Below are 54,940 nucleotides of genomic sequence, written 5' to 3' on the forward strand. Positions count from 1 at the left end.
AGCAGTTCCGCAACGTGACGTGGCCGCAGCTGCGCAGCGTCAACTCCGTGGTGTTGTCCGTGATCATCATCGACTCGTTGCGCTCGTTCGACGTCGTGTGGTCGATGACGAAGGGCGGGCCGTACCACTCGTCCGAGCTGCTCAGCACGTACATGTACGCGACGGCGTTCCAGTCGCTGCGGCTCGGCTACGCGTCCGCGCTGGCCGTGGTGATCTTCGTGCTGGCGTTCGGCGTGATCGTGACCTACCTCGTGCGTGCCTTCCGGGAGGACTCGTGAAGACGCGGACCTTCGGCTTCCACCTCTTGGCCGGTGGGCTCGCGGTGCTGTGGCTGCTGCCGATCCTGCTGGTGCTGACGACGAGCGTCCGGTCCTTTTCGGACATCGCGTCGAACGGTCTCGGCGCGCTGCCGGGGTCGTTCACCTTGGACGGTTTCGGGCAGGCGTGGGGTGACGGCGGCGGCGGGCACGCGATGCTGAACAGCCTCGTCGTGACGATCCCGACCGTGCTGCTCGCGCTCCTGCTGAGTTCGGCGGCAGCTTTCGCGCTCAGCAGGTACCGGATCCCGTTCCGCCGCACGATCATCCTGGTGATGCTGGCCGGAAACCTGCTGCCCCCGCAGATCCTGCTCGTGCCGGTGGCGAAGCTGGCCGAACTGCTGGGCATCTACGACACGCTCACCGCGCTGATCGTCGTGCAGGTCGGGTTCGGGCTCGGCTTCTACACGTTCGTGCTGCAGGGGTTCATGCGCTCGATCCCCGGCGAGATCCAGCAGGCGGCGCTGATCGACGGCGCCGGCGTCGCGCAGATCTTCTGGCGGATCATCCTGCCGATGACCCGTCCCGCACTGGCGGCCTTGGGCGCGCTGGCGTTCACCTGGACGTTCAACGACCTGCTGTGGTCGATCACCGTGCTGCGCACCGGCACGGTGATGCCGGTGACGCCGGCGCTGCTCGGCCTGCAGGGCCAGTACGTGTCCAACTGGAACGTCATCGCGGCCGGCTCGGTGATCGCGGCCGTCCCGACGGTCGCGGTGTTCCTGCGCTTCCAGAAGCACTTCATTTCCGGACTCGCGATCGGGGCGATCAAGTGACGTGGACCGTGCGGCTCGCGACGACGTCCTACACGGTGGCACTGGACCCTTCTTCGCGGTGGGCCGAACTCGTCGCGTGGGGCCCGCACGGGGTCGAAGACGGGCCGTCGGTGTTCACCAACGCCGGTGCGGTCCACTTCATCACCGAGGCCGACGCGGCGCCGGTCGAATACGCCCCGCTGGGCCTGCGCCCGTTCTCCGGCGCGGACGTCTCGGTCCGCGGCGGCTCGTGGTGGCGGTTCGACTCGGCTTCTTCGGCCGACTCGGTGCGGCTGACCTTTGTGGACGAAGTCTCGGGGTTGCGCGCGACGCTCTGCTACCGGCCGGTGCCCGAAACGGACGTGCTCACGCGGTGGGTCGAGTTCACGAACACGGGTTCCGCGCCACTGGAGTTCGACCGCCTCGGCTCCGCGGGGGTGTGCGTGCCGACGGTGTCCGGTGCCCGGCTGACCTACCTGACCGGGCAGTGGTCGCAGGAGTTCACCCGGCGGACGGTTTCCCTGCCCGCGGGCGGGTTCCGGATGGAAAGCCGGTTCGGGGTCCCCGGGCACGCGCACGTCCCGTGGCTGGCGGTGCAGGACGCCTCCGGCGGTCCCGCGTACGGCGTCTCGCTGGAATGGCCGGGCTCGTGGTCCGTCGAAGCCGACGTGGAGCCCTCCGGCCTGACCCGCGTCCGGGCCGGCCGGCTGCCTTCGCCGGGACCGGTCGTCCTGGAACCCGGAGCTTCGCTGGCGACCCCGGCGGTCGCGCTGGCGTCCAGTGTGGACGGACTCGCCGGACTGGCTGCGGTGTGGCACGACTACGACCGCGTGCTGGCCGGTTCACGGTGGCGGCGGCCGCGCCCGGTGCTCTACAACTCCTGGGAGGCGACCGGATTCGACGTCCGGAGCGCACCCCAGCTGGAGCTGGCGAAACGGGCGGCGGACATCGGCGTCGAGCTGTTCGTGGTCGACGACGGCTGGTTCACCGGCCGCGACGACGACACGGGCGGCCTGGGCGACTGGACGCCCGCGGAGGAGTCGTTCGGCGCGTTCGTCGACGCGGTGCGGGAGCTGGGCCTGGAGTTCGGGCTGTGGGTCGAACCCGAGGCCGTCAGCCCGAAGTCGCGGCTCTACGCGTCGCACCCGGACTGGGTGTACCGGATCGACGGGCGTCCGCTGACGCTGATCCGCAACCAGCTGCTGCTGGACCTCGGCCTCCCGGAAGTCGTCTCGTTTGTCAAGTCCACTTTGGATTCCCTGCTCACGACATACCCGATCTCGTACCTGAAGTGGGACATGAACCGCCCGCCGACCGAGCGCGGCCGCCCGGGTGCCCCGCACGCGGACTTGGACGCCGAGCACGTGGCCGGCTACCTGTCGGTGCTGGACCACCTGCGCACGGCACACCCGCACGTCACGATCGAGGCGTGCGCAGGCGGCGGCGGCCGCACCGACCTGGCGACGGTCGCGCGCACGGACGTCGTGTGGCCGAGCGACAACACGGGCCCCCTGGACCGCCTCGCGATCCAGGACGGGTTCCTGCTGATGCACGCACCGCACCTGATGAGCTCGTGGGTGACGGACGCCCCGGGCACCTTCGACCCGCGCCCCCGGTCCCTGCGGTTCCGCTTCGTGACGGCGATGGCCGGAGTCCTGGGCATCGGCGCGGACCTCTCGCGGTGGACACCCTCCCAGCACGCGGAAGCAGCGTCGCTGATAAGCGTGTACAAGGAGATCCGCGACGTCATCCACCACGGCGTCACACGGGTGCTGGCGGGCCCGACATCTCCGACGGCGGCAACGCAGTACACGTCCGAGGACGGCGACACGCTCGTCGTGCTGGCGTGGAGCACGGGCCCACTGACCGGCGCCCCCTTGACCCCGGCGCGCTCATCCCGAGTGCGGCTCGATGTGCACCCGGATTCGTCCTATGTGGACGAGTCGGGCGCCCGCTACTCGGGTGCGCACCTGAAGTACGCGGGCCTCCCGTTCGACTGGACCGCCTCACACGACGCGGATGTGGTCGTGCTCCGACGTCAGGGCAGCGAAACCGGCAGCACGAAGGTCGGCGAGCCGGTCGGGTAGTACTTCAAGTCCGCTTCCCCCGAAGCCGTCAACGTGAACGCCGTGACCGCGTCATCCGACTGGGCCGCCACGTAACACGTCCCGTCCACCAGGGCGAAATGCCGTGGGTTCGCGCCGCACGGCTGGTCGGCCACAGCCAACGCTTCGTCCAGGGCGAACTCCGTCACGCAGTCCGGACCGCGGTTCGAGACGTACATGCGCGCGTCGCTCAGCTCCAGGTGGGCCACCAGGTTCGGTGTCACCGCAGACAGCGTCGAAGGCGTGACCGACACGACCTCGAACGCCCCCGGCGAGGTCTCGCGGACCGTCACCACGGTGCCCGCCAGCTCGCCGACCACGTACGCCAGGTCGGTGCCCGGCCGGCGCACCAGCTGGCGCGGGCCCGTGCCCGCCGGCATCGGCGACACCGCGAGCAGCTCGAGGGTGCCTGACGAAGACAGTGTGTAGCTGCGGATTTCGTCCGTGCCCAGGTCGACCGCGCTCACGATGCCGTCGCCCGGGACCGCCATGTGGACGTGCGCCGCCTCCTGGCGGGCGGCGTCCGGGCCGCTGCCGGTGTGCTGGACCAGCGCCGTGCGGGAAACGACCGCGCCCGACGACGACAGCGAGAACACCGCCAGGCTGCCGCCGGTGTAGTTGGCGCACAGCAGGAACCGGCCGTCCGGCGTCACCGCCAGGTGGCACGGGTGCGCGCCGCCCGTCTCCGCCGTCCCCAGCACCGACAGCGCGCCAGAGGGCGAGATCGACAACGCCGTCACCGAGCCGGTCGCCGTCTCGTTCACGGCGTACAGCACGGGCAACGACGGGTGGCGCACCAGCCACGACGGTGACTCCAGCGGCAGCGAAGCCACCTCGCGCAACTCGCCGGTGGCGGCACGCGAGAACGTCGTGATCCCGCGGCCGTTCCCCGCGTCACCCGTGTAGCACCCGACGAAGACCAGCTCAGCCATGCGCGCTCCTCACCAGCGTCTCGACCCGGGCGGAAATCTCCGCGGTGGTGCCGCGGGTCAGCGCCGAGCCGACCCCGCAGGCCACCGCGCCCGCCGCCAGCCACTGTGGCACGTCCTCGGGTCCGATGCCGCCGGTGGGCACCAACGGCGCCTGTGGCAGCGCCGCCCGCACGTCCTTCACCCACGACGGCCGCAACGCCGAAGCCGGGAACACCTTCACCGCGTCGGCGCCTTCTTCCAGCGCCCGCACGATTTCCGTCACCGAACCCGCGCCGGGGAACGCCGCCGCGCCGTACCGGTGAGCGGTGCGGATCACCGCCGCGTCCACCGACGGCGACACCAGGAACCGCGCGCCCGCGCGGATCGCCAGCACCGCCGACGCCTCGTCGAGCACCGTGCCGGCGCCGATCGTCGCGTCCGGGTAGGCCGCGGAAAGCCCCGAGATCGCGTCGAGCGCGCCCGGGTTCGTCAGCGGCAGTTCGATCGAGCGCAGCCCCGCTTCCAGGGCCGCGCGCGCGGCCTCCACCGCGGACTCCGCGTCGTGCGTGCGCACGATCCCGACGACGCCCTGGCGTAGCGCGTTCGCCGTGACTTCCCAGCGATAGGTCATCGGTCCACCTCCGTGCCGAGCAGTGTCTTGGTGAGTTCGCGCCGGTCAGGCAGGCCTTCGAGGTCGGTCCGCCGGCCGACGACCAGTGCCGCGCAGGCCGCGCCGGCGCGCAGTGCCCCGGCCGGGTCGCTGCCCCGCAGCCACGCCGACAGGTACCCCGCGGTCAGCGCGTCACCCGCGCCGACGGCGTCGACGACCCGGGTGACCAGGCTCGGCTGGGCCCACGAGCCGTCCGCCGTGACCGCCCGCGCGACCTTGTCCCGCTGCTTGACGACCACCGTCTGCGCCCGGCCCGCGAGCAGCGCGTCCGGCGTCTGCCCGAGCAGTTCGAGCTCTTCTTCGCCGGCGAAGACCAGATCCGCTCTGCTCAGCAAGGGCCCGACGGTGTCGCGCCAGCGGTCCGGGTGCGCGAGCTTCAGCCGGACGTTCGGGTCGAAGGACACCCAAGCGCCCGAAGCACGTGCGAGCGTGAAGAGCGCTTCGACGGCTTCGCGCGCGTCGGACGACAGCATCGCTGTGATCCCCGAGACGTGGACGAGCCGAGCGCCGTCGAGACCCGCTTCGCGCACGTACGCGGCGGAGAGACGCGAAGCAGCGGAGCCGCTTCGGTGGTACTCGACCGTCTCGGTGTCCCGGATCAGGAACCCCGTGAAGCCGTCCGGGTCGACTTCGACGCGCGAGACGTCGACGTCGTCGGCGCGCAGGGTCGCGAGCACGTGCGTGCCGGACGGGTCGCCGCCGACGCGGCTCAGCCAGCGAACGCGGTGGCCGAGCCGGGCCAGGCCGACCGAGACGGTGGTCTCGGCGCCGGCGACGGACGACGTGAAGGTGCGGGCGCGCCGCAGTGCGACGCCGGGCTCGGCGAGCAGCAACCGCATCGCTTCGCCGAGGGTGACGACTTCGGTGTTCATCGCGGACAGCATAGCGCGTGAAATCTTAATTTAGGATTTATTCTTGACGGAGATGGAGCCGCCCCGGCATGCTGCTCCCGGCTCGCAGTTCACCGGAGAAAGGCGTCCGGCACATGCTCTTCAAGAGAACTCTGGCGGTGGTCGCCGCGATGGCGGCCGCGGTCACCGCGGCTCCCGCCCAAGCGACCCCGGCCGTGGACCAAGGCGCACCCGACTACTACGACAGCGGGGTCGCGAAGACCCCGTACATGGGCTGGAACACCTACTACGGCCTCGGCGCGCCCAGCGAGGCGTCGGTGAAGTCCGTCGCGGACTTCCTCGTCTCCAGCGGCCTGCGCGACGCCGGCTACCGCTACGTCTGGATCGACGGCGGCTGGACCGCCCCGGACCCGCGTGACGCCCAGGGGAACCTGCACGAGGACGCCGCGAAGTTCCCGAGTGGACTGTCCACTTTGGTCCAGTATGTGCACGACCGCGGGCTGAAGGCCGGCATCTACACCGACGCGGGCGCCTCCGACGGCAAGAACTGCGCGGCCGGCTCCGGCGGCTACTACGAGCAGGACACCAAGCGGTTCGCGAGCTGGAAGTTCGACGCCGTCAAGGTCGACTTCCTCTGCGGCATCGCGCAGAACCTCAAGCCCGCCGAGGCGTTCACGCAGTTCAGCCAGGCCCTCGCCAAGGCGGGCCGGCCGATGGTGCTCAACGTCTGCAACCCGGTCACTGACGAGTGGGGCACCCCGCACGGGCCCGACCAGGTCGCCGGCATCGCCTACAGCTACGGCCCGCTCGTCGCCGACTCCTGGCGCACCAGCACGGACATCGCCTTCGGCACGCCGTACGAGGGCATCTGGGCGGACGTCCTGCGCAACATGGACGCCAACGCCGCGCACCCCGAGGCGAACGGGCCGGGCCACTACAACGACCCCGACTACCTCATCCCGATGCGCAAGACCGAGCAGGGCACGTACGAGCTGAACGAGGAGGAGTCGACCACCCAGTTCGTCATGTGGTCGGAGATGGCCTCCCCGCTGATCCTCGGCTCGGACCCGCGCACGCTGCCCGCGTCGATGCTGAAGACGTTGAAGAACCCGGAGATCATCGGCGTCAACCAGGACCGGCTGGGCATCCAGGGTGTCCGCGTCGCCACGACCGGCACCACCGACACCTACAGCAAAGTCCTCTCCCAGCGTGGCGACCGGGCGGTCGTGCTGCTCAACCGCGGCGCGGCGCCGACGCGGATGACGCTGAACTTCGCCGACGCGGGGCTCAGCGGCCGGGTGTCCGTTCGCGACCTGCGTGCCCGCGCCGACCGCGGCAGCGCGACCGGCTCGTACGCGGTCACCGTGCCCGCGCACGGCACGGCGTTCCTGCGCCTGCACGGCACCGACCTCGTCCCCGGCGACGACCTCGGCGGGACCGCGTCGGCGAGCCCGGCGATCGTCCGCACCGGCGGCAAGACCGTCACGTTCTTCCGCGACCAGGGCGGGTCGCTGCAGGTCACGGGCCTGGACGGGCCGCGTCAGGTCGGCGGCAGGTTCCTCGGCCAGCCCGCCGCGATCGCCACGCCGGCCGGCCTCGACGTCTACGTCCGCGGCCTCGACAACGCCCTCTACAAGCGCGGCTACGCCCAGCGCTGGGGCGCCTGGCAGCGGCTCGGCGGCACGCTCACCGATTCGCCGTCCGTGACCAGCGACGGCACGGTCTTCGTCCGCGGTGCCGACGGGCAGGTCTGGCAGCGGACCGCGGACGGCCGGTGGTCCGGTCTCGGCGCCCCCGGCGGCAAGCCGATCTACGGCCGGCCGGGCGCGGCGACGTCGAGCAGCGGCACGGTCGTCGCGGTCCGGACCGCGGACGACAGCGTCTGGGTGCGCACGAAGACCGGCGGCACGTGGTCGGACTGGACGTCCATCGGCGGCACGGTCAGCAGCAGCCCGACGCTGGTCGCGGCCGGCGCGAAAGTAGCGCTGACCGCGTCCGCGAGCGACTACACGCTGTGGGCGAATGACTGGACCGGCTCGTGGGCCGGCTGGTTCAAACGGCCGGAGTACCCGAGCGGGAGCATCGTGGGCACCCTCGGCGCGGCGTCGGACGGCGCGTCGCTGTGGTTCGCCGCGCGGGGTCCGGACGACCATGTCCACGTAGCCAAGTTCTAGGAACGGAGAAGGCGATGTCCACGCGTACGGCGGTGGTGACCGGAGCGGCGTCCGGGATCGGGCTGGCGACGGCCCGGAAGCTCCTCGACGACGGCTACCGCGTGCTGGGCGTGGACATCGCCGAACTCCCCGACGGTGTGGTGCCGATCCGGGGATCGGTCAGCGACGAGACGACGTGGGCCGCCATCGGCGAGGTCGACGCCCTGGTCAGCAACGCCTACGTGCCCAGCACCGGGCCGTTGCACGAGATCGGACGGGCCGAGTGGGAGCGCCAGCTCGACGTCAACCTGACCGGCACGTACCTCGCCCTGAAGGCCTGCCTGCCGTCGCTGCGGGCGCGGCGCGGCGCGGTCGTGCTGGTCTCGTCGGTGCACGCGCACTTCGGGCTGCCGGGCCACCCCGCGTACGCCGCGAGCAAGGGCGCGCTGGTCGCGCTGGCCCGGCAGCTGGCCGTCGAATACGCCCCCGGCGTGCGCGTCAACTCCGTGCTGCCGGGGCCGGTGCTCACCGAGGCCTGGAACCGCATCTCGCCGGAAGACCGCGAGCGCAGCGCCCAGGCGACGCCCGCGGGCCGGCTCGGGCAGCCGGACGAGGTGGCGAACGTGATCGCGTTCCTGCTGTCGGACGCGGCGTCGTTCGTCACCGGGGCCGAGCTGACCGTCGACGGCGGCTGGTCCGCCGCCAAGGATTCCGCGTAGATGGGGGACAACGGGTGAAGATCACCGGAGTTGAAACGTTTCTGGTCGCGCCGCGCTGGCTGTTCCTCAAGGTCAGCACGGACGAGGGGGTCAGCGGCTGGGGCGAGCCCGTGGTCGAGGGCCGCGCGGAGACCGTGCGCGCGGCCGTGCACGAGCTGTCCGAACTGCTGATCGGCCAGGACCCGCTGCGCATCGAGGACCACTGGCAGGTGCTGCGTCGCGGCGGGTTCTATCGCGGCGGGCCGGTGCTCTCCAGTGCCTTGGCCGGGTACGACCACGCGCTGTGGGACATCGCCGGCAAGGTCCGCGACGCGCCCGTGCACGAACTGCTCGGCGGCCCGGTGCGCGATCGCGTCCGGGTCTACAGCTGGGTCGGCGGTGACCGGCCGTCCGGCATCCGCGAAGCGGTGTCCGCGCAGGTCGAGGCCGGGTTCACGGCGGTGAAGATGAACGTCGCCGGCCCGCTGACCGCGATCACGTCGCCCGCCGAAGCCGACGCGGCGGTGGCGCGCGCGTGGGAAGCGCGGGAGGTGCTCGGCCCGCACCGCGACCTCGCGATCGACTTCCACGGCCGCGTCTCGCCCGCGATGGCGCGCCGGCTGGTGAAGCTGCTCGAAGACGTCCAGCCGATGTTCGTCGAAGAGCCGATCCTGCCGGAGACGCAGGGCGACGCGCTGCGGTCGATCGTCGAGGCGTCGACCGTGCCGATCGCGGTCGGCGAGCGGCTGTACTCGCGCTGGGAGTTCAAGCCGGTGCTCGACGCCGGGGTCGCGGTCGCGCAGCCGGACCCGTCACACGCCGGCGGCATCTCCGAGCTGCGCCGCATCGGCGCGCTGGCCGAGATGTACGGCGCCGCGCTCGCCCCGCACTGTCCACTCGGGCCGATTTCCCTCGCAGCGTCGCTGCAGGTCGCCTTCGCGACGCCGAACTTCCTGATCCAGGAACAGAGCGTCGGCATGCACTACCACGAAGGTCAGGAGCACCAGTACCTCGTGGATCCGTCCGTCTTCGCCTTCCAGGACGGCTACGCGGCGCGTCCGCTCGAACCCGGGCTCGGCATCGAGGTCGACGAAGCGGCCGTCCGCCGTGCCGACGAGGTCGGGCACAGCTGGCGTTCGCCGGTGTGGCGGCACGACGACGGCGGTCTCGCCGAATGGTGACCTGGCTCGAGCGCGGCGACCTGCGGCTCGGGCTGGTCCCGGAGCTCGGCGGCCGACTGCTTTCGGTTTCCCGTCGGGGCGTGGAGCTGCTCTGGCGCAACGCCGATCTCCTGGCCGACGACCTCCGCGGTGAGTACGCGCCGAACTCCGGCCGGATGGGCGACTGGGTCAACTACGGAGGCGACAAGACGTGGCCCGCGCCGCAGGGCTGGTCCGGACCGCGGGAATGGGCGGGCCCGCCGGACCCGGTCCTCGACTCCGGCCCGTACACCGCGGTCGTCGACGGCGACACGGTGACCATGACCAGCGCCCCGGACCCGCGCACCGGCCTGCGCCTCACCCGCGCGATCACGATCCTCGACGACGGCTACCGGCTGGACCTGCGCGCCTCGAACACGGCCAGGCACCCGGTCCGGTGGGCACTGTGGAACGTGACGCAGCTGCCCGGCGGCGGCACGGTCACGGCGGGCCTCGCCCGGCCGGACGTCGTCGCGCTGGTGTCCGGCACCGGTACGCCGGAGTACACAGTGGACGGTGACCGGCTGGTCGTGCCGCCGCAGGACGTCGTCGGCAAGCTCGGCGTGCCGGGCACCGCGGGCTGGGTGTCCTACGGCGCGTTGACGCTCTCGTTCGCCGTGGACCCGGCCGGCGAGTACCCGGACCGGGGCTCGCCGCTGGAGATCTGGCTGGAGCACCCGCTGCCGTCGCCGCTGGCCGAGCTGGGCGACCTCGACCCGCCCGCGCGGATCGTCGAACTCGAGGTCCTCGGGCCGCTGACGACGCTGGCGCCGGGCGCTTCGGCCGAGTTGTCCCTTCGCGCCACGGTCCGGGAGGATGACGTGTGACCTTCACCGTCAAAAGCCTGACCGCCGCGGTGTTCGCGCTGGTGTTCTCGGCCGCCGTCCCCGTCACCGCCCACGCCGGCGAAGCCCCGGAGTGCCCGGCGAACCTGGACTGCCGTTTCGTGCCGGCGGCGTACGACTGGGCGAGCGACGACCACGGCAACGCCAACGACTACGGCAACTACGACCCGGCGGACCGGCCCGCCGACGGCCAGAAGATCCAGTACATCGTCATCCACGACACCGAAAGCGTCCCCGGCAGCGGCGCGAGCCCGTACGACCAGGCCATCGCGACCTTCCAGAAGCCGTCGAGCGGATCGAGGTCGCCTGGCACGCCGGCAACTGGACGATGAACGAGCACTCGATCGGCATCGAGCACGAAGGCGTCGCGGCGCAGGGCGGCACCTGGTACACCGAGCAGATGTACCGCGCCTCCGCGGACCTGGTGCGCCACCTGGCGGCGAAGTACCACATCCCACTGGACCGGCAGCACATCCTGGGCCACGAGGACGTTTCGCGCGAGCGCACGGCGAACTTCGCCGCTGCGCACTGGGACCCGGGTCCGTACTGGGACTGGAACCACTACATGGACCTGCTCGGCGCGCCGGCCCGGCCGGGTGGCGACCAGGCCGTCACGATCAACCCGGACTACGCGGCCGACCAGCCGCCGATGACCACCTGCACCGGCAGCACCTGCACGCCGTTGCCCGCGCACGGCGCGAACTTCGTCTACCTGCACACCGCGCCGGACGAGGCCTCGCCGCTGATCACCGACGCCGTGGTGCACCCGGACGGCTCGCCGGGCACGACGGCGATCGACGACTGGAGCGACAAAGCCGTCGCGGGCCGCACGTACGCGCTCGCCGGTGAGCAGGGCGACTGGACGGCGATCTGGTACGGCGGCCAGCAGGCGTGGTTCGCGAACCCGGGCCACCGCGTGACCGTTCCGGCCCGCGCCCGGCTGGCGACGGTGTCCTCCCCGGCGCCGCTGTACGGCCGCGCCTTCCCCGAGCAGGCCGAGTACCCGTCGGACATCCCGTTCGACCCGATCTGGACGGTCGGTGCCGTCCCCTGGACGCTGCCCGCGGGCCAGCGCTACGTCGTCACCGGGGAGTTCCGGGCGGAGAACTACTACGCGCGGTTCGACCCGGCGGACGTCCCGGCCAACCACACGCTGGTCACCGGTGCGGCGACGTACCTCCAGCTCTCCTACAACCACCGGCTCGTCTACGTGAAGGCGTCCGACGTGCGGCCCGGCTGACCTGCGCAGGTATCGTGAGGGCGTGACGGACAAGCCCCGCATTCCGAACGTGCTCGCCGCCCGCTACGCCTCGCCGGAGCTGGTCCGGCTCTGGTCGCCGGAGCAGAAGGTCGTCCTGGAGCGGCAGCTCTGGATCGCCGTGCTCCAGGCGCAGAAGGACCTCGGCGTCGACGTGCCCGACGGCGTCGTCGAGGCCTACCAGGGCGTCCTCGAGAACGTCGACCTCGAGTCGATCGCCGCCCGGGAGCGGGTCACCCGTCACGACGTCAAGGCGCGCATCGAGGAGTTCAGCGACCTCGCCGGCCAGGAGCACATCCACAAGGGCATGACGTCGCGCGACCTCACCGAGAACGTCGAGCAGCTCCAGCTGCTCCGCTCGCTGGAGCTGATGCGCACGCGCGTCGCGGCGGTGCTCGCGCGGCTGGCCGCCCTCGCGGTCGAACACGCCGACACCGTCATGGCCGGGCGCTCGCACAACGTCGCCGCGCAGGCCACCACGCTGGGCAAGCGGTTCGCCACGGCGGCCGACGAGCTGCTCGTCGCCTTCGCCCGGCTCGAGAACCTCATCGAGCGCTACCCGCTGCGCGGCATCAAGGGCCCGGTCGGCACCGCGCAGGACATGCTCGACCTGCTCGGCGACGAGTCCACTTTGGACGACCTGGAGGACCGCGTGATGCGGCACCTCGGGTTCGGGCAGCGGTTCGTCAGCGTCGGCCAGGTGTACCCGCGCTCGCTCGACTTCGACGTGCTGTCCACTGTGGTCCAGGTCGCCGCTGCGCCGTCCAGCCTGGCCAAGACGATCCGGCTGATGGCGGGCCACGAGCTGGTCACCGAGGGCTTCAAGCCCGGCCAGGTCGGCTCGTCCGCCATGCCGCACAAGATGAACACCCGCTCGTGCGAGCGCGTGAACGGCCTCGCCGTGGTGCTGCGCGGCTACCTGTCGATGATCGGCGAGCTGGCCGGCGACCAGTGGAACGAGGGCGACGTCTCCGACTCGGTCGTCCGCCGCGTCGCGCTGCCGGACGCGTTCTTCGCGCTCGACGGCCTGCTGGAGACGTTCCTCACGGTCCTGGCCGAGTTCGGCGCCTTCCCGGCGGTGATCGAGCGTGAGCTTGATCGCTACCTGCCGTTCCTGACCACGACGAAGGTGCTGATGGCCTCGGTCCGGGCGGGCGTCGGCCGTGAGACCGCTCACGAAGCCATCAAGGAGAACGCCGTCGCCGTCGCCCTGGAAATGCGTGAGCGCGGCCTCGCCGAAAACGACCTGCTCGACCGGCTCGCGGCCGACGAGCGCATCCCGCTCGACCGCGGCGAGCTCGACAAACTGCTCGCCGACCGGATCTCGTTCACCGGGACGGCGGGCCGTCAGGTCGAGCAGGTGGCCGCGCGCGTCGCCGAGGTGCTCGAGCGGTTCCCGGAGGCCGCGGGGTATGCGCCCCAGCCGATCCTGTGAGCTGACGCACCCGTCCACGGAATGGAACGAATCCACTCGAACGGGCGAAATCCCTAATCTCGATCGCTGACCCACGGAGCGCTGCGAAGCGCATGTCCTCACCATGGAAGAAGCGATGAGATCCACGCTGTCCACCATCACCGCCGTCCTCACCGCGGGCGCGCTGACGCTGACCCTCGCCGCTTGCGGTGGTTCCGACGCGGGGGCGACCACCCTGCGCGTCGGCACCCTGAGCGATGCCCCGCCGTCGATCTACCTGGAGAACGGCCGGTTCACCGGCTACGACAACGAGCTGCTGCGCGACATCGCGAAGCGGGAAGGCTTCGAGGTCGAGTTCGTCGGCACGGAGTTCTCCAGCCTCCTCGCGAGTGTCGCCAGCGGGAAGTTCGACATCGGCAGCTCGACGATCTCCAGCACCGAGGCCCGCAAGAAGACGGTCGCCTTCTCCAACGGCTACAACACCGGCTTCACCACGATCGTGACGGCCAAGGGCGCGAACCTCAAGGACGTCGCCGCGCTGTCGGGCAAGCGGCTCGGCGTCGTCCAGGGCTCGGTGCAGGACGAGCTCGCCGGCAAGACCGCGGGCGCGCAGGTCGTCCGCTTCCCGGACTACAACGCCGGTTTCGCGCAGCTGAAGAACGGCACGCTCGACGGCTGGGTCGTCCCGCAGGACATCGGCAAGAAGTACCTGGACCAGAACCCCGCGGTCCCGCTGGAGCTCGGCTACACCGTCGAGGACAAGGACACGCCGTCGGCGTTCGCGGTCGCCAAGAAGAACACGGACCTGCTGAACAAGCTCAACGACGGCCTGCAGAAGGCCATCGCGGACGGTACGGTCGCCCGCATCTACGGGCAGTTCTACAAGAACACCCCGTTGTCGAAGGAACTCCAGCAGGGCGGGCCCGGCCTCGTCGTGAAGAACGTGGGTGTGTGACGTGAAGAAGCTGATCGTCACGGTGGTGGCCGCCGCACTCGCACTGACCGCGTGCGGCGGGGCGTCGGACAGCGGCAGCACCACCCTGCGCGTCGGGACCCTGAGCGACGCGCCGCCGAACGTCTACCTCAAGGACGGCAACTACACCGGCTTCGACAACGAGCTGCTCAAGGCCATCGCGGCCAAGCAGAACCTGAAGCTGGAGTTCGCCGCGACCGACTTTTCGGCGCTGCTCGGGCAGGTCGCGTCGGGCCGGTTCGACCTCGCCAGCTCGGCGATCGCGCAGACGGACGAGCGCAAGAAGACCGTCGACTTCTCCGCGGCCTACGACTTCGAGACCATGAGCATCCAGGCCAAGCAGGGCACGCCGGTCACCGACGAGAAGGGCCTGGCCGGCAAGCGCGTCGCGGTCATCCAGGCGACCGTCGGCGACCACTGGCTGACCAGCACGGTCCCGGCTGCCCAGGCGGTGCGCTTCCCGGACTACGCCGCCGCGCTGACGGCGTTGAAGACCGGCGCGGTCGACGCGTACATCCTCGACCAGAGCATCGCCGAGAAGAACGTCACCGACAACCCGGACGCCAAGCTGGTCGTCGTCAAGAGCTTCGTCACGGACGTGCCGCACGGCTTCGCGGTGAAGAAGGGCAACGCCGAGCTGCTCGGCAAGATCGACGACGGGCTCAAGCAGGTGATCTCCGACGGGACCTGGCTTAAGCTGCACCAGCAGTTCCTGCCGACCGCTCCGGTGCCGGCCGGGTTCCAGGGTTAGGAGAAGCATGAAGAAGACACTGGTCACGGCGCTCACCGCGACGCTGCTCGCCGCCTTGACCGCGTGCGGCGGTTCGGACAGCGGCAGCGGCACCCTGCGCGTCGGCACGCTGAGCGACTCGAAGCCGAACGCCTACCAGGAGAACGGCAACTACACGGGCTTCGACAACGAGCTCTTGAAGGCCATCGCGGCCAAGGAGGGCTTGAAGCTCGAGTTCGCCGCGACGGAGTTCTCGGCCCTGCTCGGCCAGGTCGCGAACGGCACGTTCGACATCGGCAGCTCGGCGATCTCCCAGACCGAGGCCCGCAAGAAGACGGTCGACTTCTCGGCGCCGTACAACTACCAGGCGCTGGGCATCGAGGCCAAGGAGACCGCGGGCATCACCGACGAGAACTCCCTGGCGGGCAAGCGGATCGGCGTCGTCCAGGGCACGGTGTCGGACACCTGGCTCGGCTCGAACGCGCCGACCGCGCAGGCCGTCCGCTTCCCCAATGACGCCGCCGCCCTCAACGCCCTCAAGACCGGCGCGATCGACGGCGCCGTCTTCGACCAGGCAACCGCCGAGGACTACGCGAAGAACAACGCCGAGGCGAAGCTCAAGGTGACCAAGGCGATCACCACGACCATCCCGCACGGGTTCGCCTTCAAGAAGGGCAACACCGAGCTGATCAACAAGATCAACGACGGCCTGAAGAAGGTCATCGCGGACGGCACGTGGGTCAAGGTGCACGACCAGTTCGAGCCCACCGCGCCCGTGCCGGCGGAGTTCAAGGCGGGGCAGTAGTTCCACAATGGACGACTTCGTCAACACCTTCCTGGACTGGGACTACATTTCGCAGGTCCTCCCGGACCTGGCGAAGACCGGTCTGCTGAACACGCTCATCCTGTCGGTGACGTCCGCGCTGATCGGCACCGTGCTCGGCATGGTGCTGGCGGTGATGGGCCTGTCGACCAAGTGGTGGCTGCGGTGGCCCGCGCGGGTCTACACGGACATCTTCCGCGGGCTGCCGGCCATCCTGACGATCCTGCTGATCGGCCAGGGGCTCGGCACGCTCGCGCGGAACGTCGTGGGCACGAACCCGTACCCGATGGGCATCCTGGCGCTGTCCCTGATCGCCGCCGCCTACATCGGCGAGATCTTCCGGTCCGGCATCCAGAGCGTCGACAAAGGACAGCTGGAAGCCAGCCGCGCGCTCGGGATGAGCTACACCAAGGCGATGCTGCTGGTGATCATCCCGCAGGGCGTGCGCCGGGTGCTGCCCGCGCTGGTCAACCAGTTCATCGCCCTGGTCAAGGACTCCAGCCTCGTCTACGTCCTCGGCCTGCTGGCCGGCCAGCGCGAGCTGTTCCGGATCGGCCAGGACCTCGCGGCGAACACCGGCAACCTGTCGCCGCTGGTCGCCGCGGGTGTGTTCTTCCTGGTGATCACGGTGCCGCTGACGCACCTGGTCAACTACATCGACAAGAAGCTCCGGACCGGCCGCAAGGTGCGCGCCGACGAGCCGGGCGACGACGAGCTGGACCTGCTCGCCAGCGGGAAGGTGGTCTCGTGACCGCGACCCAGGTGCGGTCGTCCAGCGTGGAGCTGCGCGACATCCACGTCACCTTCGGCACGCTGGAGGTCCTCCGCGGCGTCGACCTGAAGGTGGAGAGCGGCAGGACGACCTGCGTGATCGGCCCGTCCGGCTCCGGCAAGTCGACGTTGCTGAGGTGCGTCAACCGCCTGCAGGAACCCGATTCCGGCGACCTGCTGCTCGACGGCGAGTCCGTGATCAAGGCCGACCCCGACGCCCTCCGCCAGCGCGTCGGCATGGTGTTCCAGCACTTCAACCTCTTCGGTCACCGCACCGTGCTGGACAACATCGTGCTGCCGCTGCGCAGTGTGAAGAAGGTCGGCAAGGACGAGGCGACGGCGATCGCCCGCGCCCGCCTCGCCGAGGTCGGCCTCGCGGACAAGGCACCGTACCGGCCGAGCGCGTTGTCCGGCGGCCAGCAGCAGCGCGTCGCGATCGCCCGGGCCCTGGCGATGGACCCCGAGGTGATGCTGTTCGACGAGGCCACCAGCGCCCTGGACCCGGAGCTGGTGAAGGGCGTGCTGAACCTGATGGCGGGCCTCGCCTCGCGCGGGCTGACGCTGATCGTGGTCACGCACGAGATGGGCTTCGCCCGCAGCGTGGCCGACGAGGTGGCCTTCATGGACGCGGGCCGCATCGTCGAGCAGGGCCCGCCCGCCCAGCTCTTCGACGACCCGCAGAGCCCTCGCCTGCAGCGCTTCTTATCTCAGGTGCTGTGACGACCGCTCGCCGTGAAAACCGGGCGCCTGGGCGCCATGTCCGCAGGTAGCCTGCGGACATGGCGAGGATCGCGCGGCTGACGTACTACCCGGTCAAAGGCTGTGCCGGCACCTCGGTGCCAGCCGCCGAGGTCGGCCCGGCCGGGTTGGCGCACGACCGCGTCTTCCAGGTCGTCGCCCCGGACGGCGACTTCCGCAGCCAGCGCCGCCACCCGGGCCTGGCCGCCGTGCGGCCGCAGGTGCTCGGCGACCGGCTGGCGCTGTCCGCACCGGGCCGCGAAGACCTCGTCTTCGACATCCGGCACGACGGCCCGCGCCACCCGGGCTCGACGTTCTCCTGGCAGGGCACGGGCATCCACCAGGGCGCCGAGGCCGCGGAATGGTTCTCGGACCTGCTCGGCCTGCCGTCGGTGCTCATCGGGGTCGCGCCCGACCACGAGCGCGTCACCAGCGGCGAAACCCCGGGCACCGCCGCGTTCGCCGACGGCCACGCCCTGCTCGTCGCATCGGAGTCCTCTTTGGACAACCTGAACTCGCGCATCCTCGAACGCGGCGCGGAACCGGTCCCGATGGACCGCTTCCGCCCCAACGTGATCGTCTCCGGCTGGCTGGAGCCGCACACCGAGGACGAGGTCCGGACGATGACCGCGGGCACGGCCGAGTTCGGCTACGCCAAGCAGTGCGTGCGCTGCACGGTGCCGATGGTCGACCAGGAGACCGGCGAGAAGGCCGGCCCGGAGCCGATCCGCACGCTCGCTTCGTACCGACGTCACCCGGAAGGCGGGGTGACGTTCGGCATGAAGGCCGCGGTGGTGCGCCCCGGTCAGCTCGCGGTCGGCGACGAGGTGATCGTGCACTCCTGGGCGGGCCCGAGCCCGAGCACAGCGGCCGCGGAACCCCCGTTGACGGCCACCGCGAGCCGCCCGGCGGAGTCCGTGTAGAGCACACTCGCTCCGGCCGGCACGTCCGCGAACGTCCGTCCGATCTCGGTGGTCACCGCGACACGCTCGCTGTGTACCGAAACCGCGCCGGACAGGCCCGAGAGCTCCAGGTCCGCCGGCGTCGCCGCGAGCTGGACGTTGCCGAAGTGGTCGACGGTCAGCACTTCCGACACCAGCTTCCCGGGGAACGCCGCCACGAACGGCTCCGGCAGCTCGACGAGCTCGTCGACGCGGTCACCGAAGTCCGACGGCGCCACCCCCAGCGCGAGGTGCGCCGCCGCGGGCGCGAAGACGTCCCGCCCGTGGAACGTCGCCGACGTGACCGGCAGCCGCAGCGACGGCTCGGTCAGCTCGTACGCCGCCCGCACGCCGCCCAGCGCGTGCGCGGCCGGCAGCAGGAGGCCGTTGTCCGGTCCGACGAGCAGCCCGCCACCGGCGACCACGACCACCCCGAGCCGGGCGGTGCCCACCCCCGGGTCGACGACCGCGACGTGCACCCCTTCCGGCAGGTAGGGCACGGTCTGGGCCAGCGCCATCGCGCCGTGCCGGATGTCCTGGGGCGGTACCTCGTGCGTCACGTCGATCACCCGCACGGCGGGCGCCAGCCGCGCGATCACGCCGTGGCAGGCCGCCACGAAGCCGTCGCGGAGGCCGTAGTCGGTGGTCACCGAGATCCAGTCGAAGGCCATGGCAGCATCATCCATGGTGGCGGAGGGTGCCCGTTAGGGTTCAGCGCGTGACACCCCTCCCCACCCTCGCGACCGGCAAGGTCCGCGACCTCTACGCCGTGGGCGACGACCACCTGCTGATCGTCGCGTCCGACCGCATTTCCGCCTTCGAGCACGTGTTCCCCACCGTGGTCCCGGACAAGGGCCGGGTGCTCACCGCGATGAGCGTGTTCTGGTTCCGCGAGCTGGCCGACGTCCTCCCGAACCACTTCGTGGCCTGTGACGGCCCCCTGATCCCGGAGGCCTTCCGCGGCCGCGCGCTGCTGGTCGAGCGGCTCCGCATGCTGCCGGTGGAGGCCGTCGTCCGCGGCCACCTGGCCGGCCGCGGGTACGCGGAGTACCGCAGGTCCGGGTCGGTGTGCGGGATCGCGCTGCCGCCCGGGCTGGCCGAGTCGGACCGGCTGCCCGAGCCGATCTTCACGCCGTCCACCAAGGCACGACCCGGCGAGATCGACGAGCACCTCGACTTCGACACCTTCGCGGCCATCCTCGGCCGCCCGCTCGCGGAGCAGGTCCGCGAAGCGTCGCTGGAGCTCTACCGCCGGGGCGCCGCGCGCGCCGCCGAGCAGGGCCTGGTGCTGGCCGACACCAAGTTCGAGTTCGGCACCCGCGCGAACGGCGAACTCGTGCTCGCCGACGAGCTGCTGACCCCGGATTCGGCGCGCTACTGGCCGGCCGGCGGCCACCGGCCCGGCCGGCCGTCGTTCGACAAGCAGCACGTGCGCGACTGGCTGGTCGGCCCGTCATCGGGCTGGGACTGCGTGTCCGAGCTGCCCCCGCTGCCGCCCGACGTGGTGATCGCCACGCGCGACCGCTACCTCGAGGCGTACCACCGCGTCACGGGCCTTTCCCTGGCAGACTGGCCCCGTGATCCTGCTGATCTGCGGCAGCCTGCGGGCAGGCTCGGGCAACGCGGCGGTGCTGGGGACCGTCGCGACGCTCACCGCGAGCAAGACGTACCCCGGACTTGCCGACCTGCCGCACTTCAACCCGGATGACGACCGCGACCCGCTGCCCCCGGCCGTCGCCGAGCTGCGGGAAGCGATCAAGGAAGCCGACGCGATCATGGTCTGCACGCCCGAGTACGCGGGCGGCCTGCCGGGCTCGTTCAAGAACCTCCTGGACTGGACGGTCGGCGGAGGCGAGATGTACGGCAAGCCGGTGGCGTGGATCAACGCGTCGTCGATAGCGGCGCCCACGGGCGGCCGCGACGCCCACGACTCGCTGCGCAAGGTGCTGACGTACGCGGGCGCCCGCATCGTCGAGGACGCCTGCGCGCGGATTCCGGTCTCCCGCGCGGACGTCGCCGACGGCCAGGTCGCCGACCCCGACCTGCGTGGCCGGATCGCGGTGGCGGTGCAGCGCCTGCGCGAGGGCGTTTGAGCGTCCGAGGAGCCCGTCCGGAGCCTTACGGCAACGGACGCTCGCCCGTTCTACGCAGTTCACGGGAGCGTCAGACGGGTGCGTCCCAATGGTGGGGTGGACGCTCGCTTGCTGGTTTCGCTGTCGGGAATCACCCCGCGCACGCTGCACCGGTGCGCCGACCTCGCGGCCGAGCTCGACCGCCGCAAGGTCCCGTTGTCCGTGCTGTACGCCGCTCGCACCGGCGAAGGCCCCGTGACGGAGTGGGTGCGCACCCGCGCCCGCAGGGGAGATTCCGTGCTGCTGCACGGGTACGACCACACCGTCGCGCCCACGCACCGCACGGTGTACCTGGGCAAGAAGGCGGAGTTCGCGACGCTGCCGGCCCACGAAGCGAGGCTCCGGCTGATCGCCGCGAAGGCCGCGCTGGACAACGCCGGCCTCTCGGTCGACGGCTTTGCGCCGCCGCGCTGGATCGCTTCCCAGGGCACGCTGCAAGCCTTGGCTGAGCACGGCTTCCGCCTGTGCGCGGACCTCGGTGCGGTGCGCGACCTCGTGACGGGCGAGGTGCGCCGCGCGCGCGTGCAGGAGTTCACGAGCCAGTCGCACCGGACCGAGACGGTCCGCTGCTTCGCGCTCGTCCTCGCCGCCGCGCGCTCGGCTCGCCGGGGCGGGTTGGTCCGGCTGGGGGCGGAGGCCGCGGACCTCACCCGCCCCGGCCTCCGGCAGGCGTTGCTCGACGCGGTCGACGTCGCGCTGGAGAACCGGGCGTTCGGCGCGACCTACGGTTCGCTGCGCGCGGTCGCGGCCTGAGTCGTCGTTTCTCTCTGGAGTTGTCAATCATCGCCCCCTGCCGGGGGTTCGAGCCCGGGGCTGGATCAGTGCGCCGGGTTCGGGTCGAGGAGCACGTCGAGCCGTCCGAAGGCCGTGTCGACCGCCGGTGCGAGCGCGCCCGCGTCGGCGCCGGCGAGCCGGCTTCCGGCCTGGTAGCAGGCCACGGCGATCTGCGCCGCCAGTACCGCGACCTCCCGAGGCGCGCCTCTCTCCAGCAGGATCGCCTCGCCCAGCTCGGCGAACCGCTGCAGTTTCCGCGCGCTGCGGTCCTTGAGCTCCGTGTTCTGTTCCACGAGCCGCTGGTGCATTTCGTAGTGCCTGGCATCCGCCGTCGCCTCCGCGCACACGTCGAGCACCAGGCCGCGGACCTGGTCCAGAGCCTCCGGAAGGCTCTGGGGTGCCTCGCCCGGCAGCGCCCGCTGCCGCTCGGCCAGGTGGTCCAGTAACTCCTGCTCGTCCGAAAACACCACCTCCTGCTTGTCACCGAAGTACCGGAAGAACGTCGTGCGCCCCACCTCTGCGCGTTCGGCGATGTCCGTGACCGTGACATCGGTGAAGCCGCGCTCCGCGAACAGCTGGAAGGCCGCTTCCACGATCTGCTCGCGGGCCTGCTTCTGCTTCCGTTCCCGCAGCGAGGGGCGTTGTTTCATGAACACAGACTAGCGGAACCGGTATCGAGTCCGCTACGGTACTGAGTACCAATTCGAATCGGGTACCTGATCGAGTGAAGGGGCGAAGTCATGACCGAACCGGCGAAGACACTGCTCATGACCGGCGCCAGCCGGGGACTCGGCCGGGCCGCGGCGGAACGACTGCTGCGCGACCGGCCGGACCAGTTGCTGCTCGTCTTCGTGCGCGGCGAGGAGGCCGGCGGGCGGCTCACGCGTGAACTGGCCGCGAGCACGGGAAACCCGAACGTCCGCGCGGTGTCGTGCGACCTCGGCTCCCTGGCGGAGGTGCGTAAAGCGGCCGAAGACGTGCGGAAACTGCTCGACCGAGGGGAGATCCCGCCGCTGGCCGGCCTGCTGGCCAACGCGGGCGTGCAGATGGCGTCGGCCACGAAGGCGACGGCGGACGGGTTCGAGGCCACGTTCGGGATCAACGTCCTCGCGAACTACCTGCTGCTGCGCCTGCTCGCCGACCGGTTCGAGCCGGGCGCGCGCGTCGTGGTCACCGGCAGCGAGTCACACTTCGGCGACTTCCGGCACAACCTCGGCCTCGTCCCGGCGCCGCACTGGACCGGCACGCGCAGTCTCGCCAAGCCGGGCACCGGTCCGGAGGCCGGAACGGTGACCGCGGGCCGCCGGGCGTATTCGACCAGCAAGCTCGGCGTGCAGTACCTGGTGCACGCGCTCGCGAAGCGGCTGCCCGGGATCGACTTCTACGCGTACACCCCGCGGCTGGTCCCGGGCACCAGCCTGGTCCGCGACGCGAGCGCGATCCAGCGCTTCGGGTTCCGGTGGCTGCTCCCGGCGTTGTGGGCGACACCCATCGCGTCGAGCCCGCAGACCGCGGGCGCCAAGCTAGCCGCGGCGATGACCGTACCCAGGCCGGCTGAATCCGGGGCGTACCTCGACCGCGGCGTGGTGGTGCCGTCGTCGAAGGAGTCCTACGACGAGGAGCGGGAGGAGGAGCTGTGGCGTGGTGCGGCCGAGTTGTGCGGCGTGCCGGCGTAGTGACCGGCACGCCGCGAGGACTAGAACTTCGCGGGTTCGGCCCGGTCGAGCACCTTGACCTCGGTGCCTTCCGGCGCGAGGTTGCCGAACAGGCCGTAGTGCAGGGCCGGGTTGGCGAGCACGGCTTCGTGGATCGGCACCGCGACCCGCGGCGCCACGGCGCGCAGGTAGTCGACCGCTTCGCCGGCCTTCAGCCACGGCGCGCCCGTCGGCAGGCCCAGCACGTCGACCTTCTGCTCGGGCACGAAGAACGAGTCGCCGGGGTGGAAGAACGCGCCGTCGTCGAAGACGTAGCCGATGTTCGGGATCACCGGGATGTCGGCGTGGATGACGGCGTGCTCGCCGCCGACGGCCTTGATCGAGGTGTCCCCGACGGCGAAGGCGTCGCCGACGTTCGCGACGTCGAACGGCAGGCCCAGCTTCTCGATCTCGGGCGCCGAGCCCGGGTCGACGATCAGCTTGGCGTCCGGGTTGGCCTCGAGGACCTTCGGCAGGCGGTCGACGTCCAGGTGGTCGAAGTGCTGGTGGGTGACCAGCACGGCGGACAGTTCGCGCTCACCCTCGAAGCCCGTGGAGAACGCGCCGGGATCGATCAGGATCCGCTCGGAGCCGGTCTCCAGCAACAGGCAGGCGTGTCCGAAATGGACGATACGCATCGATGCTTCTCCTTCGCACGTGGACGATTCCAGCCTAGTCCTGCTTCGTCAGGCGGGCCGCGTGCCGAGGAGCCGGTGCCGGACGCCGTCGAGGTCGGCGCGGCCGACGCCCGCCGCGAGCAGGTACTGCTCCGCGTCGAAGCCGTCGAGCGTGCTCAGGATGAGGGCTCGCGTCGTGGTTTCCCGCTCGGCGAGAAGCGACTCGATGACCGGTCCTTGGTCCGCGACGCCCATCTTGGCGAACAGCCCCGGCAGTGCCCCGGCCGAGAGGTCGTAGTCCGCGGCGATCGCGCCGGGTTCGACGCCGGCCAGGGCCAGGAGCAGCAGCGCCACCAGGCCGGTCCGGTCGCGCCCGGCGCCGCAGTGGAACAGGATCCCGCCGGGGCCCGACCGCGCGATCGCCTGGATGACGGCCGCGCAGCGATCGGCTTTCCGTTCGAGGAAGAGCGGGTAGTAGAACGGGGTGCCGTTCAGCCGTGCCTCGTTGATGCGGCGCCAGAACTCGAGGTCGTCGATGTCGTCGAGGGGCGCCTCCACGCGGTCGATGTCCGGCGGAGCCGGCGCTCCGGCCGTCGCGGGCGCGAACTGCGCCGAACCCGCCAGGGCTGTCCGGTCGTCCGCTGTCGGCCGGATCTCGTCGGGGTTGCGCAGGTCGATGACGGTGCGAACGCCGGCGCGGTGCGCGCGGGACCAGCCCGCGGCCGTCGCGAAGCGCAGGTCCGCCGCCCGGAAGAAGGCGCCGCGGCGGGTCGGCTGCCCCGATCGAGTCGGCAGCCCGCCGAGGTCCCGGGTGTTGAAGAAGCCTTCCCAGTCCACTGCCCGGCTCGTGTCCATCCGACGAGCATCGCCCATGCGTCAGAGTTTCCCGGTGAGCAACGCGTCGCCGAGCTCGGTCCGCCGGTACAGCACCCGGTGGCCGCGGCGTTCCGACGCCAGCAGGCCCGCCGCACGCAACGCCGTGAGGTGCGCGGAAACGGTCGCGGCGGCCAGGCCGTGGCGCCGGGCCAGCTCCGTGGTCGCCGCGGGCCGGTCGAGCGCGGCCAGCAGCAACGCCCGCGTCCGGCCGAGCACCTCGGCCAGCGGTTCGGGTGGCGCCGTGGCCGACGTCCACAGGGAGGCCACCCCGCGAGCCGGGTAGAGCAGGGAGATCTGCCACGGCGGGACCGTCACGACCCCGACGTTCGGCCAGGCGAACACGGCCGGGATCAGCAGCAGTCCGCGCGAGTCGATCTCCAGCCGTTCGCGCGCCCGGACGTCGATCAGGACGGACGTCCCGGAAAGCCGGACGCGCGGGTGGAGCTCCTCGAGCATCGCGACGATGCCGCCCGAACCCAGCTGCCGCGTCCGGAACGCGATGTCCGCGGCCAGCAGCTCGCGCAGGCGCGGCCACTCCGGCGCGAGCAGCGTGTGCCACACCGTCTCGAGCTGGTCGGCCAGCAGGTCGCGCGCGGCCGCCGGGTCTTCCGGCAGGAGCGAAAGGTCGGCGTCGACCATCCCGAGCTCGAGCGCGACCTGGTGCGGCGGTGTCGCGCGGACCGCGCGCAGCTGCGCTTCCGCCGTCGTCTCCGGGCTGGTGGGCGGCGGGCTGAGGAACTCGGTGATGTAGTGCCGCGCGCTCAAGACCGCGGTCAGCTCGGGCACGTCGAGGGCGGGCACGCCGGTCGCCCACGGCAGGTTCACCGGGTGGCCGCGGACGCCGAGCAGCGTCTGGACGGCGCCGAGCACCTCCTCCAGCGGCGAAATCGCGAACCGGACGCGCTGGGCGCCGGCCGCGGTCAGAACCAGCTCGATCATCGCCGATTCGTCCTCACCCGAATCAGTGTGCCGCAGAATCGCGCCGCGCGAACGTGTGGACATGTCGTTGTTCACCCATCGCGCCTACTGGCGCTGGTCGGCGGGCGTCCAGTTCGCCCGGCTCCCGGCGACCATGGCCCCGCTCGCGTTCACCCTCCTGACCACGGCGACGACCGGCTCGTACCGGCTCGGCGGTGTGCTGATGTCGGTTTACGTCGCCGCCGAGATGGCTTGCGCGGTACCGGTCGGGCGGCTGCTCGACCGCGTCGGCCCGGCGCGTGGCTTGCCGGGGCTGCTGCTCCTGACGGCGGCCGGGTTCGTCGTCCTCGCGTTGGCCGCCGACGCGCCCGCGCCCGTCCTGGTCGCGCTCGTCCTGCTGCCCGGTATCTCGGGTGGGGCGCTGTCCGGCGGGTTCCGGACGTTGCTCGCGGACACCGTCGACGACGAGCTGCTGCCCCGCGCGATCTCGGTCGACGCGATGCTCCTCGAAGGCGTGCTGATCGGCGGCCCGGCGCTGGTCGCCGTGCTCGACCTGGTCGGCACGTTCGTTCCGCTGATCGCGATGGCCGCCGCATGCGTGGCCGCGGCGGTGCTGGTCCCGCGTCGCACGAGTGCACACGAACGGGTGGAATCCGCGAAGGACGTCCCGCCCGCGCGGCTCGTCACCTACCTGCCGTGGCTGTGCTGCGCGTTCACCGTCGGGCTGCTGCTCTCGACGATCGAGGTCGCGCCGCTGCCGTTGGTCCAGCGCCTCGGCGCACCCGAGACGGCCGCGCCGGTCGTGATCGCCGTGCTGAGCGGGGCGAGCATCGCGGGCAGCGCGCTCTACGCGTGGCGGGGGAAGACCGGTGACCCGCGGCTGTTCCTGGGCGGCTTCGTCGTCGGCGGACTCGCCCTCGCGGGCGACTTCGGCTGGGCCGGCCTGCTCGTGTCGATCGCCCTGATCGGCGGGTGCACCGGGCCGCTGGTGGCCGCGACATCGGTCAACCTGCAGCGGCTGCTGCCGAAGAACCGCAGGTCAGCAGGGTTCTCGTTGTCCTTCACGGTCCAGGCGTGCGGGTTCGGGCTCGGTTCGCTGGCGGTCGGCGTGCTGCCGTTGTGGCTCGCGCCGTTGTTCGGTGTCTTTGCCGCGGCGATCGCCGGTGGAATGCTGGTGCGGAAGCCCGCACGAGCTATTGGCACACTGTCAGTAACGTCGTAACCTGGGCTGACCCGCGACCTCCAGGGAGACGCCGATGACTGCCGTCCAGCCGAAGCCGACGTCGGTCGGCGAGACCTTCGACTCGCTGAGCCCGGCGACCGACGAGGTGGTCGGAACCTACCCGATCCACACGGCCGAAGACGTCAAGTCGGCAGTCGAGCGCGCCCGCGTCGCGGCGCAGTGGTGGGCGGACCTCGGCTTCGCCGGGCGCGCGGAGCGGCTCCGAAGCTGGAAGGGCGTCCTGACGCGCCGGCTGCCGCAGCTGTGCCAGGTCGTCCGCGACGAGACGGGCAAGCCCATCGCGGACGCGCAGCTCGAGAGCGTCCTCGCCATCGAGCACATCGCGTGGGCGGGCAAGCACGCGAAGAAGATCCTCGGGAAGCAGAAGCGGTCCGCGGGCCTGCTGATGTCGAACCAGGCGGCGACCGTCGAGTACCAGCCGCTGGGCGTGGTCGGCGTGATCGGGCCGTGGAACTACCCGGTGTTCACGCCGCTCGGCTCGATCGCGTACGCGCTGGCGGCGGGCAACGCCGTGGTCTTCAAGCCCAGCGAGTACACGCCGGGCGTCGGGAAGTGGCTGGTCGACGCGTTCGCCGAGGTCGTGCCGGAGCAGCCGGTGCTGCAGCTGATCACGGGCTTCGGCGAGACGGGCGCGGCGCTCGTCGGCGCCGGCGTCGACAAGATCGCCTTCACCGGCTCGACGGCCACCGGCAAGCGGATCATGGCCGCGGCGGCCGAGACGCTCACCCCGGTCGTCATCGAAGCCGGCGGCAAGGACCCGGTGCTGGTCGACGCGGACGCCGACCTCGACGCCGCCGCGGACGCGACGGTCTGGGGCGCGTTCTCCAACTCCGGCCAGACGTGCATCGGCGTCGAGCGCGTGTACGTCCACGAGAAGGTGCACGACGAGTTCGTCGCGAAGGTCGTCGAGAAGTCGAAGGACGTGCGCGCGGGTTCGGACGAGGCCGCGCAGTACGGCCCGGTGACGATGCCGTCGCAGCTGGGCGTGATCAAGCGCCACATCCAGGACGCGCTGGCCCGCGGCGGCAAGGCTGTCCTGGGCGGCGAGGACTCGGTCGGCGACCGCTATGCCCAGCCGACGGTGCTGGTCGACGTCCCGGAGGACTCCGAAGCGGTCACCGAGGAGACGTTCGGCCCGACGGTGACGATCGCGAAGGTCAGCACCATGGACGAGGCGGTCGAGCTCGCGAACAACACGAAGTACGGCCTGGGGTCGACGGTCTTCTCGAAGTCCCGCGGCGTGGAGCTGGCGGAAAAGCTGCGCACGGGCATGACGGCGATCAACGCGCCGCTTTCGTTCGCGGGCATCGCGTCCCTGCCGTTCGGCGGCGTCGGCGACTCGGGCTTCGGCCGCATCCACGGCCCGGAGGGGCTCCGCGAATTCGCCCGGACGAAGGCGATCGCGCGACAGCGCTTCACGGCGCCGCTGACGCTGACGTCGTTCAGCCGCAAGGAGTCGACGGACGCGCTGGTCGCCAAGCTGGTGACGATCCTGCACGGCAAGCGCTGAGCGGGCCGCGGCCCCCGGTATCCAGTTTAGTGCGGGGCACTGACAGTTCCGGGGCTGTGGAGGCGAGTTGTCCACAGCCCCGGGCCTGGCCTACCGGCCCCGGATCAGGTCGGCGGCCTTCTCCGCCACCATGATCGTCGGGGCGTTCGGGTTGCCTCGCGGTACCACCGGCATCACCGACGCGTCGACCACACGCAGGCCCTCCACGCCCTGGACGCGCAGCTGGGGGTCGACCACCGAACCGATCGCGCACGTCCCCACCGGGTGGTACAGCGTCTGCGTGTTCTCGCGGACGTGGTCGGCCAGCTCGGTGTCGCCCAGGTCGTGGCGCTCGGGCAGGAACGGCTTGTCGAGGAACCGCTTGAGCGGTCCCGACCTGCCGATCTCGATGAGTGCCTTCAGCCCGGCGATCATCGAGTCCATGTCCCGCGGATCCGCGTAGTAGGCCGGGTCGATTTCCGGCTTCCACAACGGGTTTGCGGACTTCAGGCGCAGCCGGCCGCGGCTCGCGACGTCCACCACCGTCGCCGCCGACGTGAAGCCGGAGACGGTCGGCTCGCGCAACCCGTTGTCGTAGAACAACGACGGCACCACGTGGATCTGCATGTCGGGAGCCGGCAGGCCGTTCGTGGTCGGGAAGAACGCGCCCGCCTCGCCGAGGTTCGACGTCAGCGGCCCGCGCTTCGTCAGCTGGTAGCGGACGAGACCGCGCGGCGTCGCGGCGTCGACGAGGTCGGTCGTGCCGCGCGTCGACCAGATGATCCCGCACGCCGGGTGGTCGTGGAGGTTTTCGCCGACGCCCGGCAGCGCCGCGACGACGTCGATGCCGTGCTCACGCAGGTGCTCGGCCGGGCCGACGCCGGAGACCATCAGCAGCTGTGGCGAGTTGATCGCGCCGCCGGAGAGCACCACCTCGGCCGACGCGCGGGCGGTGCGCTCCACTCCGTTGTCCAAATAGGACACTCCAACCGCGCGTGTGCCCTCGAACACGATCCGGGTGGCGGGCGAACCCGTCTTCACCGTGAGGTTCGGCCGCTCGAGCGCCGGGCGCAGGTACGCGTCGGCGGTCGACCAGCGACGGCCCTTCTTGCAGGTGACCTGGTAGACGCCGGCGCCTTCCTGGCTCTCGCCGTTGAAGTCGTCGGTGCGCTTGAGGCCCCACGAGACGGCTGAGTCCACCCAGGCGTGCGACAGCTCGTGGGTGAAGCGGCGGTCCTCGACGTGCAGCGGGCCGTCGGTGCCGTGCAGGGGACCGTCGAGCCGCTGGTTGCCCTCGGCGCGCTTGAAGTACGGGAGGACGTCGTCCCAGCCCCAGCCCTCGGCGCCGTGCTGATCGCGCCAGCCGTCGTAGTCGGCGCGGTTGCCGCGGATGTAGATCATCGCGTTCATCGACGAGCAGCCGCCGAGCATCTTGCCGCGCGGCCAGTACGCGGATTTGCCCGTGTGCTTCTGCTCGACGGTCTCGTAGTTCCAGTCCCACTTGCTCTTGAACAGCGAGGCGAACGCGGCCGGGATGTGGATTTCGTCGGCCGTGTCCTCGCCGCCCGCTTCGAGCAGCAGGACCTGGGCGGACGGATCTTCGGTGAGCCGGTTCGCCAGCACGCACCCGGCGCTCCCGGCGCCGACGATCACGTAGTCGTAGGAGTCCACGGTGCCTCCACAGCTGTTGGCGCGATGTCAACGACTCATCATGGCGCAGGTCGGCGCGTGCGGCCAGTCTAGGTCCCCGCGGCCTCCCGAACTGGGTGAACTATGCTCGCGGGGTACCCACGACCTGCGTGAATAAGGAGCAGCCTGCCGTGGCCCGAGTCGTTGTCGACGTCATGCCGAAGCCCGAAATCCTCGACCCGCAGGGACAGGCCGCGCTCGGCGCCGCCGGCCGTCTCGGCTTCACCGGGATCAAGGAGATCCGCCAGGGCAAGCACTTCGAGATCGAGGTCGACGACACGGTCGACGACGCGACGCTCGAAAAGATCGCCGAGGGCTTCCTCGCGAACCCGGTCATCGAGCAGTGGACGATCAAGCGGGTGGACGCGTGAGCGCGCGTATCGGCGTCATCACCTTCCCGGGCACCCTCGACGACGGCGACGCGGCCCGCGCGGTCACGTACGCCGGCGCGGAAGCGGTGCCCCTGTGGCACGCGGACGAAAACCTGCACGACGTCGACGCGGTGGTCGTCCCGGGTGGCTTCTCCTACGGCGACTACCTGCGGGCGGGCGTGATCGCCCGCTTCGCGCCGGTGATGAACTCGGTGATCGAGGCGGCGCGCGGGGGCATGCCGGTGCTCGGCATCTGCAACGGGTTCCAGATCCTGTGCGAGGCCGGCCTGCTGCCGGGCGCGATGATCCGCAACCAGGGCCTGCACTTCATCTGCCGCGACCAGTGGCTGCGGGTCGAGAACAACGCGACGGCGTGGACCACGCGGTACGAGGCGGGCGCCGAGATCCTCATCCCGATGAAGAACATCGACGGCTGCTACGTGGCCGAGCAGTCCACTTTGGACGAGCTCGAGGCCGAGGGGCGCGTCGTGTTCCGGTACGTCGGCGGGAACCCGAACGGGTCGCGCAACGACATCGCCGGGATCCGGAGCGAGAACGGGCGGGTCGTCGGGCTGATGCCGCACCCGGAGCACGCGATCGACGCGCTGACCGGGCCGTCCGACGACGGGCTCGGCATGTTCTACAGCGCGGTGGACGCGCTGATCAAGGCCTGAGGACGGGCCGCGCCCCCCGGTTTCCAGTTTATCGAGGGGGGCCGACAGTTCCGGGGCTGCGGACTCGAGTTGTCCACAGCCCCGGGCGCCGTCAGCTCTTGCTCTGGTCGTTCGACAGCCACTTCTCCGGGCGGACGCGCACCAGGACCGAGCGTGACCCCAGTGCCGAGTCGACGTACGCCTTCGCCTGGTCCGCGGGCCAGTAGCGGCCCGCGATCCGCAAGGCCTGCTCCCGCGTCGGCGGCTCGTCGTTCGCCACCACCGGGCCCTCGACCGTCACGTACTTGTACGGCGGGTTCTCGTCCTGGACCGCCAGGCTCAGGCGCCCGGCCGCGGTGATCGCGCGGTCCTTCACCGTGTCGCGTTCCATCCAGATCAGCAGCTCGCCGCCCGGCTCGTAGTCGTACCAGATCGGCACCGCCAGCGGTGCCCGTCCCGCGCGCTCCACCGCCAGCACCCCGACGTGCACCCCGCTCAGGAACTCTTCGCGCTCCGCGGCGGTCATCACGAACGACGACATGTCACTCCCCAGGTAGTAGCTCGCCTACCTGGGGAGCAACCGCCGAAGCAGTCCGGACATTCCGGACTACGAAGCCGCCGCCACCAGACGTGCGTACGAGCCGCCCGCTTCCAACAGCGTCGCGTGCGGGCCGAGCTCCGTGATGCGGCCGCCCTCGACCACCGCGACCCGGTCGGCTGCCGCCGCCGTGTGCAGGCGGTGGGCGATCGCGATCACCGTGCGCCCGGAAAGCACGCTGTTCAGCGACTTCTCCAGGTCACGCGCCGAGCCCGTGTCGAGCAGTGACGTCGCCTCGTCCAGGACCAGCGTGTGCGGGTCGGCCAGGACGACGCGCGCCAGCGCCAGCTGCTGCGCGATCGCCGCCGGCACCGGGTGCTCGCCCGAACCCAGCTTCGTGTCCAGGCCGGAAGGCAGCGCCGCGACCCAGTCCGACGCGCCCGCCGAGGTCAGCGCCGCCAGCAGCTCGTCGTCCGTCCAGTCGCCGCCCGCGCGACGCGCCGGGAGCGCCAGGTTCTGCCGTAGCGTCCCGGAGAACACGTGGTGCTCCTGGGTCAGCAGCAGGACCTCGCCGCGCAGGATGTCGTCGGCCAGCGCCGAGACGTCCTGGCCGCCGATGCGCACCGAACCCGACGTCGGGGCCGCGATGCCCGCCAGCAGCCGGCCGAGCGTCGACTTGCCCGCGCCGGACGGGCCGACGATCGCCAGCCGCTCGCCGCGGGGTACGCGCAGGTCGATGCCGTGCAGCACCTCGCGGTCGGCCGTGTACGCGAACCGGACGCCGTGGACGTCGATGTCGCGTCCGCGAGGCACCTCCGTCACCTTCGGCGACTCCTCGGCCGACGCCGAGTGGACGCCCAGGATCCGGCGCGCCGCGGCCGCCGCGACCTGCAGGTCCTCCAACCAGAACAACGCCTCGTTCAGCGGCGCCGACATCGCCTGGACGTACAGCAGCATCGTGGTGATCTCGCCGAGCCCGGCCCAGCCGCGCGTGTACGCGAGCAGCCCGAGCGGCAGCATGACCGCCAGCGGCAGCACGTAGCTGATCTCCAGCGACGGCAGCCACCGCAGCTGCAGCGCCCGCATCCGCCGCTCGCCGAGCACGCTCTGGTCCAGCGCGTCGTGCGCCGCGCCGATCCGGCGGTCCGTCAGCCCGAGCGCCTCGATCGTGCGCGCGCCCTCCGCCGTCTCGTGGACGCTCGTCGTCAGGTCCGCCCAGCGGTCGAGCATCCACTGCATCACCGACGGGATCCGCCGCTGGTACCAGACGTTCACGCTGACCAGCAGCGGCAGCGCGACCAGCAGGCCCAGCGAGAGCAGCGGCGACGTCAGGACCATCGCGACGACCGTGAAGACGACGGTCACCGCCGCGACCAGGATCTCCGGCGCCGCGAACCGCGCCGCGTGGTCGATCCGGCCGAGGTCGGTGGTGGCGCGGCTGAGCAGGTCGCCCGTGCCGGCCGCCTCGACCGTGCCGAGCGGCAGCTGCAACGCCGTCCCGACGAACTCCTCGCGCGTCTCGGCGAGCACCAGCTCGCCGAACATCGCGCCGCGCAGCCGCGCGACCTTCCGCGCCAGCGCCTGCAGCGCCAGGATCCCGACGAACACCGCCGCCAGCACGTCGACGCGGCCCGTCGTCGTGCCGGCCGCGACGTCGTCGACCAGCGTGCCGAGCAGCTGCGGCCCGGCCAGCCCGATCAGCGTCGCCACCGCGAGCGAGCCGATGAGCAGGCCGAACTCGCGTTTGTGGGTCGCCGCCGTCTTCATCGCCCAGCGCCGGACGTCCCGCCGGGACGCCGTGGGGAGCCGTTTCATACCGTCACTGCCTTCGCCGTGAAAACCTCGTCTGCCACATGTGTCCACAAAGGACTCTGACTGAACACCACCGTCGTCCTGCCGCGGCGCAGGGCCGCGACGCGCTCGGTGATGCGTGCCTCCGTGTGCGCGTCGACTGCCGACGTCGGCTCGTCCAGCACCAGGACGTCGGCGTCGGTCGCCAGCGCGCGGGCCAGGTTCAGCCGCTGCCGCTGGCCGCCGGACACCTCGCGGCCCCGCTCGCCGATCAGCTCGTCGACGCCGTTGGGCAACGCCTCGACGATGTCGTCGGCGTCGGCCGCGTACAGCGCTTCGGTGATGCTGACCTCGCCCGGCCGCGCCGGCGCCAGCTGCTCGCGCAGCACGCCGGAGAACCAGATGTCCTGGTTGTGCGCGTAGACGACCCGCCGCCGCAGCTCCGCGAGCGCGGCGTGGTCCGCCCGGACGCCGCCGACCAGCACCTCCTCGCCCTCGGCCGGGTCGGCGAAGCGCGCCAGCCGGTCGGCCACCGCTTCGCCGTCGGCGCCGAAGTCGACGACCGTCAGCCGTCCGGCCGCGACGCGCACGCCGGACTCGGTGTCGACCAGCTCCAGCGGCCCCTCGGGCAGCCGGACGGGCGTCTCCGGGTCCGCCAGCTTCGGGCGGATCGCCAGCAGCGCCACCACCTTCCGCGACGCGACCAGGCCCGACGTGATCGAGCCGACGGCCTCCGTCGCGGCCGTGACCGGCCAGATCAGGAACGCCGAAACGCCGTAGAACGCCACCAGCTGCCCGATGCCGATCTCGCCCGCGACGGCCAGCCGCGCGCCGAGCCAGGTGATCGCGACGGTGACCAGGCCGGGCAGCGCGATCTCCGCCGCGGCCAGCCACGCTTCGGCCCGGCCCACGTCGATGCCGGCCAGCCGCACCCGCTGGCTCGTCTCGCGGAAGCGGGCGAAGAACCGCCGCTCGCCGCCGATGCCGCGCAGGATCCGCAGGCCTGACACGATGTCCGCGCCGAGCGCGTTGACGTCTCCGCGCTTCTCGCGCTGTTTCGCCTTGCGGTTCTGCAGCGGCGCCAGCAACGGCCCGATGCCCAGCACCGCGACCGGCACGCCGACCAGCGCGACCACGCCGAGCAACGGCGACGTCGAGACCAGCCAGACCGCCACCACGACGAACGCCAGCAGCGAGCCGAACGCCCGGCCGGTCATCTCGACGGTGTTGCCGATGTGGTTGATGTCGGTCGTGCTGATCGCGACCAGGTTGCCGGTGGTCGTCTTCTCGCGCAGGCCGGCGCCGACGCGGGTGGTGTGCGCCGACACGGCGCGCTGCGTCGCCCCCGCGCCGTGCAGCCAAAGGCCGTAGTTGAGGAAGTGCAGCCAGGTCCCGGTGAGCGTCTGCACCACCCCGAGCAGGGCGGCGGCCAGCGCCCAGCGCCAGATCGCGGCGCCGTCGTGCGCGCTGACGGCGCCGACGCCCTGGCCGACGACCAGCGGCAGCAGCGCGCCCGGCAGCGCCCACACGACACCGAGCGCGGCGGCGCCCAGCACCATGCCGAGCCGGGCCCGGAACACGGCGAGCAGGAAGCGGCTCGCGCTCGGCCGCACAGGCAGCCGCAGCGTGGGAAAGGGATATGTGGCGGAAAGCACGATTCCCGACGGTAAGCCGACGACCAGCGGAAGGCGACTGATTTTCCGGCGCCCGGCGCCCGGCGCCCGCTCCCGCTCGGCGCCCGCGGCTCGTGGGCGCTCTCTCCCACTCGGCGCCCCGGCCCGTTGGGTGGCGACCCAGCGCCGCTCGGCACCTGGGACCCGTGGGTGGCGCTCCGGCGCTGCCCGCCCCGTTCGGCACCTGGGACCCGTGAGTGGCGCCCCGCCGCTGCTCGCCCCGCTCCACACCCCCGGCCCGTGGGGGGACCCCCGGTTTCGACGTTACTCGCGGGCACCGACATTTCCGGGCGCGCGGGCTCGGCTTGTCCACAGGGCACGCGGCCGGTGTCGCCCCGCTCACACCCGCTCGGTGGCCGTCCGATTTCGGCGGCCCACCGTCCGGGGCGCCCGGGCCCGGCACGTATCCTGGCGGCCGTGGCGAACCCTGACACGGACACCGTGACCAGCACCGTTGACACCACCGAGCGCGCCGGGGCGACCCCGGACCAGACCCAGCCGTACCGCGAGCTCGGGCTCGCCGACGACGAGTACGCCCGCATCCGCGAGATCCTCGGCCGCCGGCCCACCGACGCCGAGCTGGCCATGTACTCGGTGATGTGGAGCGAGCACTGCTCCTACAAGTCGTCGAAGAAGCACTTGCGGTACTTCGGGGAGACCGCCACCGACGAGATGAAGGCCAAGATGCTGGCCGGCATCGGGGAGAACGCGGGCGTCGTCGACATCGGCGAGGGCTGGGCGGTCACCTTCAAGGTGGAGAGCCACAACCACCCGTCCTATGTGGAGCCGTACCAGGGCGCCGCGACCGGCGTCGGTGGCATCGTCCGCGACATCATGGCCATGGGCGCGCGCCCGCTGGCGGTGTCCGACGCGCTGCGCTTCGGCCCGGCCGACGCCCCCGACACCAAGCGCGTGCTGCCCGGGGTCGTCGCCGGGGTCGGTGGCTACGGCAACTGCCTCGGCCTGCCGAACGTCGGCGGCGAACTCGTCTTCGACCCGTCCTACTCCGGCAACCCGCTGGTGAACGCGCTGTGCGTCGGCGCGATGCGCGTCGAGGACCTGCACCTGGCGTTCGCGTCCGGCACCGGCAACAAGATCATCCTGTTCGGTGCCCGCACCGGCCTCGACGGCATCGGCGGCGTTTCCGTCCTCGCAAGTGACACCTTTTCGGGTGACGAGTCGGCGTCCGGCCGCAAGAAGCTGCCGAGCGTCCAGGTCGGCGACCCGTTCACCGAAAAGGTGCTCATCGAGTGCTGCCTCGAGCTGTTCGCGCAGAAGCTGGTCGTCGGCATCCAGGACCTCGGCGGCGCCGGGCTGTCCTGCGCGACGTCCGAGCTCGCGGCGGCCGGCGACGGCGGCATGCACGTCTACCTCGACCGCGTTCCGTTGCGCGCCACGGGAATGACGCCTGCTGAGGTGCTTTCCAGCGAGTCGCAGGAGCGCATGTGCGCGGTCGTCTCGCCGGAGAACGTCGAGGCGTTCATGGCGGTCTGCCGCAAGTGGGACGTCATCGCGACCGACATCGGCGAGGTCACCGACGGCGAGCACCTCGTGATCACCTGGCACGACGAGGTCGTCGTCGACGTCCCGGCGCACACGGTCGCCCACCAGGGCCCGGTGTACGACCGGCCGATCGAGCGTCCGTCCACTCAGGACGCCCTGATCGCCGACACCTCCGCCAAGCTGCCGCGTCCGTCCACTCCGGACGAACTGCGCGCGGACGTGCTCAAGCTGATCGCGTCGCCCAACCAGGCGTCGAAGGAATGGGTGACGTCGCAGTACGACCGGTACGTGCGCGGCAATTCCGTGCTTTCGCAGCCGTCCGACTCGGGCATGATCCGGATCGACGAGTCGACCGGCCGCGGCGTCTCGGTCGCGACGGACTGCAACAGCAAGTTCGTCTACCTGGACCCGTACCGCGGCGCGCAGCTGGCGCTGGCGGAGGCGTACCGCAACGTGGCGACGGGCGGCGCGACGCCGGTCGCGGTGTCGGACTGCCTGAACTTCGGCGCGCCGACCGACCCGGGCGTGATGTGGCAGTTCGAGCAGGCGGTGCACGGCCTCGCGGACGGCTGCGTCGAGCTGGGCATCCCGGTGACGGGCGGCAACGTGAGCTTCTTCAACCAGACGGGCTCGACGGCGATCCTGCCGACGCCGGTGATCGGCGTCCTCGGCGTGATCGACGACGTCACCCGCCGCATCCCGACGGGCATCGGCGCCGAGGCGGGCGAAACCCTGCTGCTGCTGGGCGAAACGCACGACGAGCTGGACGGCTCGGCGTGGGCCCGCGAGCTCCACGGCCACCTCGGCGGCGTGCCCCCGCGCGTGGACCTGGCCCGCGAGAAGCTGCTGGGCGAGATCCTGGTGGCGGGTTCCCGCGACGGCATGATCTCGGCGGCGCACGACCTGTCGGACGGCGGCCTGATCCAGACCCTGGTCGAGACCGTCCTCATCGGACAGTGCGGCGCCCGCGTGTTCCTCGACGCGGACCAGGACCCGTTCGTCCAGCTGTTCTCCGAGTCGGCGGGCCGCGTGCTGGTGGCGGTCCCGCGCACGGAGGAGCTGCGCTTCACCGAGATGTGCACGGCCCGCGGGCTGCCGTGGCGCAAGACCGGCGTGGTGGACCCGGAGTCGGGCACGCTGGAGCTGCAGGGCATCACGGAGTTCACGCTGGACGAGCTGCGCACCGCTTGGGAGAGCACGCTTCCGGCCCTGTTCGGCTGACGCGGAGGCCGATCTGTCCACAGCCCGGCCGGGTTGTGGACAGATCGCCGGTGGCGGCGTCGTGCGCTAGCCGACCTCGGCGACGATCCGGGACTCGCCGTCGCGGAGTTCGTCGAGGCGCCAGCCACCCGGCAGCTGAACGTCCTTTTCGGACCGGACGCGGGTGTCGTACAGCGAGACCGACGCCGGGAGCGACGTGAACCGCAGGTCGGTCTGTCCTTCGAACCGGGTGCGCCGCAGGTCCAGGGAGTCCGTCGCGTGCGCCCCGGTGAACTCGGCGTCGCCGGCGAACACGGCGTCCTTGAACGTCGTCGGGCCGCCGAACTCGGTGTTCTTGAAGTCGGCGTTTTCGGCGAAGCGGGTGCCGCTGAACCAGGCTCGATCCGCAAAAACTGTTTCCCGGCAACGGAAGTAGCCCAGCAGCCGGCCGGGACCGGCACCCGCGCCGGTGAAGAACGCCTTGCCGACCACGCGGCACCGGTTGAAGTGCGTGCTGCTGTGCAGCGACGCGTAGCGCAGCAGGATGTTGCCGATCTTGCGGTCGTTCAGGTCGAGGTACTCCAGCACCGCACCGGTCAGATCCAGGTCGTAGACGGGCGCTTCGTCGTCGCTCGCGGCCGGGAGGAGGACCTTGACCAGCCGCTGCGCGGTGAGCCGGACGGTGAGCTCCCGCTCCTGGTCCGGCTCGCCGACGTCGTTCTCCTTCTGCGTCCGCTCGACGCCCTCCTGGTAACGGGGGTGGTCGAACGGCCGCCGCAGGTAGGAGCACAGCACGTCCAGGATCGTCTGCGTGTACTCCGGCCGGCTCCGGGCCAGCCCGGCCAGCGCGTGCAGCGCCCCGACGCGCACTTGGTCGGCGTCGTGGCCGAGCAGCTCCACAGCCTTCGCGAACCGCTCGTCGGCCACCCGCTCGCGGTCCTGCTCCGCACGCTGCGCTTCGAGCTCGTGCCGACGGCGTTCGATGTCCTGGCGCTGTTCCTCGACGCGGCGGCGCCGGTCGTTCAGCCACAGCGCGTACAGCGCCACGATCGCGCCGCCGGCCAGGCCGCCGGTCTTCAGCGCGTCACTGCGGCTGGTGGCGGGGTCGGTCAGCAGCCAGCCGCCGACCCCCACCAGCAGTACCACCGCGGCGAGGAACGTCCACGCCAGCGGTGATCGCCACGGCTTCACCGGCTCAGGAAACGAGCATGGTGCTGATGCAGAAGCCCTTGTCGTCGAAGTTCGTCGCGCTCAGCGTGCCCTTGACGTTCTTGCCCGCGGACGTGCCGGTGACCTGGCCCTCGACCAGGAACTGGTCGTCCGGCACCTCGCCGAGCGTCAGCTGCAGCGGCGGCTTGAGGAACGTCTTGAGCCACGAGTCGAGCAGCTGCTTCGAGTCCGAGCAGCCCAACGCCAGGGCGCCCGCGTTGTCGCCCGCGTTCAGCTTGTCGATGAAGCCCTGCAGCACGCCCTTGGCGTCCGCGTTGCCCGAGCCGCTCGGCGAAGACGGCTTCGTCGTCGGCGTGGTCTTCTTCGGAGTCGTCTTCGGCGCCGTCGGATTGGCCGACGTGCTCGGCGGGGCGGCGGCGGTGTTTTCCTCCTTCGACAGGAAGAAGCCCGGCGCGACGAAGCCGGTGACGCCCAGGACCGCGAGCACGACCACGACGGTCGCGCCGATCGCGATCCACATCCCGGTCTTGCTCTTCTTCGGCGGCGCCGGCGGCCCGCCGAAGCCCTGGCCGTAGCCCTGCGCCGGCTCCCAGCCCGACATCTGGCCGCCCTGGTTCGGGTCCCAGGCCTGCTGGCCGTACTGCTGCGCGTTCGGGTCGGCCCAGGCCGACTGCTGCTGGGCGTTCGGGTCCCACGCCTGCTGCTGCTGGGCGTTCGGGTCACCCCACTGCGGCTGCGGGCTCGCCGGGAAGCCGCCCGACGCCGGCGGGTACCCCTGCTGGCTCGGGTCCCAGCCCTGCGGGTACTGCTGCGTCGGGTACGGCTGTTGCTGCTGGTTGGGGTCCCACCCACCCTGCTGCGGGTACGGCTGCTGCGGGAAGCCGCCGGACCCCGGCTGCTGCTGGCCGTACGGGTCGGGTTGGCCGGGCTGGCCCGGCTGAGGCGGGTACGTCATCTTTCCATGCCTTCCGGGCGCTGGGTGTTCGTGCGCTTCCGACGTCCGCAAGGCCCCACTGGTTCCCCCAGGACGTGGTGAGCAGCATTCTGCAAGCTCGGACGGTACGGCATGAAACCGGCTCCCGGGCCGGGCGACGCGAAGTCGTCACGATCCGGGAGCCGGAAGGGGTGCGGGTCAGCCGACGGCGAGGGCCTGGAGCCGGTCGTAGGCACCGTTGAAGGTGTCCTGGTCGAGCGGGCTCGAGGTGTACTGCCAGACGGTGTAGTAGCCCCAGTTGTAGGGCAGGGTGCCCACCGACGAGGCGTACCGCGCGACCCACAACGGGGCCGTGCTGGAGAAGTCACCGCTCACGCAGCTGCTCCACCAGCTCGTCGACGTGTAGATCACCGGGTACCGGCCCGTGAGGGCGTGGTAGGTGTCGTGGAAGTCGAGGATCCATGACGTCATCCCGGCCTTGCTCAGCCCGTAGCAGGTCGCGCCGTACGGGTTGTACTCCATGTCCAGTGCCCCGGGCAGCGTCTTGCCGTCCTTCGACCAGCCACCGCCGTGGGCGACGAAGTACTGGGCCTGCGCCGCGCCGCTCGCGGTGTTCGGGGTCGCGAAGTGGTAGGCACCGCGGATGAAGCCCTGGTTGTAGGAGCCGTTGTACTGCTGCGCGAAGTACGGGTTCGTGTAGCTGGTGCTCTCCGTGGCCTTGGTCCAGACGAACCGCTTGCCCTGGTTCCACCAGTTCGCCCAGTCGACGTTGCCCTGGTAGCTGGCGACGTCCATGCCGGCCACAGTGGCCAGCACCTGGCCGGGAACGGCCTGGCCGGGCTGCGGCTGCTGCGCCGCTTTCTGCGTGTCCGGTGTCGACTTGTCGCCTTCGACGCGCCGGATCTGCGACCCCAGTTCGTGGTTGTGCACGGCGATGTCCGCGTTGATCGCGGACACGGGGTCGGCCTCGGGGGAGAAGGTCGCCGCCTGGGCCGTGCTGCCGAGCAGGAGCAGCGTGGCCGGGACGACCAGGGCGGCGAACAGCCGCCCTCTTCGGGAAGTGGACATCGTTGAATCCCTTCACAGATACCCTCGCTGAGGGCGGCTTACTGCAGGTAGCCGCCCGTGCACGATTGTTGAGGACAAGGTGGCGTTTGTCACTCAATTCCGTGAAATTGGGTATACGCGTGGGTGATTTTCCCGGGGAGTCGATCGTCAATTGGTGACCGGTTAACACCTATTACTCGTCGGGTGCTGGGCCGTTCAGCCCAGCGCGAGCGCGCGCAGCCGGTCCGCCGAGCCGTTGAACCAGTTCTGGTCGCCGGGCAGCGATCCGCTGTCGGCGAACTGCCAGATCGTGTGCACGCCCCAGCCGGCTGGGAGCTCCCCGATGGTGGTGTTGTAGCGGGCGATCCACAGCGGATTGTCGCCGAAACCGCCGTTGTTCGCGGTGCACCGCTTCCACCAGCTCGTCGACGTGTAGATCGTCGGGTAGCGGCCGGTCGCGCCGCGGTAGGTGTCGGAGAAGTCGTGGATCCAGGCGACCATGCCGGCGGCGTCCTTGCCGTAGCAGGTTTCGCCGTACGGGTTGTACTCCGCGTCGAGCGCGCCCGGCAGGGTCCGGCCGTCGGCCGACCAGCCGCCGCCGTGGGCGAGGAAGTAGCGGGCCTGCGACGCGCCGTCGGAGACGTCCGGCCGGGCGAAGTGGTAGGCGCCGCGGATCAGGCCGGCGTCGTAGGACCCGTTGTACTGCTGGGCGAACTGCGGGTTGACGAACCCGGTGCCCTCGGTCGCCTTCACGTAGACGAACTTCGCGCCCGTCCGAGCCGCGCCCGGCCAGTCGACCGGGCCCTGGTGGCCGCTGACGTCGTGGCCGAGCTGCTGGTCGTCGGGCCCGTACAGCACGTTGGGCACCGCGTCGACGCCTTCGATCTTGGCGATCTGTGAACCCGCGTAGTGCTCTTCGGCGCCCGCGTAGACGTCGTCAGCCGTCGCGGGCGCCTGCCCGGCTCCGAGCAGGACGACGGCCAGGACAGCGGGCAGCAGCGAACGACGTCTCACCCTCTTGCTCCCCACCGGTCACGTGAGTTTCCTTCAGCCTCACGATGCACCGGCGTCGCCGATCCGGCGAATCGGTGCTCACTCGATGGGGTTAAAGCCGCAGGTCAGCGCTGCTCGTCCGCGAGCGCCTTCAGCAGGTGCTCGGCCGGGACGACCGCCGTGATCAGGTCGTGCGGGTTGATCGCGACGGGGTGCCCGCCGAGCAGGCCGACGATGTCGCGGCCGACCACGGCCCGCGCGTGCGGCCACTCGCGCGGCACCAGCGCCTTTCGGGTGTAGGCCGGCACCATGACCCGGCCGTCGGTGTTGTGGAACCCGATCACCGTGCGCTGCACCGGCGACATCGCGTACACGAACAACGTCGAGTCGAGGACGATCTTCGGCAGGTCCGACGGCGGCCGGTGCTCGGTCCGCACGAGCTGCAGCAGCTGCTCGAGGTCGTTCGTCGGCTCCGGGAAGCCGAGCGCCTTGGGCGAGGGCCGGTAGCGGTCGTTGGGGTGGAAGTCCGCGACCACGTCGCCCGCGCCGTTCACCGGGTAGGCGCCGACGACCGCCCACGACGGCACCGGGCCGTTCGGGTCGAAGGCCTCGTCGATGACGTAGAGCCAGCTGTTCGGGTTGGCCCGGGCGTTCGTGCGCATCTCCGCGGTGATCTCGGGTGTGCCGTGCTTGCCCGAGCGGCGGGCCTGCTGGCCGCCGCGCCGCGCCGCGCGGTTGTGCTTGCTGTGCTTGCCGGGGCGATCGGGTCCGCTTCCGGTGGGCTGCTGGGAAACCATCCGATCTGCCTCGTCCCGCTGCGCCATCGTCATCCCCACGTTCTCGGGTGTGCCTGAAAAGTCTTGGTGCGCCACTCTACTGTTTGCCCATGGCCTCTTCGCGTTCGGTCGACCCCGGACAGTTACGTGCGGCGGTGCTGGCGATTTCCCCTTGGCTGCAGGGCGATGCGCCCGACCCGGCGCGGCCGGACCTGGCCGCGGCCGTCCGGCTCAGCCTGCGCGCGCTCGCCGCGGACGCGCCGGGCCGCACGGTCGAGGTGCGCGTCCCGCCGTTCGCGGCGGTGCAGTGCGTCGAGGGGCCGCGGCACACGCGCGGCACCCCGCCGAACGTGATCGAGACCGACCCGCGCACGTGGCTCGAACTCGCCACGGGCCGGCTGGACTGGACCACGGCCGTGGCGGACGGCCGGGTGTCCGCATCGGGCACCCGGGCCGACCTTTCCCACTGGCTCCCCCTCGTCCGCCTCTGACGGACGGGGTGCCTACGGCTTGCGGCCGACGCCGCCGGCGATGGTCCGCTGCGCGACGTTGAGGTCCTTGAGGCGCGGGCCGTCCGGCCACCAGTCGGCGCACAGCGTCACGCCGGGGTCGACCATTTCGAGGCCCGGGAACAGCTCCTCGATCTCCTTCTGCGTGCGGAAGGTGCCGGAGCCCATCGGGCTGTGCACGAAGAAGTCCTCCATCCGGCGCGCGGTCGCGGAGTCCTCGTTCTCGGGGTCGAAGAAGTGGCTGAGCCCGACGAACGAGCCGGACGGCAGCGCGTCGACGTACTGGCGCATGATCTCGGCCGGCCGGGCGTGGTCGCCCTTGAAGTGGTGCAGAGTGCCCATCTGGAGCAGCACGAGCGGCTGGCTGAAGTCGATGTGCTCGCGGATGACCTCGTTCTCGAGGATGCGCTGCGGCTCGAAGATGTCTTCGGCGACGAAGTGGGTGTGCTCGTTCTCCTCGAGCAGCGCCCGGCCGTGGGCGAGGACCACGGGGTCGTTGTCGACGTAGACGACCTTGGCTTCGGGGTGGATCCGCTGGACGACCTGGTGGGTGTTCTCCGCCGTCGGCAGCCCGGAGCCGAGGTCGAGGTACTGCGTGATGCCGGTCTGGCTCGCGAGGAAGCGGCACACCCGGATGAGGAACCCGCGGTTCTCGAACGCCAGGTCCTGGGCCTCCGGGGCGGCCTGCTGCACCTTGTGCAGGACCTCCCGGTCGATCTCGTAGTTGTCCTTCCCGAGCAGGAAGGCGTCGTACACGCGCGCGATGCTCGCTCGGGTCGGGTCGACCCCCACGGGAACTCGTTCGGTCCGGGTCGCGGCGTCGGGCATGATGAACCTCGCAAGTTCTGTGTCGAAAGTCTCGTACTCTACGTAGAGTAGGCCGACGCGCGCATGGGGTAAACCGGGTCACCTCTTTGCGCAGGACGGGTTAACGTGTACTTTCGGTAGTCGGGCTAGAACCCCCTGGTGACGTGAGCGCGGAAGGTCCGGGAATGAACGCGGTGAACGCGTCCGCAGGAGAACAGAACATCGGCCCCACTGCGCGCCGGATGATCCTGGGCTCGCAGCTGCGGAGGCTCCGCGAAGAGGCGGGCATCACCCGGCAGCAGGCCGGGTACAACATCCGCGGGTCCGAGTCGAAGATCAGCCGCCTGGAGCTGGGCCGGGTCGGGTTCAAGGAACGCGACGTCACCGACCTGCTGACGATGTACGGCGTCGAGGACACCACCGAGCGCCAGACGTTCCTCGACATGGTCAAGCAGTCGAACGAGCCGGGCTGGTGGCGGCGCTTCGGCGACACCATGCCGAACTGGTTCACCGACCTCGTCGGCCTGGAAGAGGCCGCGGCCCGGATCCAGATCTGGGAGCCGCTGTACGTGTCGGGACTCCTGCAGATCGAGTCGTACGCGCGAGCGATCTTCAGCCACGGCCGCCCGGAGATGGCCGACGAGCGCGTCGACCAGCTGGTCGCGCTGCGAATGCGGCGCCAGAAGATGTTCAGCAGGCCGGACGCGCCCCGCGTGTGGATGGTGCTCGACGAGTCCGTGCTGTTCCGCCCGATCGGCGGGATGAAGGTGCTCAAGCAGCAGATCGAGTACCTGCTGGAGATGAGCGCGCTGCCGCACGTGTCGGTGCAGGTCCTGCCGTATTCGCGCAGCGGCCTGTCGGCCGAGCACGCGTTTTCGCTGCTGCGGTTCGGCGAGCCGGAACTGCCGAACATCGCCTACGTCGAGTACCTGACGGGCGCGCACTACATCGAGAAGCGCGAAGAGATCGAAAAGTACAGCCGCGCGCTGGACATGCTGGCGGTCGACGCCGAGACGCCGGAGCGGAGCCGGGCTCTGCTCGCGAAGCGCCGCGCGGAGATCTGAGCAAGCCTTCACTGAACGTCGCGAAAAACGCATTCGCTGCCTCCCGCGTCCCGAACGGGGCATTCACGACGTCCGCAAACTCAGTCGAAGCTCCTTGTTGATGCCCCGATGAGCGGTGACTACTCGTAGCTGTTAACCCGTTAGGGCAGCCATCTATCACCCGATAGGTTAACCGTGACCTGGTGATTCTTTACCGTGCGAGAACTTTGCAAGAAATTCTGCACGTGCATTTACCGCTGCAGGCACACGTGCTAGCCTTCGATACGCGGGCAAATGCACATGCAGATGCAACGCCCGAGGCTTATTCCGCTTCGAGAGGTGGGACCATGGCTGAGCGATTCGAGAACGGCATCCCGGCCGACCGGCTGTCCGGCGCCGCGTGGCGCAAGGCGAGCTACAGCGGTGCCGTCGGCAACTGCGTGGAGGTCGCCCCGCTGTCCAACGGCGAGATCGCGATGCGCAACTCGCGCTTCCCGACCGGCCCGGCGCTCGTCTACACGCGCGCGGAGATGGCGGCGTTCCTGGCCGGCGCGAAGGACGGTGAATTCGACGATGTCCTCGGCTGAGGCCGTCGCCCCCGACTTCGACATCGAGTCCGGACTGCAGGAGCTGGTGGCCCGCGGGTACCAGTTCGTCCACCCCGCCGACGAGCGCGGTGAAGTCCTCGCCGTCGTCGGCGTGCGGGTGCACGACGACGTGGTGGACGTGGTCCGGCTCAACGCCGAAGACGACGTCGTGGCGACCCGGATGCCCGGTACCGAAGAGAACATCTTCGAGCCGGAGCGCTGGTTGTGGCGCCGCCGCGGAGAAGGTGCCCAGGTGCTCACGGAGATCCTCTCGCTGCCGGATGCCTGCTAGGTGTCAAGGCTCCAGGCCCTGTCCGAAGTGGTCAGAACCACGTCGGGCGGGGCCTGACTCATGTCCGCAGCGTTTACACTGGACACGGCCCGACCACGTACTCCCAGGAGCTCCTCGGTGGTTTCCGACCCCCAGCTCGTGTCCGACCAGCCCGAACCGGAACCCCGTGAGGAGTGTGGCGTCTTCGGCGTCTGGGCTCCCGGGGAAGAAGTCGCGAAGCTGACCTACTACGGCCTCTACGCCCTGCAGCACCGGGGCCAGGAGGCCGCCGGCATCTCCGTCTCCGACGGCTCGCAGATCGTGGTCTTCAAGGACCTCGGCCTGGTCAGCCAGGTGTTCGACGAGCAGATCCTGCAGTCGCTGCAGGGCCACATCGCCGTCGGGCACTGCCGGTACTCGACCACCGGCGCGACCATCTGGGAGAACGCCCAGCCGATCTTCCGCACCACGGACACCGGCAGCGGCCTTTCCTTCGCCCACAACGGCAACCTCGTCAACACGGCCGAGCTGCGCGAGCGCACCATCGCCGCCGGGCTGAAGCCGCACGCGGGCCTCACCGGTTCGTCGAGCGACTCGGACCTGGTCTGCGGCCTGCTCGCCGCGAACGCCGCCGACAAGGGCATCGAAGCCGCCGCGATGGAGCTGCTGCCCACGCTCAAGGGCGCCTTCTGCCTGGTCTTCGCCGACGAGAACACGCTGTACGCGGCGCGTGACCCGCACGGCGTGCACCCGCTGGTGCTCGGCCGGCTCGAGCGCGGCTGGGTCGTCTCCAGCGAGACGGCGGGCCTCGACATCGTCGGCGCGTCCTTCGTCCGCGAGGTCGAGCCGGGCGAGCTGATCGCGATCGACGCCGCGGGCCTGCGCTCGTCGCGGTTCGCGAACCCCGACCCCAAGGGCTGCGTCTTCGAGTACGTCTACCTCGCCCGCCCCGACACCACGATCGCCGGCCGCGGCGTGCACGCCACCCGCGTCGAGATCGGCCGCCGGCTGGCCAGCGAGCAGCCGGTCGAAGCCGACCTCGTGATGCCGGTGCCGGAGTCGGGGACCCCCGCGGCGATCGGCTACGCCCAGGGTTCCGGCATCCCCTACGGCACCGGCCTGGTGAAAAACGCCTACGTCGGGCGCACCTTCATCCAGCCGTCGCAGACCATCCGCCAGCTGGGCATCCGGCTCAAGCTGAACCCGCTGCGCGACGTCATCCGCGGCAAGCGCCTGGTCGTCGTCGACGACTCGATCGTCCGCGGCAACACCCAGCGCGCGCTCGTCCGCATGCTGCGGGAGGCCGGCGCGCTCGAGGTGCACGTCCGGATCGCGTCTCCGCCCGTGCGCTGGCCGTGCTTCTACGGCATCGACTTCGCCTCGCGAGCCGAACTCGTCGCGAACGGCGTCGACCTCGACGGCATCCGGCGCTCGATCGGGGCCGACTCCCTGGGTTACATTTCCCTGGACGGCCTGGTCGCGGCGGCGGAGCAGCCGAAGTCGCGGCTGTGCACGGCGTGCTTCTCCGGCGAGTACCCGATCCCGCTCCCGGAGGACGCGCTGATCGGGAAGCACCTGCTCGAAAGCCTCGACTCGGTCAATGGCGCGGCGACCCCGGTCAGCCCCGCCGGGTACGGTGCCGAAGACGCCGTCCGGCGTCCCTAAGACGTTCCAGTAGGGAGTCCGTCCACCGTGAGCGAGTCCACGAGCGCCACGTACGCCGCCGCCGGCGTCAGCATCGACGCCGGTGACCAAGCCGTCGAGCTGCTCAAGCCGCACGCCGAGCGGGCCACCCGCCCCGAGGTCATGGGCGGCGTCGGCGGCTTCGCCGGGCTCTTCTCCCTGAAGCTCGACAAGTGGAAGGAGCCGGTGCTCGCGTCGTCCACCGACGGCGTCGGCACCAAGATCGCGGTCGCGCAGGCGCTGGACAAGCACGACACGGTCGGCATCGACCTGGTCGCGATGGTCGTCGACGACCTGGTCGTGACCGGTGCCGAGCCGCTGTTCCTGCAGGACTACATCGCCGTCGGCAAGGTGCACCCGGAGAAGATCGCCGCCCTGGTCGGCGGCATCGCCGAAGGCTGCGTCCAGGCCGGCTGCGCGCTGCTGGGCGGTGAGACCGCCGAGCACCCGGGCCTGATGGGCGAGCACGACTACGACATGTCGGCCACCGGCGTCGGCGTCGTCGAGGCGTCGCAACTGCTCTCGCCGGAGAAGGTCCGCCCGGGTGACGTCGTGCTCGCGCTCGGCTCGTCCGGGCTGCACTCGAACGGGTACTCCCTGGCCCGGCACGTGCTGCTGGACATCGCGCGGATGCCGCTCGGCGGGCACGTCGAAGAGTTCGGACGCACCCTCGGCGAGGAGATGCTGGAGCCGACGCGCATCTACGCGAAGGACTGCCTGGCGCTGGCCGCCGAGACCGAGGTCCGGACGTTCGCGCACATCACCGGCGGCGGTCTCGAGGCGAACCTGGCCCGCGTCATGCCGCGTGGCCTGGTCGCCCGCCTTGACCGCGGCACCTGGACGCCGGCGCCGGTGTTCGCCCTGATCGGCCAGCGCGGCAAGGTCGAGCGTGCCGAGCTGGAGAAGACGTTCAACATGGGCGTCGGCATGGTCGCGATCGTCGGCGCCGAAGACGTCGACCGGGCGCTGGCCATGCTGACCGCGCGGCACGTCCCGGCGTGGGTGCTGGGCGACGTCCAGCCCGCCGACGACGTCGACGGCCCGCGCGCGGTGCTTTCGGGCGACCACCCGCGGTTCTGAAACGTACTTGATCGCGGCTGTCACACTTGAGGGTGTGGCCGCCGAAGACGTGAGGGTCGGCTCCCGGTTCGTGATCCCGGGAGCCGAGTTGAGCGAGCGCTTTTCGCGGTCCTCCGGCCCGGGCGGCCAGGGCGTCAACACCACGGACTCGCGGGTCGAGCTGTCCTTCGACGTCGCCGCGTCGCCGTCGATCCCGGAGCACCTGCGTGACCGGGTGCTGGCCGGGCTCGGCTCGCGGCTGGTCGACGGCGTCCTGACGATCGCGGCGAGCGAACACCGCTCCCAGCTGCAGAACCGGGAGGCGGCACGCGGCCGGCTGGCGAACCTGCTGCTCGACGCGTCGGCCCCGCCGCCCGCCAAACGGCGCCCGACGAAGCCGTCACGCGGTTCGAAAGAGCGCCGTCTGGCGTCGAAGAAGCGCCGGAGCGACGTGAAACGAGGCCGCTCCGGCCGCTTCGACGACTAGCTCAGCGAGAGGTGCACGCACTCGCCCGCCGGCCGGTAGCCGACGCCGGCGTAGACCCGGCCGATCCCCAGGTCACCCGGGGTCAGGAACGCCGTGTGCGCGCCGGCCTCGTGAGCCTCGCGGGTGAGGCGCGCCGTGAGCGCGGCGGCGATCCCGCGGCCGCGGTACGCCTCGAGCACGCCGATCCCGGCGATCTCGGTGGTGCCGTCGACCACTTCGAGCGCGACCCCACCGCCGACGACCACGCCGCCGACCTCCGCGAGGAGGTGCCGGCCGATGGTCTTCAGCCGTTCGACCTCTTCGTCGCCGATCTCGGGCGCTTCGCCGAACGCGATGTTCTGCGCCGACCGCATGCGCCGGATGTCTTCGTCGGATTCCGGGGCGCGCAGCCGGATCCCCGCCGGCGCCGCCCGGCCGACGAGGTCGGCTGGCTCACAGGTCATCAACGGCACCCGCCGCTCGAGCCCGTACCCCGCTTCGACCAGGACGTTTTCCAGGTCGGGAGCGACGTCGGTGAAGTACTCGAGCCGCGGGAGCAGGTCCCGCCGCCGGTACGCCTCGGTCAGGGCGTCGATCTCGGCCGCCGTCGGCTTCGCGCCGTCGTCGGGGATCGCGTAGTTGAGCATCGGGTGCGCCGTGCCCGGCGAGTAGGTGGCGAGGAACGGGCCGACCTGCTCGGTCTCCCGGCCGCGGGGCGCCGTCTTGCGGACATACGTCTGGATGGCAGACATTCGAGCCTTTCGAGAGCACGTCAAGGAAACGCTTGCGGGTGCTTCGCCGGGCGTCGGGCGGTCGTTCCTTGACTCGAAGGGGCTCTTCCCGGCCATCTTGGCATGGCCCGCAACCGGGTTTACTGGCGTTCCGGGTGCGCGATGGCGGCGTAGCGCGTGTCCCAGACCGACCGCGGGACCCGCATGGTGCGCGTCGGGGTTTCGCAGATCGTCCGCCGCTGCGCCGGGATCGCCACCGGGACGGGCGGGGCGTCGAGCGCGCACCAGCCGCGGCGGCTCAACGCGGCGCCGAGCGTCGCGCCCGCCGTGTTCAGCAGGACGTCGTCGGTCGAGGTCACCCGGCCGTTGTGGATCAGATATTGCGTACCTTCCACCAGCACGGACACGGCCATCGCGGCGAGCGCGACGCGCACCAGCGTGCGCAGGCGGCGGACGCGCAGGGGCAGGAGGGCGCCGAGCGGGCAGAGCAGGAGGACGTTGCCGATCACCTGCCAGAACGAACCGTCGTCGTCGAAGGCCGCCGTGATGTCGGCGCCGGGGACGAGGTCGAGCGTGCTCTCCGTAGAGGTGCCGACGGGCATCGTGACCAGGCAGAACACCAGAAAGCCGAGCAGGGCGGCGGCGCTGTCGACGCCGGCCGTCGCGGTCGCGTAGCGGGCGGGAAGTCTTCGGCGGCGCCGGGCCGCGAGCAGGAGCCAGCCGAGCAGCGCGTACGGCAGAGCGATGGCCGAAATCGGAATCATCCCCCAGAAGGCGCGCAGCAGGGCTTCCATGCGCCTCCCTTCTCGAACCCCTCAAGATCATCGGTGCGCGATGAAACGGCCCCTCCCAAGATCACCTTCGCATCGCAAGATCAACTCGGCAGTCCGAGCGGGGCGCACTATTCGGTGATCTTTCCGGTGGCGCGACGGGGCTTTCCGTGGTTCGGTCGAGAGGCGCACTGTCCACTGTGGATGCTGTGGACAACCCTGTGGATGACTTCGGGGGCTTCGTGAAGAACCCTTACTTCACAACGTAAAACGGCGCGGGGGCCCTGTGTACTACTCGGCCAGCTGCCGGGCTTGCTCGAGGAGGCTCTGCAGGTGCAGGCCGCGCCGGACGTCGCAGGGGTGCGTCGTGGTGCCGCTGGCGATCATCGCCGCGAAGTCGTCGAGCAGCGCGGTGTAGGACTCCTGCGCCGAGCCCGGTTTGCGGCCGAGCGTCCGGTAGCCGTGCTGGCCCCAGACGGCCACCTCGACCACGGTCGGCTGAACCGGGAGCCGCAGCGAGAGCGTCGCGGTGCTGATCACGCCACCTTCGTGGGCCAGCATCAGGTGCCAGAGGTCGCCGGGGCTCTGCCGCGCGGCCACGACCTCGGTGATCGGGCCGAGCGCGGCGTCCAGCATGTCCAGCGCGTGCGGGCCGATGTCGAACAGGGCGCCGCCGTCGTCCTGGCGCCACTCGGACGCCGCGTACTTGCCGCCCAGCAGCGCGCCGGACAGCCAGCGCGCACCGCCGCCGGCCCAGCCGCCCGCCTGGGCGAGGTCGGCGAGCCAGTCCTGCGTCTGGGCGGAGTACCGCAGCGTCAGCATGACGAGGGCGGCGACGTCGGCGGCCGAAACGGCGTCGGCCAGCCGTCGCGCCCCGGCCAGGTCGGCGGCGATCGGCTTCTCCAGGATCAGGTGCTTCCCGGCCTCGGCGGCGCGCACGCCCAGCTCGGCCTGGATCGACGGCGGAACGGCGAACGCGACCGCGTCCACCTGCTCGAACAGCTCCTCGACGCTGCCGGCGGTGGCCGCGCAGTGCGCTTCCGCAAGCGTTTGCGCCGCCTCGGGCCGCCGGGCCCAGACGGCGGTCAGCGCCGTGCCGGGGTGGTCCGCCAGGCCGGGCGCGTGCACCGTCGTCGCCCACGGGCCGGCGCCGATCAGGCCGACGCGCAGCTGTCCGTCCGCGATGAGCTGTCCCACGGCCCGCAGTCTAGGTGTGTCGCTCGTCGCGCCGGAACCGCGGCGGCTTCTGGCTAAAGTGCCAGCATGATCGCCGCGCGCTTCGCCCGTTTCGCCACCGTCTCCGCCCTGTTGCTGGGCGCCTGCCTCACCGGCGCCGCACCCGCCTCGGCGACCGGCACGGACGGGTCGTGCGGCGAGGGCGTCGGCGTCACGGTGGTCGTCGACTTCGGCGACCTGGGCCCGCAGCCGCTGGTCCGGTGCGCGGCCGGCACGCCCGCGAACGGCATCGCGGCCCTGCAGGACGCCGGGATCGAGGTCGCCGGCTCGCAGAAGTACGGCCTGGCCGTCGCCTGCCGGATCAACGGCAAGCCCGGGCCCGACGTCGAGTCGTGCGCGGGGATGCCGTCGGCCACAGCGTACTGGAGCTATTGGCACGCGTCGCCGGGCGGCACGTGGCAGTCGAGCCAGGAAGGCGCCCAGACCGCGAAGCCCGTCGCGAACGGCTTCGAGGGCTGGGCGTTCGCGCGGCCGAAGTCGGCGAACGACCTGCCGGCGCCGCCTCGCGTGGCCCCGGTGCGTCAGGCCGCCTCGCCCGCACCCGCGCCCGCTGACCAGGGCAGTTCGTTCCCGTGGGGCCTGGTGATCGGGATCGTCGTGGTCGTGCTGGTCGCCGGCGCAGGAATCGTCGTCGCGCGTCGCCGGCGTGCGCAGTAGGGCCCTGCACCCCGGCGCCTGGTGGGTGTGGGCGCTCGCGCTGGCCGTCGCCGCCAGCCGGACGACGAACCCGCTGCTGCTCGGCCTGATCATCGCCGTCGCTGGGTTCGTCGTCGCGAGCCGGCGTAGTGACGCGCCCTGGGCGCTGGCGTTCCGGCTGTACGCCTACGTCGGCGCGGTGATCGTCGTGACGCGCGTGCTGTTCCGGATCCTGGTCGGCGGCGAGGACGGCGGGCACGTGCTGGTCACGCTGCCGCGGATCACCCTGACCGCCGGGCTGTCGCTGCTCGGGCCGACGTCGGCGGAGGCGCTGCTCGGCGGCTTCTACGACGGCCTCCGGCTCGCGACGATGGTCGTCTGCGTCGGGGCGGCGAACGCCCTGGCGAACCCGAAACGTCTGCTCAAGGCGGTCCCGGGAGCGCTGTACGAAGTCGGCACGGCGGTCACGGTGGCCCTGACGGTGGCGCCGCAGCTCGTCGAAAGCGTGCACCGCGTGCGGCGGGCCCGGCGGTTGCGTGCCGGGCGAACTCGCGGGGTGCGGGCGGTCAAGGGCATCGTGGTGCCGGTGCTGGAGGACGCGATGGAGCGGTCGCTGCGGCTGGCGGCCGCGATGGACTCCCGGGGCTACGGGCGCCGGGCGTATCTGAGCCCTGGGGTGCGGGCGCTGATCGCCTCGTGTGTCCTGTTCGGGCTGGTGGGGGTGTGCGTCGGCGTCTACGGCGTGCTCGACGGGACGTCGTCGTGGCGTGGCCTGCCGCTGCTGGCGCTCGGGCTGCTGGTGGCCGTCGCGGGGTTCGTCCTCGGCGGGCGGCGCGTGCGGCGGACGGCGTACCGGCCCGATCCGTGGCGGTGGCCCGAAACGCTGGTCGCGCTCTCCGGGGCCGGGGCGTGCGCGTTGCTGTTCGTGTCCGCACGGGTCGATCCGGGGAACCTCTACCCGTCGCTGAGTCCGTTGCGCTGGCCGGAGGTTTCCTTGGTGCACGTGGTGTCCCTGCTCGTCGCGGCCGTGCCGGCGTTCGTGGCGCCTTCTTCGTCGGGGGTGTTCCGGTGATCGAGTTCTCGCGGGTCACGGTGACCTACCCGGACGCGGCTCGGCCGGTGCTCTCCGACGTCTCGCTGCAGGTCGAGGAGGGTGAGCTGTGCCTGGTCGCGGGGCCGACCGGGGCCGGCAAGTCGACTTTTCTCGGCGCGATCAACGGGCTCGTCCCGCACTTCACCGGCGGGCGGCTGGCCGGGCGGGTGCTGGTCGACGGGCTCGACACCGCATCGCACCCGCCGCGCGAGCTGGCTTCGGTCGTCGGCGTCGTCGGCCAGGACCCGCTGGCCGGGTTCGTGACGGACACCGTCGAGGAGGAGCTCGCGTACGCGATGGAGCAGCTCGCGGTGCCGCCGGACGTCATGCGCAAGCGCGTCGAAGAAACCCTCGACCTGCTGGGGATCGCCGAGCTGCGCGACCGTCCACTTCGGACGCTGTCGGGCGGGCAGCAGCAGCGCGTCGCGATCGGTTCGGTGCTGACCGCCCACCCGTCCGTCGTGGTGCTCGACGAACCGACGTCGGCACTGGACCCGACGGCGGCCGAGGACGTCCTCGCGGCGATCACCCGGCTGGTGCACGACCTCGGGACGACGGTCGTCGTCGCGGAGCACCGCATGGAGCGCGTGGCGCAGTACGCAGACCGGCTGCTGTACCTGCCGGGCGACGGTTCGGTGCGCTCCGGCCCGCCCGCGGAGATCCTGGCGACGTCTTCGATCGCCCCGCCGATCGCCGAGCTCGGACGGCTCGCGGGCTGGTCGCCGCTGCCGTTGTCGGTGCGGGACGCGCGCCGGGTCGCGGGGCCGCTGCGGTCTCGGCTGCAGCCTCTTTCCCCGAAATTGTCGGTGGTGGGTCGTACTCTCTCGGTGACCAGTTCGGCACTGGACGTGAGAGGGGTGGTGGTCCGGTACGGAGATGTCCTGGCGGTGCGCGGGGTGGACCTGCGCGTCGGACCGGGGGAAATAGTCGCGCTGATGGGACGCAACGGCTCCGGCAAGTCGTCGCTTCTCTGGGCGGTGCAGGGCAGCGGCCCGAGGTCGGCGGGGAAGGTCGACGTCGGCGGCGAGGATCCTGCGTCGCTCAAGCCACGAGTGGCCCGTCGGCGCGTGGGGCTGGTCCCGCAGACCCCGGCCGACCTGCTGTACCTCGATTCGGTGGACGCCGAGTGCGCCCAGGCCGACACCGAATCCGAGGTCCCGGCAGGGACGGCCCGGGCCCTGCTGGACCGCCTGGCCCCCGGGATCGCCGGTGAAGCGCACCCCGGCGACCTCTCGGAAGGGCAGCGACTGGCGGTGGTGCTGGCGATCCAGCTGGCGTCGGCCCCACCGGTGGTGCTGCTCGACGAGCCGACGCGCGGCCTGGACTACCACGCGAAACGGCGCTTCGCGTCGGTCCTGCGAGAGCTGGCCTCGCAGGACCACGCGATAGTGCTGGCGACCCACGACGTCGAGTTCGTCGCCACGGTGGCCCACCGCGTGGTGGTGCTGGCCGAGGGCGAGGTGGTGGCGGACGGCCCGACGAAGGAGGTGATCGTCGCATCACCGGCGTTCGCCCCGCAGGTGGCGAAGATCCTGGCCCCGCAGCAATGGCTGACGGTGGACGAGGTCGCGGAGGCCCTGGCATGAGAACGGCGGAGGCGGCGGGAGGGTGGGGGCGGGCGGGAAGCCAAGGCCTGCCCCGACCGACCACACGGCCGGTTGGCCGGCGCCTCGGCACGCCCCGTGGCGAGGGCCGGAGCGGCGAGCTGCGTGGCGAGTGCTCGCCCGGCGCCGGTTCCCGGCGGCTCGTGCTCGACCCGGCTCGGCGCGCCGCCGCACCGGGAGCGGCCGCATGACCGACTTCCTCGGCCCGCCGC

At 71.2% G+C, this 54,940-nt stretch carries 57 protein-coding genes (2 of these 57 running past the window's edge); 36 read left to right on the top strand and 21 right to left on the bottom strand.

Going from position 1 to position 54,940, the window contains the following annotated elements:
* The 3 genes in view from ACYVLJ_RS11030 to ACYVLJ_RS11040 are tightly spaced (each overlapping or abutting the next) and all read left to right on the top strand, a layout consistent with a single transcriptional unit that may run on beyond the window.
* Positions 1 to 278 carry the 3' end of a carbohydrate ABC transporter permease gene (locus tag ACYVLJ_RS11030; RefSeq protein ID WP_460438514.1) on the top strand. Its footprint begins 640 nt before the window's first position, so the window shows 278 of its 918 coding nt (coding positions 641-918); the start codon falls outside the window, past its left edge; its stop codon occupies positions 276 to 278.
* Positions 275 to 1,093, top strand: a complete 819-nt coding sequence (locus ACYVLJ_RS11035) for a carbohydrate ABC transporter permease (RefSeq protein WP_460438515.1) — start codon at positions 275 to 277, stop codon at positions 1,091 to 1,093. Before ACYVLJ_RS11030 ends, ACYVLJ_RS11035 begins: the two co-directional genes overlap by 4 nt.
* Positions 1,090 to 3,159, top strand: coding sequence for an alpha-galactosidase (locus ACYVLJ_RS11040; RefSeq protein WP_460438516.1), 2,070 nt, complete (start codon positions 1,090 to 1,092; stop codon positions 3,157 to 3,159). The genes ACYVLJ_RS11035 and ACYVLJ_RS11040 overlap by 4 nt, the downstream gene beginning before the upstream one ends.
* Here the strand turns inward: ACYVLJ_RS11040 and ACYVLJ_RS11045 are convergent.
* From ACYVLJ_RS11045 to ACYVLJ_RS11055, 3 genes are read right to left on the bottom strand one after another with little or no spacing between them, the layout of a single operon-like run.
* Entirely contained in the window at positions 3,111 to 4,109 is a 999-nt protein-coding gene (locus ACYVLJ_RS11045; RefSeq protein WP_460438517.1) for a lactonase family protein, read from the bottom strand. The two genes, ACYVLJ_RS11040 and ACYVLJ_RS11045, sit on opposite strands and share 49 nt — an antisense overlap.
* On the bottom strand, positions 4,102 to 4,719 hold the full coding sequence (locus ACYVLJ_RS11050; protein ID WP_451969719.1) for a bifunctional 4-hydroxy-2-oxoglutarate aldolase/2-dehydro-3-deoxy-phosphogluconate aldolase: 618 nt from the start codon (positions 4,717 to 4,719) through the stop codon (positions 4,102 to 4,104). The genes ACYVLJ_RS11045 and ACYVLJ_RS11050 overlap by 8 nt, the downstream gene beginning before the upstream one ends.
* Entirely contained in the window at positions 4,716 to 5,630 is a 915-nt protein-coding gene (locus ACYVLJ_RS11055) for a sugar kinase (RefSeq protein WP_451969717.1), read from the bottom strand. The genes ACYVLJ_RS11050 and ACYVLJ_RS11055 overlap by 4 nt, the downstream gene beginning before the upstream one ends.
* 113 nt (positions 5,631 to 5,743) lie before the next feature.
* Here ACYVLJ_RS11055 and ACYVLJ_RS11060 point away from each other — a divergent pair, with 113 nt between their 5' ends.
* The 13 genes from ACYVLJ_RS11060 to ACYVLJ_RS11120 all read left to right on the top strand — a co-directional run bounded on the left by ACYVLJ_RS11060 (position 5,744) and on the right by ACYVLJ_RS11120 (position 18,134).
* Complete coding sequence (locus ACYVLJ_RS11060) at positions 5,744 to 7,783, top strand: hypothetical protein (RefSeq protein ID WP_460438518.1); 2,040 nt, start codon at positions 5,744 to 5,746, stop codon at positions 7,781 to 7,783.
* Between the two features lie 14 nt (positions 7,784 to 7,797).
* Complete coding sequence (locus ACYVLJ_RS11065) at positions 7,798 to 8,481, top strand: SDR family NAD(P)-dependent oxidoreductase (RefSeq protein WP_460438519.1); 684 nt, start codon at positions 7,798 to 7,800, stop codon at positions 8,479 to 8,481.
* A gap of 14 nt (positions 8,482 to 8,495) precedes the next feature.
* Positions 8,496 to 9,641 (top strand): D-galactonate dehydratase, encoded by a 1,146-nt coding sequence (dgoD, locus tag ACYVLJ_RS11070; protein ID WP_460438520.1) that lies wholly within the window; start codon positions 8,496 to 8,498, stop codon positions 9,639 to 9,641.
* On the top strand, positions 9,635 to 10,486 hold the full coding sequence (locus tag ACYVLJ_RS11075; protein WP_460438521.1) for a DUF4380 domain-containing protein: 852 nt from the start codon (positions 9,635 to 9,637) through the stop codon (positions 10,484 to 10,486). The genes dgoD and ACYVLJ_RS11075 overlap by 7 nt, the downstream gene beginning before the upstream one ends.
* Complete coding sequence (locus ACYVLJ_RS11080; protein ID WP_460438522.1) at positions 10,483 to 10,836, top strand: hypothetical protein; 354 nt, start codon at positions 10,483 to 10,485, stop codon at positions 10,834 to 10,836. The genes ACYVLJ_RS11075 and ACYVLJ_RS11080 overlap by 4 nt, the downstream gene beginning before the upstream one ends.
* Positions 10,833 to 11,744 carry an N-acetylmuramoyl-L-alanine amidase gene (locus ACYVLJ_RS11085; protein ID WP_460438523.1) on the top strand — a complete coding sequence of 304 codons (912 nt, stop codon included), beginning with the start codon at positions 10,833 to 10,835 and terminating at the stop codon, positions 11,742 to 11,744. The genes ACYVLJ_RS11080 and ACYVLJ_RS11085 overlap by 4 nt, the downstream gene beginning before the upstream one ends.
* Before the next feature lie 22 nt (positions 11,745 to 11,766).
* Positions 11,767 to 13,197 (top strand): lyase family protein, encoded by a 1,431-nt coding sequence (purB, locus tag ACYVLJ_RS11090; protein ID WP_460438524.1) that lies wholly within the window; start codon positions 11,767 to 11,769, stop codon positions 13,195 to 13,197.
* 115 nt (positions 13,198 to 13,312) lie between these two features.
* Complete coding sequence (locus ACYVLJ_RS11095) at positions 13,313 to 14,131, top strand: ABC transporter substrate-binding protein (protein WP_451969705.1); 819 nt, start codon at positions 13,313 to 13,315, stop codon at positions 14,129 to 14,131.
* Position 14,132: 1 nt separating this feature from the next.
* Positions 14,133 to 14,900 carry an ABC transporter substrate-binding protein gene (locus ACYVLJ_RS11100; RefSeq protein ID WP_451969704.1) on the top strand — a complete coding sequence of 256 codons (768 nt, stop codon included), beginning with the start codon at positions 14,133 to 14,135 and terminating at the stop codon, positions 14,898 to 14,900.
* 7 nt (positions 14,901 to 14,907) lie between these two features.
* Entirely contained in the window at positions 14,908 to 15,684 is a 777-nt protein-coding gene (locus ACYVLJ_RS11105; protein ID WP_460438525.1) for an ABC transporter substrate-binding protein, read from the top strand.
* 7 nt (positions 15,685 to 15,691) lie between these two features.
* Entirely contained in the window at positions 15,692 to 16,453 is a 762-nt protein-coding gene (locus ACYVLJ_RS11110) for an amino acid ABC transporter permease (RefSeq protein WP_451969700.1), read from the top strand.
* The gene (locus ACYVLJ_RS11115; protein ID WP_460438526.1) at positions 16,450 to 17,193 is read left to right on the top strand and encodes an amino acid ABC transporter ATP-binding protein; all 744 of its coding nucleotides are present in this window, start codon (positions 16,450 to 16,452) and stop codon (positions 17,191 to 17,193) included. The genes ACYVLJ_RS11110 and ACYVLJ_RS11115 overlap by 4 nt, the downstream gene beginning before the upstream one ends.
* Before the next feature lie 59 nt (positions 17,194 to 17,252).
* Positions 17,253 to 18,134, top strand: coding sequence for an MOSC domain-containing protein (locus tag ACYVLJ_RS11120; RefSeq protein ID WP_460438527.1), 882 nt, complete (start codon positions 17,253 to 17,255; stop codon positions 18,132 to 18,134).
* On the opposite strand, the gene ACYVLJ_RS11125 is transcribed toward ACYVLJ_RS11120, so the two are convergent.
* On the bottom strand, positions 18,017 to 18,823 hold the full coding sequence (locus ACYVLJ_RS11125) for an SAM hydrolase/SAM-dependent halogenase family protein (protein WP_451969905.1): 807 nt from the start codon (positions 18,821 to 18,823) through the stop codon (positions 18,017 to 18,019). The genes ACYVLJ_RS11120 and ACYVLJ_RS11125 overlap by 118 nt on opposite strands.
* Positions 18,824 to 18,870: 47 nt before the next feature.
* Here ACYVLJ_RS11125 and ACYVLJ_RS11130 point away from each other — a divergent pair, with 47 nt between their 5' ends.
* The 3 genes from ACYVLJ_RS11130 to ACYVLJ_RS11140 all read left to right on the top strand — a co-directional run bounded on the left by ACYVLJ_RS11130 (position 18,871) and on the right by ACYVLJ_RS11140 (position 21,037).
* Entirely contained in the window at positions 18,871 to 19,860 is a 990-nt protein-coding gene (locus ACYVLJ_RS11130) for a phosphoribosylaminoimidazolesuccinocarboxamide synthase (protein WP_460438528.1), read from the top strand.
* Positions 19,781 to 20,245: an NADPH-dependent FMN reductase gene (locus ACYVLJ_RS11135; protein WP_451969693.1), complete on the top strand. Its 465-nt coding sequence runs from the start codon at positions 19,781 to 19,783 to the stop codon at positions 20,243 to 20,245. The genes ACYVLJ_RS11130 and ACYVLJ_RS11135 overlap by 80 nt, the downstream gene beginning before the upstream one ends.
* 96 nt (positions 20,246 to 20,341) lie before the next feature.
* Positions 20,342 to 21,037 (top strand): DUF2334 domain-containing protein, encoded by a 696-nt coding sequence (locus ACYVLJ_RS11140; RefSeq protein ID WP_451969691.1) that lies wholly within the window; start codon positions 20,342 to 20,344, stop codon positions 21,035 to 21,037.
* A gap of 65 nt (positions 21,038 to 21,102) precedes the next feature.
* Here the strand turns inward: ACYVLJ_RS11140 and ACYVLJ_RS11145 are convergent, their stop codons facing one another.
* Positions 21,103 to 21,708: a TetR/AcrR family transcriptional regulator gene (locus tag ACYVLJ_RS11145; protein ID WP_451969690.1), complete on the bottom strand. Its 606-nt coding sequence runs from the start codon at positions 21,706 to 21,708 to the stop codon at positions 21,103 to 21,105.
* A 90-nt stretch (positions 21,709 to 21,798) separates the two neighbouring features.
* Between ACYVLJ_RS11145 and ACYVLJ_RS11150 the strand changes: the two genes are divergently transcribed.
* Entirely contained in the window at positions 21,799 to 22,734 is a 936-nt protein-coding gene (locus tag ACYVLJ_RS11150) for a Rossmann-fold NAD(P)-binding domain-containing protein (RefSeq protein ID WP_460438529.1), read from the top strand.
* A gap of 20 nt (positions 22,735 to 22,754) precedes the next feature.
* On the opposite strand, the gene ACYVLJ_RS11155 is transcribed toward ACYVLJ_RS11150, so the two are convergent.
* From ACYVLJ_RS11155 to ACYVLJ_RS11165, 3 genes are read right to left on the bottom strand one after another with little or no spacing between them, the layout of a single operon-like run.
* A complete protein-coding gene (locus ACYVLJ_RS11155; protein WP_451969686.1) occupies positions 22,755 to 23,390 on the bottom strand; it encodes an MBL fold metallo-hydrolase in 636 nt (211 codons plus the stop codon).
* A 48-nt stretch (positions 23,391 to 23,438) separates the two neighbouring features.
* Positions 23,439 to 24,242: a tyrosine-protein phosphatase gene (locus tag ACYVLJ_RS11160; RefSeq protein ID WP_460438530.1), complete on the bottom strand. Its 804-nt coding sequence runs from the start codon at positions 24,240 to 24,242 to the stop codon at positions 23,439 to 23,441.
* Positions 24,243 to 24,245: 3 nt separating this feature from the next.
* Positions 24,246 to 25,184: an ArsR/SmtB family transcription factor gene (locus ACYVLJ_RS11165; RefSeq protein WP_460438531.1), complete on the bottom strand. Its 939-nt coding sequence runs from the start codon at positions 25,182 to 25,184 to the stop codon at positions 24,246 to 24,248.
* Positions 25,185 to 25,245: 61 nt separating this feature from the next.
* On the opposite strand from ACYVLJ_RS11165, the gene ACYVLJ_RS11170 reads away from it, so the two are divergent.
* Positions 25,246 to 26,385 carry an MFS transporter gene (locus tag ACYVLJ_RS11170; protein WP_460438532.1) on the top strand — a complete coding sequence of 380 codons (1,140 nt, stop codon included), beginning with the start codon at positions 25,246 to 25,248 and terminating at the stop codon, positions 26,383 to 26,385.
* 34 nt (positions 26,386 to 26,419) lie between these two features.
* Positions 26,420 to 27,916 (top strand): aldehyde dehydrogenase family protein, encoded by a 1,497-nt coding sequence (locus ACYVLJ_RS11175; RefSeq protein WP_460438533.1) that lies wholly within the window; start codon positions 26,420 to 26,422, stop codon positions 27,914 to 27,916.
* A gap of 90 nt (positions 27,917 to 28,006) precedes the next feature.
* On the opposite strand, the gene ACYVLJ_RS11180 is transcribed toward ACYVLJ_RS11175, so the two are convergent.
* Positions 28,007 to 29,566, bottom strand: coding sequence for a GMC family oxidoreductase (locus tag ACYVLJ_RS11180; RefSeq protein ID WP_460438534.1), 1,560 nt, complete (start codon positions 29,564 to 29,566; stop codon positions 28,007 to 28,009).
* A gap of 149 nt (positions 29,567 to 29,715) precedes the next feature.
* On the opposite strand from ACYVLJ_RS11180, the gene purS reads away from it, so the two are divergent.
* Together purS and purQ are read left to right on the top strand one after the other, a co-directional pair.
* Entirely contained in the window at positions 29,716 to 29,955 is a 240-nt protein-coding gene (gene purS, locus ACYVLJ_RS11185) for a phosphoribosylformylglycinamidine synthase subunit PurS (RefSeq protein ID WP_125308766.1), read from the top strand.
* Positions 29,952 to 30,629, top strand: a complete 678-nt coding sequence (purQ, locus tag ACYVLJ_RS11190; protein ID WP_460438535.1) for a phosphoribosylformylglycinamidine synthase subunit PurQ — start codon at positions 29,952 to 29,954, stop codon at positions 30,627 to 30,629. Before purS ends, purQ begins: the two co-directional genes overlap by 4 nt.
* 91 nt (positions 30,630 to 30,720) lie before the next feature.
* Here purQ and ACYVLJ_RS11195 read toward each other — a convergent pair whose 3' ends face one another.
* The 3 genes from ACYVLJ_RS11195 to ACYVLJ_RS11205 form a co-directional block, all read right to left on the bottom strand.
* A complete protein-coding gene (locus ACYVLJ_RS11195) occupies positions 30,721 to 31,149 on the bottom strand; it encodes a pyridoxamine 5'-phosphate oxidase family protein (RefSeq protein ID WP_460438536.1) in 429 nt (142 codons plus the stop codon).
* A gap of 66 nt (positions 31,150 to 31,215) precedes the next feature.
* Entirely contained in the window at positions 31,216 to 32,961 is a 1,746-nt protein-coding gene (locus ACYVLJ_RS11200) for an ABC transporter ATP-binding protein (protein WP_460438537.1), read from the bottom strand.
* Positions 32,958 to 34,592, bottom strand: a complete 1,635-nt coding sequence (locus ACYVLJ_RS11205; protein ID WP_460438538.1) for an ABC transporter ATP-binding protein — start codon at positions 34,590 to 34,592, stop codon at positions 32,958 to 32,960. The genes ACYVLJ_RS11200 and ACYVLJ_RS11205 overlap by 4 nt, the downstream gene beginning before the upstream one ends.
* 435 nt (positions 34,593 to 35,027) lie before the next feature.
* Here ACYVLJ_RS11205 and purL point away from each other — a divergent pair, with 435 nt between their 5' ends.
* Positions 35,028 to 37,334 carry a phosphoribosylformylglycinamidine synthase subunit PurL gene (purL, locus tag ACYVLJ_RS11210; RefSeq protein ID WP_460438539.1) on the top strand — a complete coding sequence of 769 codons (2,307 nt, stop codon included), beginning with the start codon at positions 35,028 to 35,030 and terminating at the stop codon, positions 37,332 to 37,334.
* Between the two features lie 66 nt (positions 37,335 to 37,400).
* Here purL and ACYVLJ_RS11215 read toward each other — a convergent pair whose 3' ends face one another.
* The 5 genes from ACYVLJ_RS11215 to ACYVLJ_RS11235 form a co-directional block, all read right to left on the bottom strand.
* A complete protein-coding gene (locus ACYVLJ_RS11215; RefSeq protein ID WP_460438540.1) occupies positions 37,401 to 38,504 on the bottom strand; it encodes a pentapeptide repeat-containing protein in 1,104 nt (367 codons plus the stop codon).
* Positions 38,505 to 38,508: 4 nt separating this feature from the next.
* Positions 38,509 to 39,438: a hypothetical protein gene (locus ACYVLJ_RS11220; protein ID WP_451969666.1), complete on the bottom strand. Its 930-nt coding sequence runs from the start codon at positions 39,436 to 39,438 to the stop codon at positions 38,509 to 38,511.
* A gap of 177 nt (positions 39,439 to 39,615) precedes the next feature.
* Positions 39,616 to 40,485 carry a lysozyme gene (locus ACYVLJ_RS11225; RefSeq protein ID WP_451969665.1) on the bottom strand — a complete coding sequence of 290 codons (870 nt, stop codon included), beginning with the start codon at positions 40,483 to 40,485 and terminating at the stop codon, positions 39,616 to 39,618.
* 195 nt (positions 40,486 to 40,680) lie between these two features.
* Positions 40,681 to 41,478, bottom strand: coding sequence for a lysozyme (locus ACYVLJ_RS11230; protein ID WP_451969664.1), 798 nt, complete (start codon positions 41,476 to 41,478; stop codon positions 40,681 to 40,683).
* A 104-nt stretch (positions 41,479 to 41,582) separates the two neighbouring features.
* Positions 41,583 to 42,287, bottom strand: coding sequence for a type VII secretion system-associated protein (locus ACYVLJ_RS11235; RefSeq protein WP_451969662.1), 705 nt, complete (start codon positions 42,285 to 42,287; stop codon positions 41,583 to 41,585).
* A 56-nt stretch (positions 42,288 to 42,343) separates the two neighbouring features.
* On the opposite strand from ACYVLJ_RS11235, the gene ACYVLJ_RS11240 reads away from it, so the two are divergent.
* Entirely contained in the window at positions 42,344 to 42,724 is a 381-nt protein-coding gene (locus ACYVLJ_RS11240) for a sterol carrier family protein (RefSeq protein ID WP_451969660.1), read from the top strand.
* A gap of 12 nt (positions 42,725 to 42,736) precedes the next feature.
* On the opposite strand, the gene ACYVLJ_RS11245 is transcribed toward ACYVLJ_RS11240, so the two are convergent.
* A complete protein-coding gene (locus tag ACYVLJ_RS11245; protein ID WP_451969658.1) occupies positions 42,737 to 43,534 on the bottom strand; it encodes an SAM-dependent methyltransferase in 798 nt (265 codons plus the stop codon).
* Positions 43,535 to 43,734: 200 nt separating this feature from the next.
* On the opposite strand from ACYVLJ_RS11245, the gene ACYVLJ_RS11250 reads away from it, so the two are divergent.
* The 6 genes from ACYVLJ_RS11250 (at position 43,735) to arfB (ending at position 48,679) form a co-directional block, all read left to right on the top strand.
* The gene (locus tag ACYVLJ_RS11250; protein ID WP_460438541.1) at positions 43,735 to 44,613 is read left to right on the top strand and encodes a helix-turn-helix domain-containing protein; all 879 of its coding nucleotides are present in this window, start codon (positions 43,735 to 43,737) and stop codon (positions 44,611 to 44,613) included.
* A gap of 326 nt (positions 44,614 to 44,939) precedes the next feature.
* Entirely contained in the window at positions 44,940 to 45,179 is a 240-nt protein-coding gene (locus ACYVLJ_RS11255) for a DUF397 domain-containing protein (RefSeq protein WP_451969655.1), read from the top strand.
* Positions 45,166 to 45,471 (top strand): hypothetical protein, encoded by a 306-nt coding sequence (locus ACYVLJ_RS11260; protein ID WP_451969653.1) that lies wholly within the window; start codon positions 45,166 to 45,168, stop codon positions 45,469 to 45,471. The genes ACYVLJ_RS11255 and ACYVLJ_RS11260 overlap by 14 nt, the downstream gene beginning before the upstream one ends.
* A gap of 117 nt (positions 45,472 to 45,588) precedes the next feature.
* Positions 45,589 to 47,115 (top strand): amidophosphoribosyltransferase, encoded by a 1,527-nt coding sequence (gene purF / locus ACYVLJ_RS11265; RefSeq protein ID WP_451969651.1) that lies wholly within the window; start codon positions 45,589 to 45,591, stop codon positions 47,113 to 47,115.
* Positions 47,116 to 47,142: 27 nt separating this feature from the next.
* Positions 47,143 to 48,213 carry a phosphoribosylformylglycinamidine cyclo-ligase gene (gene purM, locus ACYVLJ_RS11270; RefSeq protein WP_451969649.1) on the top strand — a complete coding sequence of 357 codons (1,071 nt, stop codon included), beginning with the start codon at positions 47,143 to 47,145 and terminating at the stop codon, positions 48,211 to 48,213.
* 49 nt (positions 48,214 to 48,262) lie between these two features.
* On the top strand, positions 48,263 to 48,679 hold the full coding sequence (gene arfB, locus ACYVLJ_RS11275) for an alternative ribosome rescue aminoacyl-tRNA hydrolase ArfB (protein WP_451969903.1): 417 nt from the start codon (positions 48,263 to 48,265) through the stop codon (positions 48,677 to 48,679).
* Here the strand turns inward: arfB and ACYVLJ_RS11280 are convergent.
* The 3 genes from ACYVLJ_RS11280 to ACYVLJ_RS11290 all read right to left on the bottom strand — a co-directional run bounded on the left by ACYVLJ_RS11280 (position 48,676) and on the right by ACYVLJ_RS11290 (position 51,356).
* The gene (locus ACYVLJ_RS11280) at positions 48,676 to 49,410 is read right to left on the bottom strand and encodes a GNAT family N-acetyltransferase (protein ID WP_460438542.1); all 735 of its coding nucleotides are present in this window, start codon (positions 49,408 to 49,410) and stop codon (positions 48,676 to 48,678) included. The genes arfB and ACYVLJ_RS11280 overlap by 4 nt on opposite strands.
* A 119-nt stretch (positions 49,411 to 49,529) precedes the next feature.
* Positions 49,530 to 50,183, bottom strand: a complete 654-nt coding sequence (locus ACYVLJ_RS11285; RefSeq protein ID WP_451969645.1) for a VanZ family protein — start codon at positions 50,181 to 50,183, stop codon at positions 49,530 to 49,532.
* Between the two features lie 267 nt (positions 50,184 to 50,450).
* Positions 50,451 to 51,356, bottom strand: coding sequence for a Gfo/Idh/MocA family protein (locus ACYVLJ_RS11290; protein ID WP_460438543.1), 906 nt, complete (start codon positions 51,354 to 51,356; stop codon positions 50,451 to 50,453).
* 66 nt (positions 51,357 to 51,422) lie between these two features.
* On the opposite strand from ACYVLJ_RS11290, the gene ACYVLJ_RS11295 reads away from it, so the two are divergent.
* From ACYVLJ_RS11295 to ACYVLJ_RS11310, 4 genes are all read left to right on the top strand, one after another.
* Positions 51,423 to 52,052 carry a hypothetical protein gene (locus ACYVLJ_RS11295; protein ID WP_460438544.1) on the top strand — a complete coding sequence of 210 codons (630 nt, stop codon included), beginning with the start codon at positions 51,423 to 51,425 and terminating at the stop codon, positions 52,050 to 52,052.
* Positions 52,042 to 53,103 carry an energy-coupling factor transporter transmembrane component T family protein gene (locus ACYVLJ_RS11300; protein WP_460438545.1) on the top strand — a complete coding sequence of 354 codons (1,062 nt, stop codon included), beginning with the start codon at positions 52,042 to 52,044 and terminating at the stop codon, positions 53,101 to 53,103. Before ACYVLJ_RS11295 ends, ACYVLJ_RS11300 begins: the two co-directional genes overlap by 11 nt.
* Positions 53,100 to 54,710 carry an ABC transporter ATP-binding protein gene (locus ACYVLJ_RS11305; protein WP_460438546.1) on the top strand — a complete coding sequence of 537 codons (1,611 nt, stop codon included), beginning with the start codon at positions 53,100 to 53,102 and terminating at the stop codon, positions 54,708 to 54,710. Before ACYVLJ_RS11300 ends, ACYVLJ_RS11305 begins: the two co-directional genes overlap by 4 nt.
* A gap of 205 nt (positions 54,711 to 54,915) precedes the next feature.
* A protein-coding gene (locus tag ACYVLJ_RS11310) for an ECF transporter S component family protein (RefSeq protein WP_460438547.1) crosses the window boundary here: on the top strand, positions 54,916 to 54,940 show its 5' end (the start). The gene runs 803 nt beyond the window's last position; only the first 25 of its 828 coding nucleotides appear in the window; its start codon is at positions 54,916 to 54,918; the stop codon falls past the right edge of the window.

It is taken from the genome of Amycolatopsis stemonae (assembly GCF_054781455.1).

Coding starts and splice junctions, on each gene's coding strand:
- ACYVLJ_RS11045 (WP_460438517.1), bottom strand. CDS start 4,109: ATGGCTGAGCTGGTCTTCGTCGGGTGCTACACGGGTGACGCGGGGAAC.
- ACYVLJ_RS11050 (WP_451969719.1), bottom strand. CDS start 4,719: ATGACCTATCGCTGGGAAGTCACGGCGAACGCGCTACGCCAGGGCGTC.
- ACYVLJ_RS11055 (WP_451969717.1), bottom strand. CDS start 5,630: ATGAACACCGAAGTCGTCACCCTCGGCGAAGCGATGCGGTTGCTGCTC.
- ACYVLJ_RS11060 (WP_460438518.1), top strand. CDS start 5,744: ATGCTCTTCAAGAGAACTCTGGCGGTGGTCGCCGCGATGGCGGCCGCG.
- ACYVLJ_RS11065 (WP_460438519.1), top strand. CDS start 7,798: ATGTCCACGCGTACGGCGGTGGTGACCGGAGCGGCGTCCGGGATCGGG.
- ACYVLJ_RS11075 (WP_460438521.1), top strand. CDS start 9,635: ATGGTGACCTGGCTCGAGCGCGGCGACCTGCGGCTCGGGCTGGTCCCG.
- ACYVLJ_RS11085 (WP_460438523.1), top strand. CDS start 10,833: ATGAACGAGCACTCGATCGGCATCGAGCACGAAGGCGTCGCGGCGCAG.
- ACYVLJ_RS11095 (WP_451969705.1), top strand. CDS start 13,313: ATGAGATCCACGCTGTCCACCATCACCGCCGTCCTCACCGCGGGCGCG.
- ACYVLJ_RS11105 (WP_460438525.1), top strand. CDS start 14,908: ATGAAGAAGACACTGGTCACGGCGCTCACCGCGACGCTGCTCGCCGCC.
- ACYVLJ_RS11110 (WP_451969700.1), top strand. CDS start 15,692: ATGGACGACTTCGTCAACACCTTCCTGGACTGGGACTACATTTCGCAG.
- ACYVLJ_RS11120 (WP_460438527.1), top strand. CDS start 17,253: ATGGCGAGGATCGCGCGGCTGACGTACTACCCGGTCAAAGGCTGTGCC.
- ACYVLJ_RS11125 (WP_451969905.1), bottom strand. CDS start 18,823: ATGGCCTTCGACTGGATCTCGGTGACCACCGACTACGGCCTCCGCGAC.
- ACYVLJ_RS11145 (WP_451969690.1), bottom strand. CDS start 21,708: ATGAAACAACGCCCCTCGCTGCGGGAACGGAAGCAGAAGCAGGCCCGC.
- ACYVLJ_RS11150 (WP_460438529.1), top strand. CDS start 21,799: ATGACCGAACCGGCGAAGACACTGCTCATGACCGGCGCCAGCCGGGGA.
- ACYVLJ_RS11155 (WP_451969686.1), bottom strand. CDS start 23,390: ATGCGTATCGTCCATTTCGGACACGCCTGCCTGTTGCTGGAGACCGGC.
- ACYVLJ_RS11160 (WP_460438530.1), bottom strand. CDS start 24,242: ATGGGCGATGCTCGTCGGATGGACACGAGCCGGGCAGTGGACTGGGAA.
- ACYVLJ_RS11165 (WP_460438531.1), bottom strand. CDS start 25,184: ATGATCGAGCTGGTTCTGACCGCGGCCGGCGCCCAGCGCGTCCGGTTC.
- ACYVLJ_RS11170 (WP_460438532.1), top strand. CDS start 25,246: ATGTCGTTGTTCACCCATCGCGCCTACTGGCGCTGGTCGGCGGGCGTC.
- ACYVLJ_RS11175 (WP_460438533.1), top strand. CDS start 26,420: ATGACTGCCGTCCAGCCGAAGCCGACGTCGGTCGGCGAGACCTTCGAC.
- ACYVLJ_RS11195 (WP_460438536.1), bottom strand. CDS start 31,149: ATGTCGTCGTTCGTGATGACCGCCGCGGAGCGCGAAGAGTTCCTGAGC.
- ACYVLJ_RS11200 (WP_460438537.1), bottom strand. CDS start 32,961: ATGAAACGGCTCCCCACGGCGTCCCGGCGGGACGTCCGGCGCTGGGCG.
- ACYVLJ_RS11220 (WP_451969666.1), bottom strand. CDS start 39,438: ATGACGTACCCGCCTCAGCCGGGCCAGCCCGGCCAACCCGACCCGTAC.
- ACYVLJ_RS11225 (WP_451969665.1), bottom strand. CDS start 40,485: ATGTCCACTTCCCGAAGAGGGCGGCTGTTCGCCGCCCTGGTCGTCCCG.
- ACYVLJ_RS11235 (WP_451969662.1), bottom strand. CDS start 42,287: ATGACGATGGCGCAGCGGGACGAGGCAGATCGGATGGTTTCCCAGCAG.
- ACYVLJ_RS11240 (WP_451969660.1), top strand. CDS start 42,344: ATGGCCTCTTCGCGTTCGGTCGACCCCGGACAGTTACGTGCGGCGGTG.
- ACYVLJ_RS11250 (WP_460438541.1), top strand. CDS start 43,735: ATGAACGCGGTGAACGCGTCCGCAGGAGAACAGAACATCGGCCCCACT.
- ACYVLJ_RS11255 (WP_451969655.1), top strand. CDS start 44,940: ATGGCTGAGCGATTCGAGAACGGCATCCCGGCCGACCGGCTGTCCGGC.
- ACYVLJ_RS11260 (WP_451969653.1), top strand. CDS start 45,166: ATGTCCTCGGCTGAGGCCGTCGCCCCCGACTTCGACATCGAGTCCGGA.
- ACYVLJ_RS11280 (WP_460438542.1), bottom strand. CDS start 49,410: ATGTCTGCCATCCAGACGTATGTCCGCAAGACGGCGCCCCGCGGCCGG.
- ACYVLJ_RS11285 (WP_451969645.1), bottom strand. CDS start 50,183: ATGGAAGCCCTGCTGCGCGCCTTCTGGGGGATGATTCCGATTTCGGCC.
- ACYVLJ_RS11295 (WP_460438544.1), top strand. CDS start 51,423: ATGATCGCCGCGCGCTTCGCCCGTTTCGCCACCGTCTCCGCCCTGTTG.